Below are 57,671 nucleotides of genomic sequence, written 5' to 3'. Positions count from 1 at the left end.
GGCTTTCAGAATCTCATGTAGCTCCTGTTGTTTCTCCTGACTGTCAGATATAATATCCACCGCCATCAACAGGGCATCAATCACGGTATTTCCCGTTACAAAAATACGATTACCATCAATATTCTCACGAAGCAGATTCTCTTCAGACTGATGGGTAGGAGCAAAATAGTAATGACAAAGACGATCTGTTACCTGGCGATTCATCTCTTCGGGCCAGGGGGAAAGCATATCATAGGTGCGTAAACCGGCTTCTACATGCCCTACCTTGATCTGCTGATAAAAAGCAGCCAGACCGGCAGCCATTGAGGTGGTTGTATCACCGTGTACAAGTACCACATCGGGAGCAAACTCTTTAAATACATCACGCAAACCCAGCAATACCCTAGAGGTTATATCATATAAATCCTGCCCGGGGGCCATGATATTCAGATCATACTCAGGCACGATACCAAATACTTCCAATACCTGATCCAGCATCTGGCGATGCTGTGCCGTGACACAAACCTTCGTTTCAAAGTGTTCTGTATCCCGTTGCAAAGCCTTTACCAAAGGAGCCATCTTGATGGCTTCCGGTCGTGTTCCGAATACCAGTAATATCTTCTTCATTACTTTCTAACTCCGCAAAAATCCAGTTCCAGTTTGCCTTCCTCACGCACCATCTCTACAAAAGGGGTATGACGCACCAGCCACACTACGATATCTGCCTTCGCATAAGCCTCTTTATAATCCGTCAAATGGAAACTGGGATGTGAACTTATATTCGGTTCCACAATCAATACATCCGCTCTTGACTCGGAAATAATACGGGAAGCAATATATTTGGCAGGAGACTCCCGCAAATCATCAATATTGGGTTTGAAGGCCAATCCCATACAGGCAACAACCGGCTCCCGGTCATTCTTCTCTACAAACCGCTGGCAAGTTTCCATCACTTTGTTAGCACACCAGTCGGCTTTATAATCATTCGTCTCACGGGCACGCTTGATAAGCTGTGCCTGTTCCGGATAATCAGAGACAATAAACCAGGGATCTACAGCAATACAATGTCCTCCTACACCACATCCCGGTTGAAGGATGTTAACACGCGGATGTTTATTGGCCAACTCTATCAACTCCCATACATTTACTCCTGCCTTATCACAAATCATCGAAAGTTCATTGGCAAAAGCAATTTGAGAATCACGTGACGAATTTTCAGTAAGTTTACACATTTCAGCCGTACGGGCATTGGTACGGTGCAAAGTACCTTTCACAAAAGCAGAATAAAATTCAATCGCTTTCTCCGTAGATTCCGGATTGATACCACCAATCACACGGTCATTATGAACCAGTTCATAAAGTGTATTTCCCGGTAATACACGTTCCGGACAGTAAGCAATGTACAATTTATCTTTCAGCTCCGGTCGTTCTTTATATATAATCTCTGACATCCGCTCGGTTGTAAAAACAGGAGATGTAGATTCAATAACAAATAAATCTCCCGCCTTCAGATAAGGGATTACCGAACGGGTAGCAGATTCTACATACATAATGTCTGCCCTATGGTTCTGTTTGAACGGGGTAGGTACCACTACAAAGAAAGCATCCGCAGTTTCGGGTTTCGACACAGCCCGAAGATTTCCTTTTTGAACAGCTTCCTTTACTATCTTATCCAGATCCGGCTCTACAATATGTATTTTCCCTTGATTGATAGTGTCCACTACCACTGGGTTCACATCTACTCCAATCACCTGATAACCATGAGTTGCAGCAACTGCCGCCGTAGGAAGGCCAATATATCCCAAGCCCAAAAACAGAACCTTTTTCATATGTTAAACCTATTTATATATAGTGCTGCAAAAGTACAAATAATCCATGACTTTGTACGGATTCTCACAGAAAACCGCTATTTTTGCCAAAACATTCTGGCACATGAGAGTACTGATCATAAATACATCCGAACGAATAGGTGGTGCAGCCGTAGCTGCCAGCCGTCTGATGGAAGCACTGAAAAACAATGGAATCAAAGCCAAAATGCTGGTACGTGACAAACAAACCGACCAGATAAGTGTTGTCGGACTCGACCGTAGCTGGCTGACTTTATGGAAATTCGTTTGGGAACGCATTGTCATTTGGAAAGCAAATCATTTTAAGAAAAACAATCTTTTTGCAGTGGACATAGCCAATACAGGCACAGACGTTACCTCCCTCCCGGAATTCCGGCAAGCAGACATTATCCACCTGCACTGGATCAATCAGGGAATGCTATCACTCAAAAACCTCAGCAAAATACTGGAATCGGGAAAACCTATTGTATGGACTATGCATGATATGTGGCCTTCTACCGGTATTTGTCACCATGCACGCGAATGTACCAATTACCAGCATGAGTGCCACCATTGCCCTTTCCTTTATGGCGGAGGTAATAAAAAAGACTTGTCCGCCCGCATATTCAGAAAGAAAAAAGAACTTTATAAAGCTGCTCCTATCACATTTGTAACCTGTAGCCATTGGCTTGAAGAAAAAGCCAAAAGCAGTGCATTGCTCACCGGACACACCGTAACAAGCATTCCAAATCCTATCAATACAAATCTGTTCAGACCCCGTAATAAGCAAGAGGCCCGTGCACATTTCCGATTACCCCAGGAAGGAAAATTGTTACTGTTTGGCTCTGTCAAAATCACAGACAAACGTAAAGGAATCGACTATCTGATAGAATCATGTAAGTTATTGGCAGAGAAACATCCTGAGCTGAAATCCTCACTCGGAGTTGTGGTATTTGGTAACCAGTCACAACAACTGACTAATTTGTTGCCTTTCCCGGTCTACGCACTCGATTACGTCAGCAATGAGCATGAATTAGTGAATATATACAATGCTGTCAATCTGTTTGTAACTCCCTCACTGGAAGAAAACCTCCCTAATACTATCATGGAGGCAATGGCATGCGGAGTACCTTGTGTAGGATTTAATGTCGGAGGTATCCCGGAGATGATAGACCACCTGCATAATGGCTATGTGGCACAATACAAATCGTCTGAGGACTTTGCCAACGGAATTTACTGGGCATTGACAGAATCGGAAAGCCCTATATTGGCGGAACAGGCCTCACGAAAGGCCATAGCTAACTATTCGGAAAGTATCATTGCCAAGAAATACATCGAAGTTTATAACAAAATCACGGGAAAGCATGCATAACCATCCTACCCCTAAATTCTCAATTATCACCGTAACTTACAATGCCGGACAGGTACTGGAAGACACGATACAAAGCGTCATTTCACAAACCTACCGACATGTAGAGTACATTATTGTAGATGGAGCCTCAAAAGATAATACACAGACGATTATAAACAAATACCGCGAAAGGATTCATAAAGTGGTCAGCGAACCGGATAAAGGTTTGTATGATGCTATGAATAAGGGAATATCATTGGCGACAGGTGATTATCTCTGCTTTCTCAATGCCGGCGACAGTTTTCATGAAGATGACACGCTGCAACAAATGGTACACTCGATCAATGGAAACGAACTTCCCGATGTACTGTACGGTGAGACGGCAATTGTAGATAAAAACGGACACTTTTTACGTATGCGCCGCCTTTCGGCTCCTAACGTATTAACCTGGAAAAGCTTCAAACAAGGAATGCTGGTATGTCATCAGGCTTTTTTTGCCAAACATACCCTAATAGAACCATATGATCTGAATTATCGTTTTTCTGCTGATTTTGACTGGTGTATCCGGATTATGAAAAAGGCACGTACCCTACACAATACCCATCTCACCATCATTGATTATCTGGACGAAGGAATAACTACCCGGAATCAGAAAGCATCTCTCAAAGAGCGTTTTCGTATTATGTGCCGGCATTATGGAGTGATGAGCACCGTAGCACATCACGCCTGGTTTATCATACGGGCTATCTCCAAAAAATAAAAAGCTACCCGGAGGAAGGAAGCATTTTCCTTATCAGTTCAGTCAGACTCTGAATAAAAAGCCCGTAATCTGCTTTCTGCCTGTTCTATCATTTTTCTATGAATACAGGGACAGCCTTCGAAAAAAGAAGTTACTATTTCAATCTTCTTGTTTTTGCCAACAGTTTTTTTCCAGTTACCCACTACCTTACCATTATACAGGATCACCGGATAAAATATCCCATACGTATTAAACGCTTTTGGATGATGTTCCTCGGCAAGCACAGCTTTGCGTTCTTTATAACTAATAAGATATTCATCATAAGATGGCAGAAAGTGAAGTATATCAGCAGAGTTAATCTCTCCCTGATAAGATTCGTGCACGAACAATTCATAAGAGTCAAAACGTTCCTTCACCAATTGTGAATCAATCAGCCCCATAGCAGTTCTTGCTTCGGTAACTGGTAAGCCCGACCACCACACAAAATCTGCCAGACTTGCCGGAGAATGACTACGAAAATAGCGCAATGCCAATGTAGCCAAAGCTTCATCTTTTGTCAGCTCTTTTGCGGGAGGAATACGTTCCTCAAGCAAAGCATACGTTGCTTTCTTCCCTTTATCAACACCGCTGCAAACAACGCCTTCCACCTCAGCACGTGCCATAAACCGTGTCATCAATCGATTATCAACAGTCATCCCTTCATTTGCCAGTCCGGCTTCTATCTCTTGCTTAGTCAGACTTTTATTTCCTTCCAGCAGTTTCTCTATTAAGCGGTTACAACGAGAAAAAAGTGCTTCTGAGATATCCACTCCATGTCCCTTCGCGAAGGAGTCATTGGCCGACTTTATACGCTGTGCAGACAGTTTCAGCATCCAGCGTATATCTTCTGCCGCCACCAAATGCCAGGTAGGACGCATTACATGTGTACGTACTATCTCTCCCCGTGCAAGGGCGTCTTCCACAACTCTAAGAGTGGGTGATTTTAAGCGAATACCTACAGCCCACTTAGCCATAGCATAATCCTGTCCTTGAATAGCTCCCATCCATGATACAACCTCTTTGGGAGTATCAAAACACGGATTCAACAATTGCTGACTTATCTGACGAATATTTGCAATCATAGGCCAAGAAGGTGTTTAAGTTCGGCAACGCCTTCCGAAGCTCCTTTCTGAATAATATGTATGGAACGGGAAGTATGAGTATCCACCGGTTTAGGGTCGATCAGATAAACTTCTGCTGTACGTGGCACGTAATTCAGCAATCCGGCAGCCGGATAGACATTCATGGAAGTTCCGATAATAACAAATATATCCGCCTTCTCCACAATATCAATGGCTGTCTCTATTGCCGGCACAGCTTCACCAAACCAAACAATAAAAGGGCGCAGCTGAGAACCGTCTCCGGCACAATCCCCCATACGTACTTCATATTCTTCCGGTTTCAATTCCTTTATATAATGAGGATTATTCGGATCACGGCTGGAACATACTTTTGTCAATTCGCCGTGTAGATGAATCACACGTGTACTCCCCGCCCGTTCGTGCAGATTATCAACATTCTGTGTAATTACGGTCACATTAAAATGTTTCTCCAACTCTGCCAACAATTCATGTCCGCGATTAGGCCTCACATCCAACAGTTGTTTGCGGCGCTCATTATAAAAATGAATCACCAGTTCCGGATCACGTGCATACCCCTCCGGAGTTGCTACCTGCTCCACCGGATACTTATCCCATAACCCACCAGCATCACGAAATGTACTGATCCCACTCTCCGCACTCATCCCCGCACCTGACAAAATGACTAAATTCTTCATACTTCCTTCTTTACATTGATTCAGATATATAGCAAAAGTAAACAGAATATTTGAATAATAAAGCGAATAAAAACAGATAACTTATACAGCGATAAGAAATTTTAAATCCAAAAAGCCCGATCATTCAAATAAAACATGTATTTTTGCCAATTGTTAATTTGCAATTGATTGAGAGTGAAAGATTCAACCTTCTTTCTCCAATCTTCAACAAAAATATATATGGATAAATTTAGTTATGCAATCGGCCTCGGAATCGGCCAGAACTTGTTAGGTATGGGTGCCAGAAGCATCTCGGTAGAAGACTTTGCTCAGGCAATCAAAGATGTGCTGGAAGGTAATCAGACAGCTATCAGCCATCAGGAAGCCCGCGAAATAGTAAATAAATATTTCGAGGAACTGGAGCAGAAGATGAGTGCTGCCAGCATTGAACAAGGAAAAGCATTCCTGGAAGAAAACAAGAAAAAAGCTGGTGTTGTCACTCTTCCGAGCGGACTGCAGTACGAAATAATCACTGAAGGTAAAGGTAAACTGGCCAAAGCTACCGATCAGGTGAAATGTCACTATGAAGGTACGCTTCTTGACGGAACACTATTTGACAGCTCTATCAAGCGCGGACAGCCTGCCGTATTCGGTGTAAACCAGGTGATCCCGGGTTGGGTAGAAGCATTGCAATTGATGCCGGAAGGTTCTAAATGGAAACTATACATTCCGTCAGATCTCGCTTATGGCGCACAAGGTGCCGGAGAGATGATTCCACCGCACAGCACACTGGTATTCGAAGTAGAATTACTTGAAGTTTTAAACAAATAATTTTTTAAAAGCAAAATGAAAAAGATTACAATCCTGGCAGCAATCGCTGCCGTAACTGGCCTTGCATCATGTACAGCCCAGGCTCCTAAAGCAAATCTGAAAACAGAACTCGACTCATTGTCTTATTCAATCGGTATGGCTCAGACTCAAGGTCTGAAAGGCTATTTAGTAGGACGTATGGACGTTGATACAGCTTATATGGCTGAGTTCATTAAAGGTGTAACCGAAGGTGCCAACAAAACCGGAAAGAAAGAAGCTGCTTACATGGCAGGTCTTCAGATTGGCCAGCAGATCAGCAACCAGATGATGAAGGGTATTAACCACGAACTGTTTGGTGAAGATTCAGTAAAAACTATCAGCAAAGAAAACTTCCTTGCAGGTTTCATCGCAGGTACACTGGAAAAAGGCGGCTTGATGACTATGGAGAAAGCTCAGTCATATACTCAGACAGCTATGGAAGCTATCAAAGCAAAAGCAATGGAAGAAAAATACGCTGACAACAAAGCTGCCGGTGAAAAATTCCTTGCTGAAAATAAGACTAAAGAAGGTGTAAAAACAACTCCGAGCGGATTGCAGTACAAAGTAATCACTGAAGGTAAGGGTGAGATTCCTGCTGATACTTGTAAGGTGAAAGTAAACTATAAAGGTACTTTGATTGACGGTACTGAATTCGATAGCTCATACAAACGTAACGAACCGACTACTTTCCGCGCTAACCAAGTTATCAAAGGTTGGACAGAAGCATTGACTATGATGCCTGTTGGTTCTAAATGGGAACTTTACATCCCACAAGACTTAGCTTACGGTTCAAGAGATCAGGGTCAGATCAAACCGTTCTCAACTTTGGTATTCGAAGTTGAATTGCTTAGCATCGAAAAGTAAGCAGATTATCCCTATAAATAAAAAGAGGTGCAAAGAAATTTGCGCCTCTTTTTTGCTATTTCCTATTTTTTATCCATTTTATAGAGAGAAATTAAAATAAATCTCTATATTTGCTTACTATTTGATAACAATTGGAAATTATACTCATTAATTATGGAAAAAATAGACAACCTCGACAGGCAGATTCTAGAGATTATTTCTCAGAACGCCCGCATACCTTTTAAAGATGTAGCAGCAGAATGTGGAGTCTCACGTGCGGCCATCCATCAACGCGTGCAACGACTTATAGATCTGGGAGTTATTGTAGGATCAGGTTATCATGTCAACCCCAAGTCACTTGGGTACAGAACTTGTACATACGTTGGTATCAAGCTTGAAAAAGGTTCTATGTACAAATCAGTGGTAGCCGAGTTACAGAAAATACCGGAAATTGTAGAATGCCACTTCACTACCGGCCCGTACACCATGCTGACTAAACTCTATGCATGCGACAACGAACACCTGATGGATTTGCTGAATAATAAGATGCAGGAAATACCAGGCGTTGTAGCCACTGAGACTCTTATCTCATTGGAACAAAGTATCAAGAAAGAAATTCCCATTCGCGTAGACAAGTAATCCAATGGAGTTCTTGAACGAATATCATCTGGCAGGACTTTTAATAGGCATCTGTACCTTTTTAATTATCGGGCTCTTTCACCCTGTCGTGGTAAAAGCCGAATATTACTGGGGTACTAAATGTTGGTGGATTTTTCTGGTACTGGGAATAGCTGGTGTAATAGCCTCATTAAGTGTAGACAATATTCTTGTCTCTTCTTTGTTAGGCGTTTTTGCTTTTTCTTCGTTCTGGACAATCAAAGAAGTCTTTGAACAAGAAGACCGGGTTAAAAAAGGGTGGTTCCCGAAAAACCCCAAGCGTACTTACAAGTTCTGAAACATTGAAAGAATATTAGTTTTTTGCTCTCAAAAGTTTGCATATTTCGGGAGAAAGTACTAATTTTGTCCCCGCATCCAGGATAAAGGATACACGGGCTTTTAGCTCAGTTGGTTAGAGCAACAGACTCATAATCTGGAGGTCCTTGGTTCAAGCCCAAGATGGCCCACCTAAAAAAGACTATAGATCTATGATTTATAGTCTTTTTTTTATAAGGACAGATACAAAAACTTCTCAGAAACAGACTATTATGAAAAAACTCTTCAAATTCGCAGGTAGCCTGATTATTGGTATGTGTATGGGTGCTGCCGGTGTAATACTGGGAATCACCTGGTTTACCGGAACTACACTGACTGCATTTCTCGAACATCTGAAAATCGAGACACTACTAAGTAGTATGTTCATATCGCTCATAAGTCTTTTTATTGCCGGTTACCTACAAATTATCCTTCATGAAGCAGGACATTTGCTTTCTGGATTAGCCACCGGTTACAAGTTTATCTCTTTCCGTATCGGGAAACTAACATTAATCAAAGAAAAAGGAAGATTCAGGATAAAGTACTTTAAGATACCCGGAACAGCTGGCCAATGCTTGCTTCTCCCACCGGATGTAAGTCCGCAACAACTCCCGTTCATTCTCTACAATCTGGGAGGCGTACTAATGAACCTGTTCTCGGCAATAATAGCAATCTTGCTATTAACCACAATTCCCTATATTTTTACTCCTCTCAAACTATTCCTTCTATTTACTGCCCTTATCGGAATTCTATTCGCACTACTCAACGGAATTCCAATGAAAAGAAGCGGTATTGTCAATGACGGTTATAACCTCAGGCTGATGCAAAAGTCGTTGGAAAGCCGCCAGGCTTTAATACTTCAGCTTAAGGTAAATGCTTTGTTTCAGGAAGGTACCCGGTTGAGGGATATGCCTGCCGAATGGTTTACAGGAGAAAATACAGAGTATAGTAATCCGTTGCTAACCGGTGTTAAGGGATTTTGTATATCCCGGTTTATAGATCAGAAAGAGTTTGCACAGGCTGAAAAACTATCGCAAGAGATACTTGCACACCGGGAAGAGGTTATTCCTATCTTCGTATTGGAAGCCGAGTGTGAACTACTTTTCCTGGAATTGATTGGGCAATGTCGTTCAGAAGTAATAGAGGAATTATACAGTACTTCCTTGCAACAATATATCAGCCGGTTCGGAGAAACGTCAACCGGCAAACAAAGATTACAATGTGCACTCGCACTCTTTTGGGAGAAGGACCGGAAAGCAGCGGAGGAAATATACAAGAAGGTATGCCGAAGACGGAATCATTATCTCATGAAAGCAGAAACAGAAATGGATATTGAACTGATGAAATGGATGCTTCAACGATGAAATATATATTCCTGGTATTCTGTCTGTTATCCACAGCATGTCATACCGGAAGAAAACCGACAGGAGAAAATACAACAGTAATTTCTCCTGCAGAGCCTGTTGATACAGTAAAGGTCCAATCGCCTGTTATAGAGAAGAGCCGTACAGCACTCTATCTTGACTCGCTCGGACTTATAAATATCCAAAGCGCGGACAGCAGTATTGCTGTAAAGTTACTGTATGCAACCCCGGAAAACTTCACAGGAGAATTACTCTACGAAGATTTAAAGGAAGCCTATCTGCATCCGGATGCTTTAAAATCACTGCTTCGCGCCCAACAGTTATTAAAAGAGAAACACCCCGGATACAGCCTGATTGTTTACGATGCTGCCCGCCCTATGTCCGTACAAAAAAAAATGTGGAATGTAGTGAAAGGTACTTCAAAAAGTATCTATGTATCCAATCCTTCCCGCGGCGGGGGACTCCATAATTACGGACTGGCAGTAGACATCAGCATTCTTGATAATAACGGAATTCCTCTTCCTATGGGAACGGAAGTAGACCATTTGGGTGTCGAAGCTCATATCACCCGCGAAACTGAATTAGTAAAAAGCGGAAAAATCAGCGAAGAAGCTGTAAGAAACCGGCAACTACTCCGACTCATTATGAGAGAAGCAGGTTTTCGTGCACTCAACAGTGAGTGGTGGCACTTCAACCTGTGTAGCAGAGAAGTGGCAAAACAAAAATATAAACGAATCGAATAATACAACCTATTATGTTTAAAAGAAAACAAAGCCTGTTGTTGTTATTTCTAACAATGTGGTGTATTGCCTTACCGGCACAAGAAACCACAAAGCAGAGGCACACATTCTCCTTCCATGCCGGATACGGGAATATGCTGAGAGGAACTGCCGGACTAACCAACAGTTCAAAAAGCTACGAGCGTAGCCTTTCGGAAGGGGTTAGCTGGGATGCGCAATATTATTACCGCCCGGCAAATATAGTCGGAGTAGGATTCCTGTATTCAGGATTCTCTTCTCAGGGAAGCCACGAAGAAGGAAGCGATCATCTATACACACACTATTTTGCTCCCCAGGCAGGGATTTATTGCCTTCGGACAAAACGCTTTTTCATTCGTTTGGATGCAGGTATAGGTATATTGTCATATAGGAACTACAGTAAAGTATTTGATAAAAGCAGACGCGTAACTGCAACTTCCTTTGCCACTAATGCAGGGCTCAACGCCACCTTGAAAATAACCCGGCAGTGGAATATAGAAGCCGATATACAATATGTGGCTTCCAGCATTCACACGATATACCCGCGTTATCATAATGAAACGACTACCGTTAAATTCCGCAACGACCCGTTATCGGTAAGCCGGCTTAATCTTTCAGCAGGAGTCTCTTTCAATTTTTAACCTGAAATATATACAATATGATGAAGAAATATATCCTCATTCTTCTTTCCGTTCTTTGCTGTATCGGTTGTGACAGAGAAGATGAAACAGTAGACATTACAGTAATGCCTCCTGCCACTACTATTGGTGCAGAGACATTTGGCTGCCTGATAGACGGCTGGTTATATGTTGGAGGCAGATACCGGGATTACGGTTATTGGTTCGGACCTTCCGTAAATAGCCCGTCAATCAATTTCTTATACAATGAGAAACTGGCGGAAGTAGACGTATCTGTCATGGTAAAGCAAGACAGATACATCCGGTTTACCATAGTATCTCCTCAGGAAGGACAAGAATCGGAGTTTACTAACGCACGCTTTGGAGAAGAGAAATTAAAAGACGGAAAAGTTACCATCACCCGTTTTGATACGGAACGAAATATCATCAGCGGAACATTCAGTGGAGGCCGGATCACTAACGGCCGCTTTGATGTTCATTATAAAGATCAGGAAGAAGATCCCATGTAATTTATGGAACAACTATCACAATCTACTATCGAGTTTATTCGCGCCCATAGTCGGGATGACGTCCGGTTACTGGCATTACAGGCTCCCAGATATCCGGACGTGGATATGCCTGCCGCTATTGTACAAATAGCCGGAAGACAGGCTGCTGCAAATAAAATACCTTCGTGGCAATCTATCGAAGAGCTATGGTATCCCCGTCATCTATCATTGGAACAATGCTCCTCGGAAATAACAGCACAATACAAATCGACGCTGGCAGACGGAGAGACATTAGCCGACCTGACCGGAGGTTTCGGAATAGACTGTGCTTTTATGGCAAGCAGGTTTCGTAAAGTATCCTATGTGGAACGGCAAGAAGAGCTCTGCGAAATCGCAAAGCATAACTTCCCTCTACTCGGGCTGAAACATATTACGGTATATAATGAAGACGGAGTAGTTCATTTACAAAAGATGGAACCGGTAGATTGTATTTTTATTGATCCGGCACGCCGGAATGAACATGGAGGAAAAACAATCGCCATATCAGATTGCGAACCTGATGTAGCAGAGTTGGAAGAGTTATTGTTAAGCAAAGGCAAACAGATAATAATCAAGTTATCGCCCATGCTGGACCTTACCCTTGCACTAAAAAGTATGAAACGTACCAGAGAGGTACATATCATCTCTGTAAACAATGAATGCAAAGAGCTATTGCTGATAATAGGAAACGAACCCTCCCAGTTGATCCCTATCCATTGCATCAACCTCACTTCCAAGGAGAAACAAACTTTCACCTTCACCCGGGAAGAGGAACTTGAAGCCGAATGCCTTTATACCAAAGAACCTGGTAAGTATCTGTATGAGCCTAATGCTTCCATCCTTAAAGCGGGTGCATTTCGCAGTATTGCCTCCCGGTATAAAGTAAAGAAACTGCACCCAAACAGCCATCTCTACACTTCGGATCTGTGGATAGAGAACTTTCCGGGAAGATCTTTCCAGATAACAGGACAATGTTCTTTTAATAAGAAAGAAATAAAAGAAACCATCGGAGAGCTAAAAAAAGCCAATATCACCGTTCGTAATTTCCCGGCTACAGTAGCAGAAATACGGAAACGAACCAAATTATCGGATGGAGGGGAGGTTTATCTTTTTGCAACAACTCTATTCAATGAACAGAAAGTGTTTATAAAATGCAGTAAAGCATAAAATGAATAAGAGATCCGATATAGGACTGACTGATTCCTGATCAACGATGAATTATCGTCAAACAAGATTATATTATTTTACATAGAATGTTTCTCCGAAACTGCATGTCCCACTCGGCTCCGGGGAGGAAGTTCCCCGGCTCCGGGGAAGAGGTCGTTCGGCTCCGGGGAGGAGGGTACTCGGCTCCGGGGAGAAAAAGGGATCAAACAGGCATTGACAATCAATATGTTACGAAAGGGCATTTTATCATTTCGAAATATGCATGAATGACAATATTATCTTACACAGCTTCAACCATTGCCTGATGAAGCCTACATACAGGAAGCTGCCAACTTTCTAAAAGAGAAACGATATGATCTCGGTTTTACCCTTCTTTAGTCTCCTCCGGTTTCAATCCGCTTTTAGGAATAGTCGTCTCATTTCCATCGCGTACTGCCATATAATGCGGAGACATAATCTCAACATCCGCCTCAGCAAATACATCCTGAATACTCTGATACAGATTGGAATAAATCTGTGCTAACTGGTCCGCCTCTGTTATATACGCATTAATCTGATACACCGGATACCAATCCTGCAATTCCGTTTCAAGTACAAACGGTTCGGGATCCGCCGCGACTCCCTGCGTTGCTTGTGCTGCTTTCAGGAGCAACGAATGCACTTTACGCCAGGGTACATCATATCCGATGCTCACTTCTGCATGAATAATCAATCCGTAGGTTCGTGCCGATGCACTATAATTCACTGTATGAGAAGACATGATGAAGGAGTTGGGAATAGTGACCAGCTCATTCTTTGGCGTACGAATACGTGTCACAAGCGGGGTTTTCTCTATGACATTCCCGGTGGTATCATTCAGCTTGATACGATCTCCCAACTTAAACGGACGCATATAGGTAATAACCAGCCCGGCAATAATATTCCCAATCACCGTACTTGACCCCAATGAAACAATCAGTCCGACAAAGACTGAAATTCCCTGAAAGACCCCCGAATCGGAACCCGGCAGATAGGGGTAGATCATCGCAATCATGAAAGCGTATAACAGGAAACGTATAATATGGAAAGTAGGCATCGCCCAATCCGGATAAAAACCATTCAGTTTCAATCTGTCAGACTGTACTTCTGTAGCCAGGTAATGAACCAACCGCACCAAGTATTTCACAGCAAGGCATATTACAAAAATAGTGAACAGGTTCGGAATATAATCTATCACCCCACCAAATATACTTTTCACCGGATTCCAGATATATGAGAATATCTGATAGGCCAGCTTTTCGGTCTGCGGGAAAATGGAAAATAGCAAGGGGACCGTAAGAACTAACTGAAGCAACATGAAGGCATAACGCAATATATTGGCCAGGAATATAAGCAGATTAACCTGTTTCTGAGTATCCAGCAATTCATAATCCTGAATCGAAATAGGCTTTAGCTTTGTGTCCTTCAATCGTTGAATACGTATCTTTAGTTTCTTAAATAACCAGGTAGTAGCCCAAAACAGTAGATACTGCCCGAGCAATACCAACACAAAAAATATAATCCTCTTACCCAACTGCCACAAGCTGTGTTCTTTTTTCATATCCTTCAGCTTGTCTACCACTATGTGTCGTTTATCGGCAGCAAGCTGGTCACGTGTGCGACCTTCCCACAACCCGTCCTGATCAGTAAATGAAGCCAATACTTTATCGCCATACATTAAATCGGTCACAATGTCGCTACTCTCCAAATACAGGGAATCCGGCTTGAGATTGAATCGCTTGCCCAACTCTGTGATAGCAGTGGCATTCATCACCGCCCGTTGTTGGGGGGTATGTCCGCCCCGTTTGGCATATATATAAAAAAGCGTATCCCCTTCCACAACCACGGGAACACCTTGAGTGAACTTACGCAATGAGTCTATACGCAACTTTTGCTGAACCAATTTTACAGAATCAGCAGCATATGCCTGCAATTTCAGTTGTTCCATCTCCATCCGCATATTGGCTTCGTTCAGCCTGGCAGTTTCAAGTTCCCTTTTCATGTCGGCAATGTTCGCCGAATCAGAATCACTCCTTATGACAGAATGAGTTTTCAACGTATCGTCACCAAGAAATTCACGAACTTTCTCGACCAGCTGAGCAGACGCTCCGATAGTAAATACCAAAGAGATGAAAAGACAAAATAAACGATTCTTCCTCATACAAAAAACACTTATTAACCTTGCTATAGACAAATAAACGTGCCAAACATACGGAATGTTTTTGATATTTCAGTGGGAATGAATATATTATTTGCTCAAAAAGATACGTCCGATAATTCTCAACACGGTTCCAGTTTTAATTAATTCCGTTATCTTTGTAGCAAAAATCAGGACCCAAATGGATATATTACTTCTCATCGGAGGACTTCTCCTCATTCTAATAGGCGCTAATGGCCTGACGGACGGAGCCGCATCTGTTGCCAAACGATTTCGTATCCCATCCATTGTCATCGGATTAACAATCGTTGCATTCGGCACTTCAGCCCCGGAACTGACAGTCAGTATATCTTCCGCATTAAAAGGAAGTGCAGATATCGCTATCGGAAATGTAGTGGGAAGCAACATTTTCAATACACTGATGATAGTGGGTTGCACTGCATTGTTTGCTCCTATCGTCATCACTCAGAACACACTAAAGAAAGAGATCCCTCTCTGTATTCTCTCTTCCATCGTATTACTGATATGCGCCAATGATATTCTATTGGACCATGCTGCCCAAAACGTGCTTAGCATCACCGACGGGCTACTGCTTCTGTGTTTCTTCGCTATTTTTTTAGGATATACCTTTGCCATCGCATCCAACGGTAAGAGTGAAGGAGCAGATGAGGAGATACGCCAGTTACCCATATGGCGCTCGGTGCTCTATATCACAGGTGGACTTGCAGGGCTCATTTTCGGTGGACAATGGTTTGTAGAAGGAGCCGGTAATATTGCCCGCAGCTTGGGAGTCAGTGAATCAGTCATCGGACTGACGTTGGTAGCAGGAGGTACTTCGCTACCCGAATTAGCAACTTCGGTGGTTGCCGCATTGAAAAAGAATCCGGAAATAGCTATCGGAAATGCTATCGGCAGCAACCTGTTCAACATTTTCTTTGTACTTGGATGTAGTGCATCCATCACTCCGCTCAGCCTAAGCGGCATTACGAATTTCGATTTGTTGGTATTGGTAGGCTCAGGAGTACTGCTATGGTTATTCGGGCTCTTTTTCGCCAAACGTACTATAACGCGGATAGAAGGAAGCATCCTGATACTTTGCTACATAGCATATACTACAATTCTTATCTATAAGTAATCGTTCTAAATTATATGATATTATTATTGAAACGCAGAAACTCGCAGATTCACGCAAAGAATATCATCGCTCAAGTATAGCGCAGCTATTTAATCTGCGAAAATCTGCGATCATTTGCGTTTCAATAAAACGCTGTCATAGTATGAACTAAATTTGAAATTCCACAGGAGTTTCACAGAGTTTCGTTACCTGGCGAAACGCAGATAATCGCGAATCAGCACAGATGAAAAGACGGACACTCTTTCTCATCTATCTATTTGTCTGCACAAACCTGTATTCATCTGCATTTTAACGATAATCCATCGTCCACCGTACTTCCCTGTACGGAAAACCCTCATATGTGCCTATATGAATACAAATATGGCATAAATGCGTACAGTTGCCTCCATATCGACTTTGTCTCCATTTCTGCTAAAGTTGTTCCCTATACACTATTGTCAAAACTGTGAATATTTACTGAGAAACAACTGCCTATATTTGTGAAGTGATTTTAGAGAACGAATATAGTTTTTTTTTAAAGTAAAAAGAAGGTAGGATTTAGTTCAGGAAAAAAGGAGGGAGCCACAGACTCTCTTCTTTTCTAAAAACCAAATCTCCCTCCAGGTAAATTTCAATAGAATAGCAGACGTATGAAATCATTCTTACCCAAAGCAATCAGTGCACTTTTTCTGGCAATCTCTTTGCTGGCATGCCAAACGTCCATACCCCAGGAAAACAACACTTCCATTGCCCGCTCTGAAATGTTGCTCGACAGTATCTTCAAATACTATCAGGCAGAAGGGAGCAATTTATTTAATGAGAATTATCCTAAAAGTTCCAATGATAAAGTGACTTACCTGGCTTCTACAGATACGGTTACCAAAGACAAAGTAGCCTATTTATGGCCTACCTCCGGGTTGTTTTCAGGAGTAAATGCACTACTCAAAACAACCAGAGACAACAAATATCAGGCACTTCTACAGGAGAAAATCATTCCCGGATTAGAATGTTATTATGACACAACCCGTACTCCTGCCTGTTTTCAATCCTACATCAGTGAGGCCGGGCATTCCGACCGTTTCTATGATGATAATATCTGGTTAGGCATTGACTTCCTCGAAACTTACCGCCTGACAGGAAATAAGAAATACCTGAAACAATCGGAAGAAATATGGAAATTCCTCTTGAGTGGTAATGACGATGTACTAAACGGAGGTATCTATTGGTGTGAGCAAAAAAAGGAATCAAAGAATACCTGTTCCAATGCACCCGCATCCGTACTGGCACTTCAGCTTTTTGAGACCACACGGGACAGTGCCTATTATCAGAAAGGACTGGAGCTATATACCTGGACTAAAGTAAACCTGCAGGATTCGGATTACATTTACTTCGACAACCTCAAAACGGACGGACGCATCGGCACAGAGAAATATGCATATAATACGGGACAAATGCTACAAGCAGCCAGTCTGCTATACAAACTAACCGGCAACCGGCAATTTCTGACAGAAGCACAAAACGTGGCCCGTGCAGGAATAAACTACTTCACAGAACCATTCAAAACACAGGACGGTACAGATATCAGGCTGTTCCGCAACCGGGGAACATGGTTCGTAGCTATCATGATGAGAGGATATATAGAACTCTATCTGCAAGATAACAACCCGGAATATCTGCAAATCTTTGCCGACAATCTGGAACTGGCATGGAAAAGCGCCCGCTATGACAATGGACTCATCAACAGTGACTGGAGCGGAGAAAAGAAAGAAAAGCAACAATGGCTGCTTAATCAGGCGGCAATGGTGGAGATGTACGCAAATCTGGGAAACATGAATCTGAAATAAAACAAATATAGAACATGGAAACACGTAAGAAATTCTTCAAGGCAGGGATGTTCACACTGATAGTTGCCTGTCTGCCTTCACTGCTGATGGCACAAAAAGAGTTTAGGAAATGGCCCAAGGGTTGTTCGCCCCAAGAAGTAGGTGAGTTAGTGAGCCAGCGGTTTGTAGCCGTCCCACATCCCAACTTCAACGGTAACCCGGCACCTCCTAATGAAATCACCTATCCGGAAACATGTGCATGGTTTGGTGCCCTACGTTATACGCATATCACCAAAAACAAGAAACTCCTCCGCCAACTGGAAGAACGTTTCCTGCCGATCTTTGGTCCGGAACGCAGACTACAACCCCTACCGGATCATGTAGATCATACCGTATTTGGTACTATCCCGCTCCAGCTATATGCACAAACCGGTAAGGAGATTTACTATCACATGGGAATGTGGTATGCAGACGAACAATGGAAAATGCCGCGTAACACCAAACACCGTGAAGCGTACCAGGCTTTGCTGGATCAGGGGTTGTCCTGGCAAACCCGCTACTGGATTGACGATATGTTTATGATTTCGGCCATTCAGTCGCAAGCTTATTTCGTTACCAAAGACCGTAAATACATAGACCGTGCTGCTGCCGAAATGGTTAAGTACCTCGACAAGATACAACGTCCGAATGGTTTATTCTACCACGCTGAAGATGTCCCCTTCTTCTGGGGACGTGGCAATGGCTGGATGGCTGCCGGAATGACAGAACTTCTGGGCATGCTTCCGGAAGACAATCCGAACCGGGAAAGGATACTGGAATCCTACCGGATGATGATGAACAGCCTGCGCGATTATCAGAAGGAGGATGGCTTATGGGGGCAATTGGTAGACGACAAAACTACCTGGACGGAAACCTCCGGTTCGGCCATGTTCGTATATGCCATGGTAAAAGGCGTAAAGAAGGGCTGGCTGGACGAAGCAACCTATGCCCCACTGGTACGCAAAGCATGGATTGCTCTGATTGGGCACATTGATGAAAACGGAGACATCGACGGCGTATGCGAAGGTACTAACAAAACCAACGACCGCGAGTTCTACCTGAACCGGAAAACCCTACCGGGCAATATGCACGGACAAGCACCTGTACTGTGGTGCGTAAATGCCTTTCTTGAAAAATAAAACAAAAACTCAATAACCATGAAAGTATACAAACTTTTTGCACTGCTGCTAACCTTCGCCACTGCGTGGGGTAGCCACCTCTCTGCCAAGGTGATAGACATAAAATCGCCCAATGGAGAACTGAACCTTTCTGTCGATGTAAAAGACAAAATCTACTATTCCGTATCTTACGGGAGTGATCTTTTATTGAAAGACTGCTACCTCAACCTCCAACTGGAGAATGAAACACTCGGCAATAATCCCAAGCTCCGCAGTACCAAAAGAGGAGTCATTGACGAGAGTATAAAACGCGAAATTCCACTCAAGAATGCTGTTGTAAAGAACCACTGCAACACACTACGAATGAACTTTGCAGGCAATTACGCTGTAGAGTTCCGTGTATTCGATAATGGAGTAGCTTACCGTTTCATCACCGATAAGAAAGGTGAAAACATTGTCATGGGAGAAGATTTCGTACTAAACTTTCCGGCTAACTATAAGGCCCATTTGTCACAACCCAACGGTTTCAAAACTTCCTACGAATATCCTTATACGCACGTAAATACAGAAGAGTACAAAGCTACCGACCGTATGAGCTACCTGCCGATATTACTGGAAACGAACAAACCTTACAAGATTCTGATTTCTGAAGCTGACTTGCACGACTATCCTTGTATGTTTCTGAAGAGCACCGGACAGAATGGAATGCAATCTCTTTTCCCAAAAGTACCATTGGAATTCGGAGAAGATGGTGACCGCAGTCTCAAGATTCTGAAAGAAGCGGATTATATAGCCAAAACAGCCGGTAAACGCAGTTTCCCCTGGAGATTCATGGTGATTACCAAAGAAGACAAACAACTGTTGGAGAACGAAATGGTTTACAACTTGTCTACTCCTTGTGTACTCGAAGATTACAGCTGGATCAAGCCCGGACAGGTAAGTTGGGAATGGTGGCACGATGCCCGCCTGTATGGAGTAGATTTCCGTTCGGGGTATAACATGGATTCTTACAAATATTACATTGACTTCGCCTCTAAATTCGGTATACCTTATATCATTATGGATGAAGGATGGGCCAAAAGTACCCGCGATCCGTATACTCCCAACCCAACCATCAACTTAGCCGAACTCATTCAATACGGCAAAGAACGCAATGTGAAAATCGTGCTCTGGCTGACATGGCTGACTGTAGAGAACAACTTCGACCTCTTCAAGACATTTGCCGACTGGGGAGTAGCCGGAGTAAAGATTGACTTCATGGACCGTAGTGACCAGTGGATGGTAAATTACTACGAACGCGTAGCCAAAGAAGCAGCCAAGCATAAATTATTCGTTGACTTTCACGGCTCGTTCAAACCTGCCGGACTGGAACGTAAATATCCGAATGTACTTTCATACGAAGGGGTATTGGGCATGGAACAAGGAGGTAACTGCCGCCCGGCCAACAGTATCTATCTGCCATTCATGCGCAATGCGGTAGGACCGATGGACTTTACGCCCGGTTCAATGCTTTCTGCTCAACCGGAAGACAATCGTTCAACACGTGCCAACGCCATGGGCTCGGGTACACGTGCCTACCAGATGGCATTGTTCGTAGTCTTCGAAAGCGGTTTGCAGATGTTGGCAGACAATCCGGTTTACTACTACCGTGAACGTCCGTGTACAGAGTTCATATCCAGCGTTCCCGTCACCTGGGACGAAACAAAAGTACTTTATGCTAAAGTAGGTGAAGCCGTAGTAGTAGCCAGACGAAAAGGTGACAAATGGTTCATTGGTGGTATTACCAACAACGAAGGACGTACAATCAATCTTGACCTGAGTTTCCTGCCTGCCGGTCAATCATTCACCCTCACCTCGTTTGAAGATGGTATCAATGCCGACCGCCAGGCCATGGACTATAAGCAAAGGGAGAGTAAAGTAAACAATGCGACACAGCTTACCATCAAAATGGTACGTAACGGCGGATGGGCCGGTGTAATCAAATAACATCCCGGAATATGAAACTAAAACTCATCTATATAGCCGCCCTGATTCTCTGTATGCCAATGTTGCATGCAGAGAATGGCTACGACCTGTGGCTCCGTTATCAGAAAGTAGACAACAGCCAGCTATTGAACAGTTATTCAAAAACACTGGCCAAACTGAACTTCCCTGCAAACTCCGCCACGCTGACAGAAGCTAAAAATGAATTGAAACAAGGGCTGAATGGTCTGCTGGACACTAATTTGCCGGAAACAGCCGGTATCTCCAAAGGTACGCTGCTGGTAGGTACTCCGGCTTCCTCAAAAGTACTATCCGGCATCCATGCGATAACCAACGAAGTATCCGTCCTGGGCGATGAAGGATTCCTCATCAAAACAATGAAAGTAAACGGAACTCCCTGTACCGTTATCGCAGCCCGGAAGGATATGGGCGTAATGTATGGCGTTTTCCATTTCCTCCGGCTTTTACAGACCCAATCGGATATCAAAGAGTTAAACATCACACAGGTGCCCAAACTACAAAGGCGCATGCTGAACCACTGGGACAACCTGAATGGAACTATCGAACGCGGTTATGCAGGCTACACACTTTGGGACTGGCAGCGCTTGCCGGGATACATTGATCCGCGTTATCGCGATTATGCCCGTGCCAACGCTTCTATCGGTATCAATGGCACCGTTCTGAACAATGTAAATGCCAACGCACGCAGCCTGACCACCGAATATCTGATAAAGGCAGCCGCCCTTGCAGATGTTTTCCGTCCTTACGGCATCCGGGTATATCTGACAGCCCGTTTCAGTGCCCCAAAGGAACTGCGAGCTTTGAATACAGCCGATCCGCTGGACCCGGAAGTACGCCAGTGGTGGAAAGATAAAGTGAAAGAGATCTATAAGTATATCCCTGATTTCGGAGGATTCCTCGTAAAAGCCAATTCCGAAGGACAACCGGGTCCTCAGGACTATAAGCGCACGCATGCCGACGGAGCAAACATGATGGCGGAAGCACTGGAACCCTATGGTGGTATCGTGATGTGGCGTGCCTTTGTATACGAAAACTCCCGGAATGTAGACCGTGCGGGCAATGGCTATGAAGAGTTCAAGCCATTGGACGGAAAATTCAATAAGAACGTATTTGTACAGCCCAAAAACGGTCCGATTGACTTCCAGCCACGCGAACCTTTCCATCCGCTCTTCGGAGCAATGCCTCAGACACCACTGATGCTCGAATTCCAGATAACGCAAGAGTACCTCGGATATGCTACCAACCTCGCCTATCTGGGTCCATTATTCGAAGAGTGTCTGGATGCCGATACATACACCAAAGGAAAAGGAACAACCGTTGCCAATGTATTGGAAGATTACAACCGTTCACACGGCATCTCCGGCATTGCGGGAGTTGCCAATATCGGTACGGATATCAACTGGTGCGGACATCTGTTCGGACAGTCCAACTGGTATGCTTTCGGACGCATGGCGTGGAATCCGGAACTTTCGTCAGAAGAGGTGGCAGATGAATGGCTGCGTATGACGTTCAATAACAATACAAGTTTCGTGAATCCGATCAAAGAAATGATGCAGCAATCACGCGAAACGGTAGTTAACTATCGCAATCCGCTGGGATTGAATCATATCATGAATTTTGCGACTCACTATGGTCCAGGCCCCTGGTACAAAGACCCTCACTGGGATGCTAAAGATTATCATAAAGCGGACGAAACCGGTATTGGCGTAGATCGTACTTCCAAAGGGAGCAATGTTGTCAATCAATATGCCAAACCTTTGGCAGAGATACTTGAAAATCTGAATACCTGCCCACAAAAAGATCTGTTATGGTTCCATCACCTGCCCTGGGATTACAAGATGCCGTCCGGAAAAATCTTATGGGACGAACTGGTAGCATACTATTATAAAGGAGTAGAAGAGGTACGCGGGATGCGTAAACTCTGGGACTCTATGGAAGGCAAAATCGATGCCGAACGATTCAATCACGTCAAACAACTACTAAAAGTACAGGAGGACGAAGCTATCTGGTGGAGAGACGGCTGCGTTCTTTATTTCCAAACATTTTCTAAAAGACCGATACCGTCACAACACGAACACCCGAAACACACACTTGAATATTACAAAAGAATCCCTTTCCCCTACAACTGGGAAGGAAAATATGAATAAGTAATCAGACAGAATCATGAAACACATAATCACAGTAAGTATTCTCTTTATGCTCTCCCTTTTACAAACCATACAAGCCAGGGGGAAAGATGAATACTGGTATACACCTAAAGCAAGTCCGGAAGAACGGAAAGAAATCTTCCTGCAATATTATGCCGAACACGGGCGAAAAGATTTCCTTACGGGCATCTTCAACCAGATAGCCCGTGTTGCCATTGGCCAGCCGATGGAAGATGAACCAACCTACAAAGCTATTGCTGTGGTACGTTCTAACCGCGACTGCAATGACTTCTCAATCAACGGCATGCTACGGCTTCTCTATATGGACCGGGAGAAAACAGTGATTCCTGCCCATCTTAGAAAAGAGATAGAGGCTTGTGTACTCGATTTTAAATACTGGTGGGACGACGGACGACGTGACACGACCTACCGGTGTTATCATACGGAAAACCATCAGGCACTCTACCACACAGCCGAACTACTTGCCGGACAGCTCTACAAAGACAGGATATTCACCAATGGCATGAATGGTGTACAGCACATGCAACATGCCAAAGAACGCCTGGAACGCTGGCTGGATTTCCGGTTCCGATTCGGATTCAGCGAATGGCTGTCTACCTATTACGAGGTAGAAGCAATGCTACTCGCCAATCTGTATGATTATGCCGAAGACGAAGCTATACGCAAAAAAGCAGGTATGGTGCTGGACCTGTTGATGTTCGACATGGCTCTGAATAATTTCGAAGGCATGATGGGTTCTACCAGCGGACGTATGTATGCTCATTCTCTTATCAATGGTTCGCACAACACCTCTCCGCTGACAAAACTGATGTTCGGAGTCGGTACTTTCGACCGTGATGAAGTAATGGCTCCCATTGCCCTGTCCACCAGTAAATATCAATGTCCCAAAGTCATACAGGAGATCGCTATCGATTATCAGCGCCCCATGCTCAACCGTCAGCGTATAAGTATCAATGTGGAAGATGCACCCTCTTACGGACTCTCTTATGACAATGAACTGGACTGTCACCTCTTTTGGGGTATGCAGGAATTTATTCACCCATTGGCAATCAAAATGTCCAAACAGATCTCAGAAAAGTACGACACCTGGCCCTATCGTAACTACGACCAATACATCCGTAAGTACGAAGAACAGATTAAAACCTACGGTAAACTGGTAAATTCACACCTCGACCGCTTTGCTTTATCCGAAGCCAACGTAGAAACTTATCGTACCCCGGAATATATGCTCAGTAGTGTACAGGATTACCGTCCGGGAGCTCCGGGTTATCAACAACACATCTGGCAGGCCACTCTGGGCAACCGTGCTATCGTTTACACCAATCATCCCGGAGGCAAAAACCTGAAATATTCGCCAAACTACTGGGCAGGTAATGAAATCCTACCACGGGCAGCACAACACAAAAATGTAGTAGTATGTATCTACAACATCCCCGAAAACCAGAAAAATGATTATACACATGCCTACTTCCCCAAAAATGATTTTGATGAAGTGCTGACAAAAGGTAACTGGACTTTCGGACGCAAAAAAGACGGCTACGTAGCGCTCTATTCACAAAATGCCACTACATATCAGGCGGGTGAAAGAGGAGATATATGTGATTTACTTGCATCGGGCCGACAAAACATCTGGATCTGCGAGACCGGAACAAAAACAGAATGGGGCGACTTTACTAAATTTGTAAATGCGATCTCATCGGCCAAGGTGTCTTGCCAGAAACTAAATGTTAATTATACTTCTCCGTCTATCGGAAAAGTAACATTTGGCTGGCAATCTCCGTTTACTATAAAAGGGAAAAAACAGGAACTCAGATGGAAATACCGTTACGACAATCCTTACTGCAAAGCCTTGTTCAATTCACGTAAAATTGAAATCAAAAAAGGATCGGAGAAACTGATTCTCGATTCAACCAAACTCTAATTCTGACACAATATGAAGCACCTTATTATTTACATTTTATCTTCCTTCCTATTATTGACCGGTTGGACTGCCAATGCACAAAATAATTCGATACCACGTCCGGAATATCCACGTCCACAGTTTGAACGTGCAGAATGGAGAAACCTGAACGGTCAATGGAGTTATACATTCGACTTTGGCAAATCGGGCAGAGACCGTAAGTTATACAACAGTACAGGATTTAACGAGTTTATCACCGTCCCATTCTGCCCGGAAAGTAAATTATCGGGAGTAGAATACAAAGATTTCATCCCAGCCATGTGGTATCACCGCAAGTTACAAGTTCCGGCAGACTGGCAAGATAAAAAGGTTATCCTTCACTTTGGCGGAGTAGATTATTACTCAGTAATCTATATCAACGGGCAAGTAGCAGGCAGACATTGGGGAGGTAGTTCCTCATTCGGAATAGACATTACACGGTTTGTTAAATACGGAGAAGAACAGCAACTTGTGGTATACGTAGAAGACGACCAGCGCAGTGGAACCCAGGGAAGAGGAAAACAATCGGGTAACTTCTATTCACAAGGATGCGATTATACCCGTACTACCGGCATCTGGCAGACCGTATGGATGGAAGCAGTAGATGCCTGTGGATTAAAGTCTGTTCGTATCACACCGGAACTGGATCAGAAATGTTTCACCGTTCAACCGGAATTCTACGGATTACAAGCCGGACAAAAGCTGCGTGTCAGTGTAAAGGATGGTGATCGCGTAGTCAGCAAACAGACACAAACTGCTGCCACTCCTCTGACACTGATGTTACCATTGAAAACTGTAAAAACCTGGTCACCCGGTTCGCCCTTCTTATACGACATCGAACTGGAAGTATTGGATGCCAAAGGAAAAGTGATTGATCACGTCAATTCTTATGCAGGTATGCGCAAGGTACATATCGAAGGAAATAAATTCTTTCTCAATAATGAGCCCTGTTATCTGCGCTTTGTACTCGATCAGGGATTCTATCCCACAGGTGTATGGACTGCTCCCACAGATGCAGATCTGAAACGTGATATCGAACTTAGTCTGGCCGCAGGTTTTAACGGAGCACGCCTCCACCAGAAAGTATTTGAAGAGCGTTTTCATTACTGGGCCGATAAGTTGGGATACCTTACCTGGGGAGAGTCGGCAAGCTGGGGTGCCAATACCAGTAGCCCGGAAGCCGCCCGGAACTTCCTCACCGAATGGGAGGAAGTAGTAGTTCGCGACCGCAATCACCCTTCAATCATTGTATGGACCCCATTCAATGAAACCTGGGACCGCCCGAATGACAACGAACAGGCACGCCAACACGACCGTTTCATTTCAGATGTTTATAAACTCTCACACAATCTGGATTATCGTCCGGTAAACGATGCCAGTGGAAATTACCACGTGATGACAGACATCTGGAGTGTACATCATTATGCACAGAGCGGTGAAGAGATGAAAAAACGGTTGGAAATAAAGGACGGTAAGCTCCCCCAGAAAGACGTGAAGAAAGAAGTTCCCTATGAAGGACAGCCTTACTTCGTTGACGAATATGGTGGTATCAAATGGGTGCACGGAAAGCAGTTTGCCGAAAATACCTGGGGCTACGGACAAGGCCCCAAAACACTTGACGAGTTTTATGCCCGACTGAAGGGCATTACATTCACTGTTCTCGAATTTGATTTTGTGGCCGGATATTGCTATACCCAGCTAACGGATGTAGAACAGGAACAGAACGGTATTTATAATTACGACCGTACCCCGAAGTTTGATATGGAGATTATCAAATCCATATTCAACAGATTACCGGAGAAGAAATAAGAACAAAAACATATATCATGAAACGAAACGGCCTACTCATTCTATTGTTGTTTCTAAGCAGTAGCCTAACCGCACAGAATTCCTTCGACCTCGTCATTGTCGGAGGAAATCCGGGAGGTATCATGGCAGCCATCGCTGCAGCACGGCAAGGCAAAACTTCCGTCATACTGGAACGAACCAACCACATTGGCGGACTTCCGGCCAACGGACTTGGAGCTACCGACATTGCAACCCGCGAAGCTACTACGGGACTATTCTCTGAATTCACCTCTCGTATCAGACAGTATTACATCAGTCATTACAGAGCCGATTCACCCCAAGTGAAAACTTGCAGTAACGGTTTTCACTTCGAACCATCCGTAGCCGCCCGTATTTTTGAAGAGATGCTAAATGAGCAGAAAGAGAAGATCACCGTGCGCCTGATGCGTCAGTTTGATGCAGAGAACAAAAACATCTGCATCAGAAACGACCGTATCGAAAGTATCTGTATCCTGAACAGGGAAAACGGACAAAAAGAAACCTATCAGGGGAAAATCTTTATAGATGCCACTTATGAGGGCGATTTAGGAGCCGCAGCAGGTGTGCCGTTCCGTGTCGGTCGTGAAAGCCGGGAAGAATTTAATGAACCGGGAGCCGGAAGGACCTATGAATACTGGAAAAGCCTCCCTGCCGATGGAAGTACCGGGCAGGCAGATAACGCTGTGCAAGCTTATAACTATCGTTTGTGTCTCACAAACGATCCAAAGAACATGGTTCCTTTCACCCGGCCGGACAACTACAACCGGGACGAATACGTCTCTCTCATAGAGGATGTATGGACCGGACGTAACACACAACGGGCCATGCTGAAAGTGACAAATGAGATGTTGGAAGAAAATCGCCGGCATATCGCAAAAGGTAACAGAACCAAACTTCCCGGAGACAACTGGGGGATCTGGAAACTAAGCAGCCTCGTCAACCTGCCGAACCAAAAGACTGACGCTAACAATCAGCATGCTGCTTTCCTTTCTACCGATTTGCCCGAAGAAAACTGGCCATGGCCTACCTCCTCGTGGGAATGGCGGGATAAATTTGCCAAACGCTTAAAAGACTATACTTTAGGGCTTTTCTGGTTTGCCCAGCATGATAAAGAACTCCCGTCCCACTTCCGCAAGGAAATGCTGAAATGGGGACTGGCAAAAGACGAATATCCCGACAATGAATCCTTTCCCCGGCAAGTATACGTACGCGAAGGCCGTCGTTTTGAAGGAGTTTACTTCTTCACAGCAGCCGATGCACTTCCGGTCAGTCCGGGTAAACGCCCTCCTTTACATTCAAGCAGTGTGACCGCCAGTCATTATGCCCTCGACTCTCATGCTGCCCGTAAAAGAGAAACAGGAAGAGTACATCTGGATGGATTCATCAGTTATCCCACAGCCGTTTACACCGTACCTTTAGGAGTAATTCTACCTAAAAACGTAGACAACCTGTTACTGCCGGTACCTGTATCCGGTTCTCACATCGGTTTCTCCACCTTACGCATGGAACCTTGTTGGATGGCTCTGGGACAAGCTGCCGGTATCACAGCAGCACTTGCCATAGACAAAGGAGTGAAAGTACGAAATGTGGATATACCTTCACTACAGGATATTCTGATAAAACAAAAAGCCACTCTCATCTATTTTCGAGATGTAAAACCAACGGATGATGCTTTCCCACTGGTACAATATCTGGGCCTGCGCGGATATCTTCCGGACTGGAATGCTTCATTACAACAGCCGATAGATGAAAGTACCTTACGCAACTGGAGTAACTTGTGCGGTACACAGCTAAAAGCTACTCCCGGGCAAACAACCCGACTGAAAGTACTGACAGACATATACAAGTTACAATCGGGAAGAGCCGGATTATTCTGACTCCTCCGGAAATAAATAAAATACGCAAAATAAGATATGCCTCCAGTAATCAGTTCTGGAGGCAAAATCATATCACAAATATAATTCAATATATCGATAAACAAATGCATAAGTAACTGTTCAAAATTATAGGATACTATTATTAAAACGCAGAAACTCGCAGATTCACGCAAAGCATATCATCACTCAAGTATAGCGCAGCTATTTAATCTACAATCATTTGCGTTTCAATAATAATATCATATAATTTAGAACAATTACTTACTAAATAATATCGCTAACAAACCATTGTATGCTATTTACAGTTCGGTAGCTCAGCAATAACGATATGATAGGGATTACATTTAGCAGAATCCTGAAATTGTAGTTATTTCAGAAATACAAATAGGGTGAAAGGAGAGGTAAAGGAGAGTCTTATAGATTGAAAATATGCTACATACGCGCCCTTAACCAGCACGCTAATAATCAATGTATTACAAAATCTATTTTTTCTCTACGAAGATCGAGTCGTTTCTCTACGGAGATCGGGGCGTTTCTCGTAAAGCATCGAGGCGATCTTCGTAGAGAAACGAAATGAAAGTTTGCATATTTAACAACAGGCATAAAGGGTGAAGAAAACAGCCTCGCCTTTTTGTAACGAAAAAGGAAACCGGATAGAGATATAAACACCCTTAAAATAATCTTTCAATAAATATAGTTTAGATCATCAGTAATGGATAATTGAATAAAGCCTAAAGCAGGCTCTACTTTTTGAATGTATATCGAATGATAATCGGATTACTATCCTGATTTACAGAATCATATCTTTTCTTGTTGTCTTCATCTAATAAATCCGGATTTATAAATCGATCTAAAGCCTCCGAAGAAACAATAGAATATGCAAACGACTCATCTAATATTTTGAGAGCTGCAATATCAACTTCTTTAAATCGGTTACAAACGACAGGATATTGATAAAAAAGTTTATATATCTTATTTTTTAAGCAAAACTGGGTAACATAATATCGCGAATTTTCACAATAAGTGATAAAAATAGAATAGAATTACTTAAACACCCATTTGTTGACAATCATAACCCGCTCATTAAATTCCAGATTCTTGTATTGCTTCGGACAATCATCAAATTGATATTCATCTGTTAATATGGTTACTAATGTATTAGGTAGATTAGAAGACTTCATCGTTCCTAAAGAAAAATAACCGGGAAAATCCACTAAAGGTTTCTCAAAGATTGTCATCTTTTTTGCCTCTTTAGAATATAGAGAAAATACTCCGGAAGTGTAACCGGGCAAAACCCACAACGAGAAAATATAATTGTCAGTATTAAGTATTATAGAACAGTTTGAATACTCTTCTTTGAGACCAATCGTACTATCAATACCTTTAAAATCACCCAGCATTTTCGCATTTGCTCTCAACTGTATCACTTTTTTTAATGAATGATCTTTCGTATTAAAAGAGTAATAGTTTCCGGTAGGAGGTTCGTAGATACCAATTAGTCCGCCTCCAAGCATAGATAAGGTGTTCCAACTACTATGAATATAAGGATAAACATCTTCATTTGCATACACTACCTCTGACTTTTCACCTTTTTTATTCATGATCCAAATTCCACGGTTATTTTTTGCAGGCGCTAACCGATGACATAAAAACTCCCCATTCGGCAAATATACAATATCCTCATATACAAAGCTAAACGGAAATGAAATCACATTTATAAAATTTCCCTCCTGAGTATAACTAAATATCCTCCGAGTATCAAGATCACTTACAAACACAGTATCTCCATTCAAGAAACAAGAACTACACGAAGAAAATTCTCCCGGCCCATTTCCAAGTTTTCCTATCATATTTAGAAAATTTCCTTGACTATTAAAACGGAATATTATTTCTTGTTTACTATCATGAACATAGATATTTGTATCGGCAAACAAGACATCTGCAGTAACACCAAAAAACAAAGGTTTTGGCAACTCTAATCTAACCGAAATTAAAGTGTCAATAAATGACGATACCGGCACTTCTTCAACTGGATTAAATAAATCCACCTCAACAACAGGAAAAATATCTTTCTCATTATTTCTATCCTTACAGGATACAGATACCAGCACACCCAGTATTACTATAACAACCTTGATCAAAATTCTCATATTATATTTATTTTTTAATGATTAAGAGAATACACCCTCTTAATCACAATATAGAGCAAAATAATTCGCACAACCAATATTTAATAAGTCTACTCTCTCCCAAAAGAGTTGATGCTACAAAGAAACATAAAGTATATTCAAAAGATGTATACAACAGTGCCAAAACTGTCTGATTCTGTAAGAAAGCATAAACTACAACAGTTTTATCCGAATTAATTCAAACAATTAACACCTTCTATTAAATTATCCAATATTTTTCTCACAATAAAATGATAATTCCAACCTCTTAATCTGATTTTATAGTTGTCTAATTGAGAAAAACACTGTTGAAATGTATATATTAGCAACAACAAAGCATATTAGAATTAAACAATTGAAACATACTATATTGCATGATTATTATTTGATTTCTGATTATAAAACACCCGGATGTTTTTAGTGATAACATCCGGATGTTCAGCAAAAGAACATCCCCATGTTGTGCTCCGAAACATGGGGATGTTTTTAATTCTCATCTTTGTAGATAATAGATGAAGAAAGCAAACGATCTATAGAGATAAAGTACGTTATGATTAAGTATAAGAAAGTATATGTTTAGAAGAAAACAATCAATGCCTCCATATCAATCATCCTCTACGTAAATAAAACAACATAGGTTATCATTTATATAAATAATCATTCTCAACATCAACGAACAATAATCTTCGTAGACTGTATCTTTACTCCATCCTGATTTATATTCAGAAGATATACTCCCGAAGTGGAAGGTGCCGACAACAGCAACGGGCTATTCGAATAAAAGTCTGAACGAGATATACTTAAACCATCAATAGAGAGTATCTCAATCTGATATAAACCTGTTTCAGCCGTATGAAAATGAATTTCCATCGCCTCTCCTTTCACCGGAGATGACGGATGAACCACAAACTGATTTCCATTTACAGACGGATTAACAACTCCGGTTGTTGTAGCGACTGCATACGCTCCGACAGGAATATCTATCATATCTCTATAATTATTACCATCCATATCTCTAAAGACATATCGTCCGGGAATATTTGATTTTGTCCCCGCTTTAGCACACGGTGAACTGGCAAGCAGATGAAAATCACCATTCAGAGGATTTACAAAATTAGGACCGGATATATTCTCATTCTTTTCGTGCAATACAATGACTGGCTGATCTACTGTGGTAGTCGCTTGTCGGACAGCACAATTATAGGCGGGTATATCCACAAAATCCAAAGGGGAATTATCTACGTCATAGTTATTCCAAAACAAAGAATTTTTGATAGCTGACAAAGCAGCACCTAAAGCCATTTCTACTGCATACTCTCCTTTTTTCATCGCAACATTATTCACAATTGTAGAATTATAAATGTAAGCTCTTTCGCTCATATATATAGCCGATGCTTCGGGAGCTTGATTATCATATACAAGGCAAGAGATAACATATGACCCCTCGTTCAGATACAAACCTCCTCCCATTCCTTTGATAGTATTCGCATCCACTCTCCTTACTCCACGCAGCTTATTGTACTGCAAAGAGTGTATCTTATTAATAGAGTTACTTGCAAAATTCACATACCACAACTCTCCCAGCCCAGTAGTCGACGCTGCTGTTGACGACCAGTACCGATTGCCTTCAATGGGAGTTTTATTATTTTTTTTCAGAGTTTCATTAACCAGGACTCCGGTTTCAGACAGAGTTCCGGATAAAGTGTCCGGTGACAGGAGAGTGCTCCATTCGCCGATAGAAGGTATGTACCAATCAGAGATTGTTCCGGCTGAAGTAACCGGTTTATACTCCGAAAGAGCTTTTGCAGCCCGGGATTGCACCAGTGCCTCCGTATTCTTTTTACCGTCCCAATCTTGCAAAGCATTCTCCAGTTTATAGTAGCTTTTCAACCCAACAACAGAAGACTGGAAATTTTTCCCGTATTCTTCAACTGCCAAAATATGAGCTTTACCTTCACTTGCATAAAAAACAACTCCACCCAATGATTCTATATAATCACCTATATTAGCATTACCACCTATATTATGGCGTATAATACAAGCCTCCAACACAGTATTGTTGAAAAGACAAGCCCCTGCTCCGAACAGGGCATATCCATTCTGAATAACAAATCCCGATATAACAGTACGGGATGAGAAGTCTTTCTCCTGAGTAAGTACTCTCTGCTTATTCCCTCCATCCAAAATAGTCAGATTCTGTCCGCTTCCGGGGAACTGACGATCTATAAAGGATCTTTCCGTTCCATCAAAACCTCCCCCCATACAAACGCCGTCTTTCAGAGTAAATCCGCCATAATAAGTACCTGCGGCAACACAAATTGTATCACCGGCAGATGCATTATTTATCATATCCTGCAAATTGTTTGAAGCATGAGCCCAAGAGATACCAGACCCCTGACCGGAACTTACCGGCTTCACATAATAATTCTTTGCCGACAAAAAAGATACAGCAATAAGAGAGAATAAAATTACTAACAGGTTTCGTTTCTTTATCATGATCATTGAAGAGTTAGTTTTAGATAGTTAGTAGACAAATTTTTCCCTCCATTCGAGGAAACAGCCGTTAAAGACATCTTAAAATATTTGGTGCCGGAGGTATGAAATGTATAATCTCCCATATTCAGTGTTTCCATTTTCTCAGCACCCGTTGTTGCCTGAGAGAATGGTTTTCCGATATCCGTATAATTTATATTATCCTCGGATACTGCCCATCCACACTCCCCACGGCTACTTTTAGACAATTTATAATTTAATGATATGTTATAAGTCCCCGCTGAAGGAATCTCTAATTTATAGACAACATAGTCTCCTACCGCATTCATACCGGCAAATGAACTGTACCCCCCTTCCGAATCGGGATTACCATTAAAAACAGAAGACATTTTTATCTTATCATCAGAAAGAATAAGATTGTCGTGCAGGTTTTCCAGATCATAGCGCAAACCACCACTAAAGCCAGGATAGCCATCCTCCTCTTCTTCACCCTCGGGAACAGAAGTGCAACGTAATTCTCCCTGTCCATTTTCGTCTAACAGGATCCGATAGTGATTTACTTTATTTTCTGCCTGATAATATAAAATAACCAAAGCCTCTTCGTTCGCCTTTCCTTTAAGAGTAACAGTCAGTACATCATCCATATAGTTTTCCTGGTAGTCATCTACATTCTCGTCCATATAAAGCACCTGCACCGGCTGACCGGCTTTCATTTCCTGTATCCAGAATGCTTTTCCACGAGAACTGTTCTGGTACATATTGATAGCAAATGCCCCTTTCTTTAAATCAGCTCCCGTAAAAACGCCCTCAAAATGATAGGTAAACTGCCGGGTATCATCAAGTGTTATATCTTCAATCAGATAGTACTTCCGATCATCCAACCAACGAATCGGAAGAGGCATCTTACCAATATGTCCTACTTCGCCACAATTACTACTGATTAGTAAAGCCTTATCTTTCTGTTCAGTAGTATACATCCAGGATAGGGGCCCCGAACCAAAATCCCAGTTTGCCACTTCATTGCTATCCCAACCCTTCCCCAGATAAACCGGGCGAATAATTTGTGTAGACATATCAGCAATACGTTTACTTCTACGCCATTTATTGAACTTAGCCATCAGCTCTATCCCTTTCTGACTCCACTGATCGGGACAAACACCGAATTTGATATCACGGGCTACCATAAATTTATAATAATCCTCCATCAGGGCACTATGTGTACCTCCAAAGTAAACAGAATTGAGAGGGTAATGCCCAAAACAATAACTTACCATCCCAATAACACCTCCTCCGGCATCTCCTACAGAAGTCATAAATCCGTTATAGGGAATATGAAGCAGTTCCACCGCCCTGTCTCCCTGAGTAGGATGGATGTCCAGTTCACTGGTTACTTTTACGATGTATTGCGGATACTTATCAGCCAGCTCATTCATCAGGTTCTTTGTTCTGACTACCTTCCTGTAGACATTGTCACTGGGATAACTATGCGAAGTTTCATCAAGCACTTGCCACATCTCTGTAAGATCAACCATCTGATGAGACATATGATGATCCTCCAACAATGTTCTTACTTTCTCTCTTTTTGCTGAAATAAAAGCCGGATCAGACAAGTCAAACCCCATGTTATGATTGCCTCCACTCATACTGTACCACAGACCAAACATAAGCCCGTTGTCATGGATAAAATCGGTTAATCCTTTAAAATCGGTCGTTACCATAGGAGAGGGAACTATTTCATCCCGGTGTGTGCCACTATTATCAAGACCGGTATTCGTACTGTTAGGGTTATTCCATCCATCATCCCACATCACCATATCCATTCCTGCCTCCTTTGCTTTAGGTATGACAACTTCACGGTAAAAACGGTCAGTACGCTTTCCGGTAGTAAACCAGTCCCAGTCATTTGTATTAAATAAAGTTTGCGTATCGTGATATTTATAGCGTTTACGCAAATGCTCTTCTACTGCCATTTTACCGTCTACCATATCTCCGGTAAATAAAGTGAGGTTAACCGCTATATATTCAAATTTCTCTTGTGGAAAGAGTACCAACTGGAACGATTCCGGATGGGTAATCACCTGTACATAATCGGAAGCGGATGAAGACCAGGCTGTTGCACCGGCAAAAGAGCGGTGCATATATTCATAAGCGGATGAAGGAACTTCCGGGCCATACTGAGTCCGCCAATTCACTTCCGGTGCCAGATACCATCCTGTCCCATCTTCGTATCTGTTTAAAAGAACTTTAGCCACTCTTTTTCCTTTATTATACAAAGGAGCTTCTTCCACACCTCCAGTAGTACTTTCCCACTTCGTATTGCAGGAAAAATGCAAATGATGAGGATTGTTAGGAAGATTTAAACGCAAAACGGTTGATTCTTCAATAACAAAACGATAATTACCGGTGAGGTTCTTTAAATAGTTCTGTATACGTAGCCCTGACTTGCCATCATAGATTTCGGCACATATAGTTACTTCCAAATCTTCGTTTTGAACAACAACAGAAAGTCGTTTTCCCAAAGACTCTTTCCCGGAAAAAGTTGTCATCAGAATGTCTTCTACAGAAGAACCGGCCAGGCTCCATCCTTTCATTCCGGCAGAATATTCAAACGGATAGGATACAAGTTCTCCTTCTTCTGTTTTTTTATGAGCCACCGCCCTTCCTTTATAATGGAATAAAGAGGAACTTCCGTGTCCGGTCAGGCATTCTGACTGAGAAGTTTTATTATACAAATGAGTAAAAAGTAATTGCCCTGAAGAATTCAGTTCTATTTGAGCTGACAAGGTTTCATTTTCAATAAGCCACACCGAAGTTCCTTCCCGGGTTGAAGGAGTAATGCTGGCTTTGTCTTCGGCAGCAATAGAAATAAAGGGCCACAATAATAACAAAGGTAAAAGAATTTTCTTCATAAATCAGCGGATTTGTTTTCATACTATTAAGAATCAGCTACACCAAAGTGCTTGACTCTACAAAAATATGTGCCGAAATACAAATCAAACTTCTTTTTTGTGACAAAAATGTCTCCAATAATGTCTTTACACTATTGAAGTCACTTTTGTCACGAAAAAGGACACTTATAGATGCGATTTTTATGATAAAGTCTCATCCTTATGATTATGAGCCTCGCGGAACTCTCTCGGAGTGGTATTGAATCTCTTATCAAACTCTTTATAAAAATGAGAACGATTATTGAATCCCGACTTATAGATAATCTCCTGAATCGTGAGCTTTGTAGTTTTCAGTAACTTAGCCGCATGATGAACCCTGTAATCTTTGATAAAGTCTTTTGGAGGTAGCTGATCAAGCTCTTTAAACTTGCGATACAAATTACGAATACTGAGCTGCAGATAACTCGCCATATCTTCCGGAGAAAGTTCGGCATTATCCATATTCTCATTAATAAAGGCAATCACATTCTGCATGAAGTCCTTATCTTCTTTCTGCATAAGTTGCCCGTTTGTAAACTCATACGCACTGGCAGAAGAATTATAGTACTCTTTTAATTTATTGCGATTATCAAGCAAACGGTCTACCACCGCACACAGATAAGTCGCATTAAACGGTTTCGGTATATAGGCATCCGCTCCCGCTTCGATACCCTCTATTTTTTCTTCATTCGTATTCTTTGCCGAAAGAATGATCAATGGAATGTACATCGTATGCTTATTCTGTTTGATCTGACGGGTGAGTTCAAAGCCGTCCGTTCCCGGCATCATGATATCAGTAATAACAAGATCGGGCATCTCGGCTTTCAGGATAGCCATTCCCTTCTCGCCGTCATCAGCTGTTACTATCCGATATTTGTCAGAAAGAATCTCCTGAACTAATCCCAATATCTCTTTATTGTCATCAATAACCAATATCTTCGCTTTCATGTCATTTGGAAGTTGCTCTAACGAAACAAGCGGTACAGGTATCGTTTCATTCTCAGTTGTTTCAGACATTTCTGCCTTATCCGGCTGATGGGAAGAAACAGAGGAAATCTGTTTTCCATCTGTCAACGGAGTTAACTCCAGTTCGGGCAGACTCACAATGAACTCTGCATATTTATCAACCTCACTTTCAATATGAATTTCCCCCTTTAATAACTCAACCATACTGTGGCAAATAGCCATTCCCAAACCGTTACGGGAAGAAAGCCCTTTCACTGCATTCTCTTCTATATTATCCAATATGCTATACCGATTGAAGATCAGCTCCCTGTTTTCTTCGCGAATACCTTTTCCGGTATTGTACACCCGCAACAAGAGGTGACTATTTTCAGTCAATACTCTGATACGAATAATACCTCCCTCCGGGGTATATTTAAAAGCATTGGAAATCAAGTTATTCAGTATCTTAGACAAACATCTGAAATCCGTATTCCAGTAAATGGATTTATCGACCTCCATCTCAAACGTGACTTTGTTTTGTTCCGCCAATTCGGAGAAGGAAACTGAAAGATCATTCAGCACTTCGTTGATATTCACCTGCTGGATATTACATGTTTTATGTCCTGTCTCCATCCTTCGAAATTCGATAACTTCCTGTATCAGCGCATTCAAACGTTCTGTATTCGATTTGATAAGCCGGACATACTTCCGGGTAAATGAATCTGTATTCGGATGTGTCAGAATTCGTTCACAGGGTCCGTAAATCAAAGTCAATGGTGTACAGAACTCATGGGTGATGTTAGTAAAGAATCGTAATTTTTCTTCATATACCTCTTCTTTATGGCGCTCCTCAAGCTTCTCGGCAATGATTTTTCTTTTTCGCTCATTTCGTTGCCCTATCCAGCGGAAAACATAGAAACCAATACCAATAATCAATAAAAAATAACCGATCTTGGCATAAATACTAAAATACCAGGGAGGAAGAATAACAATGGTAATACTTTCATATTGATCTTTAGAACCATCGGTACCACTATTATAGCGTACTTTCAACACATATTTCCCAGGAGGAATACTTGTGAAATGTGCCTCGTTTGTCTGTTCGGTATTCATCCAGACATTACTGAAGTTTTCCAACAGGTATGAGTAACTGCTATTTGCCCCATTGATAAAGTCCATAGCAACAAAAGATATAGAGAAGAAATTTTGGTTGTGTTTCAATTCCAGATATCGATTCTCGCCCTCTCCTTTCATCAAATCGTTGATATTATAGTCTTCATTGAAAATACGTAAACGGGTAAAATAGATCTCGGGCACCATTTTATTTTCTGTTATGGAATCCTCTTGAAGCCATACCACTCCATTGATCCCACCAAAAAAGATAGAACCGGTGAACGGACTCTGATAATAGGCATTATCACTAAACTCAAAAACATCCAAACCTGTTTTGTAGTTATATTGACGAAAGACTTCGCTATCGGGATTGAACTGAATAATACCGGTATTGCTACTGAGCCACAAATTGCCACGGCTATCTTCTTTCATCCCATGTATCGTATTATTAGGCAAACCTTTATTTTCACTGTAACTGGTAAAAGATACACTATCTTTCTGATAACTGTCCAAACGAGTCAAACCATAGCTGGAGCCGAACCACAAACGTTGTTTACTATCCTTCAGAATACAAAGAATATCATCAATAGGCGGAATACCCACTTTGTTAAACCGGATATTCTGATAACTACCTGTATACATATTGAAACGAAACGCTCCAGAACCACGTGTACCGAGCCAAAGAATAGAATCATTCTCGGCATACATCGAATAAATCTGTATATCAAAACGCTTACCTCTTACCTCTGAGAGAAAAGCCTTGCTATCCTTGACAATAGGTTTATTGCCCTTCCACTCCACCGACAGTTTTAACAATCCTTTGTCTGCTCCTACCCATAAAACAGAATCACTGGCTTCATAAATAGTATGTACATACCGGGCATCGGAAATACGATGTATCTTCTGATCATCATAAGAATAATAACTGATTCCAGGTCCATCGGAACAAATCCAAAGAATATTTTTCCGGCTCAGTGAAAAAGCGAAAACAGAATTATTAGCCAGTCCATCCTGCATCGTATACTGAATGACATTGGAAGAAGAATATTCTTTTGCCATGCGATAGTTCTTGATACAGATTACTCCATTATCTTTTGTTCCAAGCCAGAGGTTTTCGTCTTTATCTGTCTGAATAGCACGAACCGGGCGTTTTTTCTTGATAGGAAGCTGATTCAAAGTTATGTTACAGAAAGTATAAGCATCTTTTGTATAAGCAAACACACCTTGCCCATCAGTACCAATCCAGATTATATTCTGTAATTCGTCTTTCCACAACGAAAAAACGCCACAATTTATATCAATCTTTTCACTTCTATAACCTTCCTTTGCAATAAGCCGGAACAAACCGTTGGTCTTAAAACCAATCAGAATATCATCATCATCAAAAATGATGGTAGAGATTATGCCGTTCTGGTTGACAAGTTCAGAGATATTCGCGATATACTCTGCCTTCCCCCTATTCACTGTATATAAATCACGCTTGAGATCAACAAAAGCGAAACGCCCTCCATTATAACAGAAGTTTATTATCTCTGCCGAATGAGTGAGACCAGGATGTCTCACAATCCGCGGCGTCTTTTCATTTTTGAAGTCGACAGTAAACTTCCTGACTTTGCCTTGTAGTGTAATCCAGATAGTATCATTGTCATCAATGGTAAAATTGTGAGCATATAAGTTCGTTATGTCCTCGCCAACAGAGATATCTATGAACCTTTTATTCACCTCATCATAAAACGAGATGAATCCCTGTTTACCTAATACAAAAAGATGATCTTTGCTGTCCTTTGCTATAAAATAACTATCACGAAACTCATCATAAGATTCTTCTATGCTGTTTTTCTTACGGGAGAGTTTATTCAGTCCCCACTTTGTATTTACCCATAAACACTGGTCTTTTGTTTCAATTATTTCTCTTATTACATTGCTCGAAAGACTCTTTTGGCTATTGACATGTGGTTTATAGACATAAATATCCCGGCCATCATACATATTCAACCCATCATAAGTACCCACCCACAGAAAACGCTCGCTATCTTGAAACAGACAGATAACAGAACTATTGGAAAGACCATCCCGATTGGTTATCTGTTTAAGATTATGAGAATAGGAAAAGAGTGCAACTAAAGAGAATATTCCTATCAAAAAACTCCTGATTCTTGTTTCCATATTATCCTACATAAGGTTAAATTCAATTCATAGTAAAACACAATTTTCTTCAAGCAGTAATCATCTAATATACATTAATACTTTATCACCTGTACAAAAGGCTCTTTTACATTACAAAGAAAACAAAAAAGCAGGGATTGACAAAAAGAAAAGAGTATGAAATGATATCTTTAGAGAGCTATTACTCATAAGAATCAGTAGCTGATCAGATAAATAGTACTCTGTGAAACTTTGTGTTACTCTGTGGTGAGTTCATATCTGTACGGTTTTGAGCTTAATGGCGTTTGTCATTGCCATCAGTCTCTTTCTCCGGTATTGATAAAGCTCTATCCCGTAGAGTAACGTAGGAAGCCTCGGTGGGTAACATTGTTTTAGATGTACATGTAAAGCAGTACGACATGTGCATGTGGGACAGCACGACATGTGCATCTCATGCTGCTTTACATGTACATCTAAAACAAGACTACTCACCGGGGAAAGGGACGTTCCTTTCTAAGAAAAACAAAGTACAACACCGAACAAGGGGATCGATACCGTCTATGGATACTTCCGCTACCAAAAAGATTGGGCCATAAGCTTCGTCACTGATCGGTTTTGAATGTATTTCACCACAGAGTAACACGGAGTTCCACAGAGTTTAAATCTTTATTGAAACGCAGATGATCGCAGATTTTCGCAAAGGGAAACAAATGTACGATATAGAACTACAGTCTTTTAATCTGCATTCATTTGTGTTAATTCGCGTTTTATCAGATAAATAGTACTCTGTGGAACTCTGTGGAACTCTGTGGTGAGTTTTGCTCATTTCCGATCAAAAAAGTAATTTCGCTGAATAAAAATCATTATCTGTCTGTATATGTATCACATGCAATCCCGACAAAGAAAGTTGCTTCTCATAAACTCCACTAAAATATTGATCTTTCCATACTGATCTTCCTACGGAATCATAGATACAAATACTCCCGCCACTCCCATTTTTCACTACAACTTTTAATCTTTTATCTTCTATGGTTACAGAATATGGCTTCAGATCGGAAAGCACATTTTCCAAGCCAACCGAAGTATCCGAAAGTAACTGGAATTTAGATAGCTCCAGATTATAATTATCCCGGCGTCCCAATTCTTCCAGGCGGAAGTATTTGTAGGATTTCATCCGGTTTGCGGCATACTTATCAAAAAGCTTTGCCAGCTTCCCGCTACGTTCCAGATTGCTTATCATTTCATAAAGCATAATACCACTAAGATGGATGGATGAGTCGGTGATAGTATTCTCCGGAAGTTCGGCCCAATTATGTCCGAAAGTTAAATTATCTCCTTTCAACATAGCAGCGTGATAACAAGACAGACCATTTTCAAGAAAGAAGCTGGTAAACTCTTCTTCTGTCTCTTCATCCAGTACATTGTCTGTAATCATCTGAGCCAGATAACGCATAAAGATACCTTTGAATAACCCACCGTCACCAGAGTTTTCTCCTTTCAAAACACCAAAAGCAGAGAAACGTTTCCGATCATTTACTACATATTTAGCGGTAGTCAGTGCAGAATAATAGTACTTTTTATCCTGAGTAATGTTATACAATTCCAAACAGCCTCCTAACCAAGTACCTTGATTATAAGTCAGGAGCATTCCCTCGTTATAGTTACCATAACCATCCCAAACACCCCCATATTCGTTGACCAGCGATACTGACATCCAATCATAAATTTTTGTAGCGAAGTCCAGATATTCCTGTTTACCGGTTTCTCTGTAAAGACGAGCAGCCAGAATCATAGCAGGGCCATTGGAGCAGGCATTCTTAGAATTCGGGCTATTTTTCTCCCACATCACACCTCCACCATGCACATCGGTCCATCCCCCTTTTATGTAGTCATAAAGTTCGGTCGTTACATCCATCCACTTCTGTTCCTTCGTAGTCTGATAAGCTCTTAATGCAGCAATGGCCATCCATTCCATATCATCGTAGAAACTATTCCACCAGGCATCTTTTTTTGAAGTATTATTTCGAGGAACACCAATATAGAGTTGATTCATCTTCAACTGATAAGCTTGTAATTCACCACGTGAACCGCCAACTTCCACCCTCCGTTGATAACCATCTACCAAGGCATCCAGAGCATGGGCCATCCACCAGTAATTAAACCCGGTATGAGGCGGAATACTATTCTTTTGCAAATAGTATTGTTTGGTGTTATCCCAGTAACGGGTATTCAAAGCCTCATGAGACAATTTAGCAAGGTCATACCAGTCAAGTACTTTTCGATTAAGATCGGTCAATGAAAACTCCATTGAGGAATGTGGAACATTAAAGAAGTTCCGGTTAGTCTGCCTGTCTAAAACATCCCACTGCTCACCATCGTTAGAAGCTTTCAAGACCCAGCTACGCGGAGCATTTCCATTGGTTCCCGTACAGATACGATAACTCTTTAACTGGATAGCAGACGGTAATTCATACTGAATATACCCACCATTGACAGAACGAAAAACAACTCCCTGATTCATATCATCCGAAACCAGATTTTCCAGTTTTCCTTCTGACGGCGAATATGAAGAACTAATAGTAGCTTCGCTGAGATCTACCAGCTGATCATTACTAACCTGAAAACCCAAAAGCTGTAGTTCCGATAGTGCTAAAGACTCTCCGCCATTCACTTCAGTTATACTGATACGCCACCACTGGCGGGCAAGTTCTCTTCCAACAGAAAAGTATTTAGCGGTATAAGCATCTGCAAAAGTCTCAGCATTCACTCCTTGTACCGCCCTCCCCCAATTTTGTCCGTCCTCCGAACATTTTAAGTTCCAGGACTTCGGGTCATTTTCTCTCCCTGTATTAGCATTCACAAGATTAACTCCCGTAACAACCAAAGGAACCGGAGAATAAAAATCAATAGACCAGGCTCCGTCAAACTTATCAAGTGTATAAACCGTAGTCAGTGAATTATCAATCAGATGGCTTATCAGGTTCTGATCTCCATAATTGACCGTTATATTCAGATTCAAATCTGTCAGGTCATTATAGGCAACCACTTCCTGTGCCTGTAAGTTCAAGCAAGGAAACACACAGCAGGCAAGACCGCATACCGTTCGTGTAATAATCGATTTTATATACATATAGATGTTGTTATAAATAGATTTAAAAATAAAAATATCGTTCCACAACCAAAGAATGGTTTCTGCGGTTATAATCACAGAAAAGTCCTCACTTAATGGCTGTGGAACGGTACTTTACTTTTTAGAGTCTGAGAAAATAAGAGCTTGTTTAAATTTTCCTCTCAAAAGAATGCTGAGGAAAATTTAAACAGGCTCTAAGCTTTCCGCATTATTTTCTGATCAAGACTTTGTTTGTCTGACTTCCACTGTCATTAGTAGTTACAACAACATATAAACCAGCTTGTACAGGAACATTGCCAGAAGTGGCAACAGTGCCCTGAGCTACCATTGTACCGGTAGTTGTATAGACTTTATATACCGTAGTTTCCTGGGCAGAGATAGTAATAGCTCCATCCTGAGCAGACACTACTGTATTATTCTCGTTGGCAACAGGAGTTGTGATTCCAACACCAGGACCGGAATTCGGGAATCTTTCAGGTGTCTGCTCTGAGTTTAAGAACTGTAACTGCACAAACTGAATATCACCTCCACCGTTAATGGCAGTAATATCTAACTTGAAATCCCAATATTGTTTACCTTCAGCAATATCAACATAAAAACGATAACAAGTATAGCGGGCACTTGGAAGCGGAGCAAATGAATATTTATTAATTTGTTCCCAAGCCAACGGGTTACCATTGTCATCATATTGACGACCATACAAGGTAAATTCTGTCGGGATACGTTCAAAGTTTCCATAACCGGTAGTCATTGTAAATGACTTAATATCCAAAGGTTCTGAATATGATTCTGCTGTAGTAAATTCCAAAGACATTGTCTTGGTACCTGTCTGACAGAATTTTGTTGCCCAGTTATCATCAAACAGATTCTTAACTTCCTCATTTTTAATACCGTTTACTGAGCTTGTCCAAATCAATGCACCCTCTTCCGGAACAGCTTCGGTATAATCCTTCGGATATCCCGAGCTTTTTGCCGTATCAGTATCTTTACCGGTAGGTACACCAAAAAGTTGAAACTCCTTAATGTCAATAACCCCTTCTCCACTGGCTACTAATTTAAAGAGATTAGTTCCGGTAGCAGCTAAGGCATTCAAAGTTGCACGATAAACACTTCCATTCTCTGCAGCGACAAAACCAATGCCTGTAGACTCCCAGGTAGCTCCGTCGTCATAAGAAGCCTGTACACTCCAGCTTGTCACATCACCTGTATTTTCATCACCGGGAGTCACTAAAGCACCCGTAACAGCAATATTGGGAGAAGCGGTATCAACAATCTTTATAATCATCTCCAAATCATCAGCATTTACCTTTAATGAAGTATTTTCATTATTGTCAATTGCTTTATAAACTTCTTCTTTAGAAACACCATCAATTGTTACTGCAGCCTCATCGGTATAGTCCCACTCCAAACAGAACGTTTCATCTTTAGGTTCGGGAATAGATAACTCTGACTCAGTGGCTGTAAAATAATCCAAATTAGCAGCATAACCACCATAAGCTCCGACTTCGATACGGTTGGTACCTGCCTTCAGATAAACCTGGGTAACAATAGTTGCCGGATTACCTTTTGTTCCGTTCCAACTTGTATCTTCAGATTTTTCAGAGAACTGGACAATACTCTTTTTCTGTTTGTTTACTTTAATATAGCATTTTCTATTCGTATCCGTACCAAAATAAACAATTGACAGGTCATAAGTACCATCAGCCGGTACATCAGTCAACTCAAAAGCAATAGCGTTATTACTTGCCATATTAGCCACAATAGAACCACCTGAAGCCGTTGTCTCTTCCGCCGGAGTATCAACTTTAACAGCCGTTCCCGAATGATAAAAATCAAATGCATCTTCTGCTTCTACTTTCACTTCGTAAGCAAATGTACTGAAAGCTGTAAACATCAGCATACTGCCTAATGTTAATCCTTTCCTCCAAAAATCAAGATAGTTTTTCTTCATAATAGCAAATTTTATAAGTCAATATATAAAGAGCCTCCTCCTTACAGGAAAGAGGCTCCGTTACTTCTTTATTTATTCAGTTACACTCAGTTTTACAGAGTGGAAATAAGACTCCGATTCGGGTTGAAGCATTACCCGGATATCAACCAACTGAGCCTCATAAGAGAGATTGAACTTAAAGGTATATTCTCCGATAGTAGCTGTCGGATCTACCATGTCCATCGTCCAGTAATCCAGCGCTGTAGTTTCTGTAGGGTTTTCTGCCGGCGGAGTTTTATTATAACTACCGAATGGCACAACTATTTCGTTTCCATCTTTATCCGTTTCTATCATCTGGAATTTGTACATCTGACTTTTCCCTCTACCGAATTTTACCCATTGCAATTCGTAGTTTGTCAATTCCCAGGTAGAGTTACCAACAAATGTAAGCGGTACCAAAGTATTGTCTACCCACCAAAGGTTGAAAGACTTAACCTCATTTATAGTACAGGTTGCTTTGGTAAAGTTCAGTACAACATGGTAAATCTTATTGTTACCTTCAATCGTTCCATTATCATCTTCTACCAGGTCAGTGCCATCAGCTCTGAAGCTACGTATATCTCCCTCTTTGGCATTTACAAAAGAATATGTACCATTGCCCAGTTTCATAAAACCTTCGTACTCACTATCTGTAGTCTGTTTCAGAGGAATTGCACCGGCAATATCGCTCTGCCCTGTAGCTTCACCATATACAAATATCGCTTTGGGAGTTTCGGCAAATCCTCCCTGACGGGTTACTTTTATTGTACGTACTGTAGAATTGACATGTTCCACCAATCCGGTGATGGCACGTACACGCCAATAGATCTCACCAGTTTGTAAAGGACGTATCCCTGTCCGCTCTGCAACTATATTCATTTGTTGTTGCGACAGCTGAACAACATTGGCATAACCCAGTTTATCCGGCGTTATAGTCATTGAAGGAGTATCAAAATTCTTATCCTTGCCGGCAAATTGTACTTCATAAAAGACCGTTGTACCATCCGAAGCTTTTGCGCGATCCCAAGACAAATCTACATATTCTCCCGGATCAGTATCCGTGTAAGAAATAGTAACTTCCAAATCAGGAGTTAATACCTGAAAATCGCCAATAGTAACAGGTGTTGTTTCATCCTCCGAACAACTCACAGCCAGACAGCTGCACAAGAACAATCCTAAATTTTTAAAACTAAATATATTTTTCATAACTGTACTCTTTGGTATTTATTAGTCAATAGCCTGCCATCCCGGATTTTGTACCAGACGCTTATTCTTATAAATCTCGCTCTGTGGAATAGGCCATAAATAGTATTTGAAATCATGAGGACGATCTTCTGTCTTTATCACCTGATAGAACAAAGGACGGGTGGCGGAAATATTCAGCCCATAAATACATTTGTCCGTTTCTTCCATTATCTTCCAGCGACGTACATCATAGAAACGATGATTTTCAAAAGCCAATTCGATGCGACGTTCCCGACGAATCAACTCTCTGATGGCTTCTTTCTCTTTTGATTTCAGCATGATAAATTCAGGACCATCACCATACCCCGGAAGGCCCGCACGTTCACGAACTTTATTCACATACTTCAAAACCTCATCCACATCTCTCGCTTCACATTCATTGAGAGCTTCGGCATAATTCAGATAAATCTCTGCCAAACGGAAAAGAGCCTGTTGCCGATTGGACACATTCTGACTATTTTTCCAGTCTACCGAAGGATTACTGTATTTTCGAAGAATATATCCGGTTGTAGAATAGTTACGAGTTTTACCTGTATGTCCTGTATTTCCTCCAAAATAAAGTTCGCAGGTTGCTGCATTCTTTGTAGCTACCCATTTACTGTTGTCAAAACAGATAGATACATAAAAGCGCGATTCACGATTCACATACATATTGGAAGTTCCTTTAGGAGCATAACCTATTGTTGTGGCACAAGTTCCTTCAGTAGTGTAGTCAGGATCCTTGTCTGCATAAGGTTCATCTGCGATAGGCAAGCCTTTAGACGTAAAATAGTCATCCACAATATTCTGGGTAGGGTCCCAGCCAGACCATCCGTTACAGAACCGGGGAGCATTTGCCTCAAAAGACCAGAAAGAACAGTTGTTACGTGCCCAGATTATCTCATTATTCCATCCTGTCAGGAAAAGCTGTTGATACGAGGCATATGGGTCAATACTACCGTCTTCTTTATTTTCCGTATACAGAGCAAAACGATCTGTATAACGGTCAATAAAGGCTTTCGACGCTTTAGCTGCATCTTGCCATTTTTTATCACTATACGTCTGATTTACCAACTGGTTGCCATCCTGATCTTTGAAATTAGCATAATCAGTGTTACCATTATACAGAGGGCTGGCAGCATAAAGCAACAGACGAGACTGAATAGCCCGTGCCGCAGTTATAGTAGCACGACCATAGTCTGTAGATTCTTCATACCAATCAGGCAAACCTTCATTACATGCTTTCTCCAGTTCATTATAAATATACTGTACACACTCATCCACACTACTACGCGGAATACTCATTTCATCAATAGAACCATCTACGTCTACCTCTACTTCAGGCATAATTACAAACGGGCCATACCAACGGAAAATGCAAAAGTAATAGTAAGCACGCAAGAAACGGGCTTCTGCCTTATATTGTGCTTTCAGTTTGTCGGTAATGTTAACATCCTGACACATATCTATATGAGAGATAAAAGTAGCAGCCGTACGAATGGCCTTATAATAACCACCCCATTTCTGTCTCCATCCTTTTGAAGGACTCATACCTCCCTCATTGATAGAGTTCTCCTCATATTCAGCCCAGGGAAAATCCATCTCATCACAAATAGCAGCACAACCGTCGGTTGGGTCCCACTCCCGTGGAAGAGTGGCATAGGCTGTATTTAGAAACTCTTCTGCTCCTTTACGTGTTTTGAATATTTCTTCCAGAGATATCACATTATCGGGCACAATATCCAGGTAATCGCCACAAGAAGTCATCAATGCCCCTGAACCTGCTAATAAACAAGCTATAATATATCTTTTCATCTTCATATCTTTTGTTTTATTTAAAATTGGAATGACAAACCTAAACTATAGGTACTGATATTAGGATATTTAGTACCGGTACCGTTACCAAGTTCCGGATCCCACATATCAAAGCCAGAGATAGTGAAAACATTGGTAGCGAGTACATAAAAACGTAAATTAGAAATATGCCACTTACTGGTTATTGTTTTAGGAATCGTATAGCCGAAGTCTAATGTTTTCAAACGAAGGAATGCACCATTTTTAATCCAGTGATCGCTTGTTGCATAGTTCTGATTTGTTCCGCTTATCGCCAAACGGGGATAAAGGGCATCTTGTCTTGGATTATTTTCCGTCCAACGGTCAGTGATGTTAGAGAAAAGATTACCTCTGGCGGTAGCATTCTCAAAAGGAACAAAGTCTGTACCATTCATAAAAATATCACAGCTACCTACACCCTGGAAGAACGCACCTAAAGAGAATCCTTTCCATTCGGCAGTAGTACCAAAACCATATACGATATTCGGAACGGTACCTTTGCCAATATAAGTTTTGTCATAATCATCAATAACATTATCGCCATTCAAATCACGATATTTCAGATCACCAGCCATTACAGGTTCTACCGTTTTCGCTACATCCGGATTATTGATATCATCGTCTGTATAGAAGCCATCACAGATATATCCTAAACGCTGACCAACAGAAGTTCCACGACTCTCCATCCATGGATAAGGTTTGGAAGGAGTATCGTCTTCAATGATCTTATTCTTGTTATAACTCAGATTTCCTTTTACTCCCCAGATAAAGTCACCGAATCTCTTATTAAAATCGGCATTCACCTCAAAACCTTTATTCTCTACAATACCCAGGTTACCGGTAACAACTACATTAATTCCGGCTGTTGCAGGTATAGACTGACGCTGTATAAAGATATCTTCACGTCTTTCTTTAAACACATCAAAGTTTAAAGTAAGATCCCCCCGGAACAACTCCAAGTCCAATCCGAGGTTGGCTTTTGTAGAAACTTCCCATCCCACATTTACGGCATACTTGGAAACATCTTTTCCTCCCGTCACACCATACGTATTATTAGGAAGTCCAAACTGATATACATTACTGGAAGAACTCATTTCGGACAAAAAACCAAAACGATAAGTGGTATCACCTATTTTAATCTGGTCACTACCTACCTGACCATAAGAAGCACGTATTTTCAACAAACTGATAACATCTGAAACCGGTTCAAACCAAGGCTCATTGGAAGCAACCCAACCGGCACCAAATGAAGGAAAGAAACCATAACGTTTACCCGGAGTAAAGTTCTCAGAACCATTATAACCAAAGTTCACTTCTGCCATATAGCGATCTTTGAACGAATAAGTAGCACGCCCGGCCAAACCCTGTGAACGATAAGGCAGTGAGTAAGTCAAAGAATTCGAGTTCAAATCCGAACGGTCACTTCTATTGAAAAGAAGCATACCGGTAACAGTGTGGGCATCAGCAAAGGTTCTATTATAATTCAGAGCCGCTTCCATATAATATTTACGCTGGTTTTTATCCGTACCCCGTTCCAGCTTTAAATACTCATCAACAGAGTTACCTTGCTGTACAATAATTAATTCCCCATTCTCATCACGAGAATCAGCCCAGTATGTATTATAACTACGCGTTCTGTTCAGGTATGTTTTGTTCTCAATATCATAAGCAAACATACCCTTGAAAGATAATCCTTTTGTGATGAAATCCAATTTTTGTTCCAGACTCAAATCAGCCATTACCTTACTGTGAGTCGTACTTCTATATCCTTTCTTAGTCAATTCAGCAAGTGGATTCATCAAACCACCACCGGTAGAAAGAAACGGAACTCTATCACCCGGATAAATTACAGGCATCTGAATAGCCGGAATCCGGAATACAGCAGAAAAGATATCGTCAGACTTCACATAAGGTGAGTTCTTATCCGCCATATTTCCTTTAATGTTAAGTTTGAGGTTTGTAGTAGGGGTCACCTTCATATTCAAACTGGAGTTAAAGTTATAACGGGAGTATTTTATCTCCGACTTATAATCCTGCATATTGTCTACCTTAAACAAACCTGCTTCGTCATAATAAGACAGAGATACATAGTACTGAACATTTTCAGAACCGCCATTTACATTGACAGAAACACGTTGGTTATGCCCCCAATCATTAAAAATCTGATCATACCAATCTACATTCGGATATAAATAAGGATCCAGACCAGAAGCAGTCATTCCGATCTTTTCTGCAGAAAACAGAGGATCTTTACCACGGGTTGTAGCAGCTTCATTGGCGCATTGCATATAAGTAATACCATCGGCCAACTCCGGTAACTTAGTAAAACGGGTGAAACCATAAGTATATTCCGCACGAATACGAGGTTTACCGATTTCACCATTTTTCGTTGTAATAATGATAACACCGTTTGCACCACGTACACCATATACAGCCGTAGCAGAAGCATCTTTCAAAATAGAGAAGGATTCGATATCTTCCGGATTCAAGTCATCCATGGAACGCTCTACACCGTCTACCAGAATCAAAGGAGACGTACCTCCTAAAGTAGCAATACCACGTACCCAAATATTCGCAGCATCATTTCCCGGTTCACCGGTCTGTTGTAATCCTACAATACCTGAAACACGGCCAGCCAAAACAGTAGAAAGATTGGCTACGGGCTGTTTCAATTCGGACACAACTTTAATACCCGACTGTGCCCCAATCGTAGAGATCTTTTTCTGCGTACCATAACCTACCACAACAACTTCATTCAACTCCTGGGCATTTTCTTTCAGAGTAATAACCATAGGCTGCTGTGCAGTGACAGTGACCTCTTGCGGAACATATCCCAAATAAGTTACATTTAATACGGAACCGATATTGGCATCCAGTGTGAAATTACCATTAAAGTCAGTAATAGTACCAATGGTAGTCCCTTTAATAAGAACATTTGCACCAATAATCGCCTCTTGATTATTGTCGACAATCTGACCTGTCACCTTGATTTTCTGTTGTGCATTCAATATTCCCATGTTCAATAGAAACAACATAAGAAGCAGATGCTTCAATTTTAATTTGATATCCATAAATTTAAAGTTATATTGTAAGGTGTTAATATTATTCACACGAGTTATTTATATAAAATAAGAACTCAAAAAAATAATAATATGATAGCATCCGGAAGCTAACTGGAATTGTCTTTCATAGCACATTTTTTAGTTTTAACCGTCACAAATATAAAGCAAGTTGCAGACACCCAAGCTCCATCCTATGCCAAAAATGTCCTCTGATAACAGACGCATTATTGGAGACACTTTTTGCACTATTGGAGACAAGTCACAAACCAGGACACCATGTCTACAAATCAACACAATACCGCTAAATACAACATCAGTTCGATAGAACCATCACCTGACGTACCTCCCCGGGTGGAAAGCACTCAAAAAAGTAATACTGACAGAGAAAGAGTTTGCAGCTCACACGTTGTAATTTAAAGATTATCACGTATCTTTGCAACTCAAATAAATACAAATTATGGCTATTACAATTAAAAGAGTATCCGGAAAGAAAGAGCTAAAAAAGTTTATTCGTTTCAATTATGAAATGTACAAGGGCAATCCTTATTCTGTTCCCGATCTTTTCGACGATATGCTCAACACATTCAATAAAAAGAAAAACGCGGCATTTGAATTTTGTGAAGCTGAATATTTTCTGGCCTACAAAGATAATAAACTGGTAGGACGTGTTGCCGCTATCATCAACCACAAAGCCAACGAGAAATGGAATAAGAAAGACGTGCGCTTTGGTTGGATTGACTTTATTGACGATCCTGAGGTTTCTTCTGCTCTACTGAAAACGGTAGAAGAGTGGGGAAAAGCCAAAGGCATGACGCATATCCAGGGACCTTTAGGATTTACTGACTTCGATGCAGAAGGGATGCTCATAGAAGGATATGACCAGCTCAGTACGATGGCAACTATTTACAACTATCCCTACTATCCGCAACACATGGAAAAACTGGGATATGAGAAAGATGCCGATTGGGTGGAATATAAAATCTACATTCCGGATGCCATACCGGACAAACACAAACGTATCTCTGAACTTATCCAAAGAAAATATAATCTCAAAATAAAAAAATACAGTTCATCCAAAAAAATCGCTGCCGAGTACGGACAAGCCATTTTTGAATTAATGAACGAAGCTTATAGTCCGTTGTACGGTTACTCACCTTTGTCACAACGTCAGATAGACCAATATGTGAAGATGTATCTCCCGATTGTTGACTTGCGTATGGTAACGCTTATCACAGATGCCGATGATCAGTTAATTGCGGTAGGCATTTCAATGCCCTCACTTTCAGAGGCTTTGCAAAAATCTCATGGCCGTTTGTTACCCTTTGGCTGGTATTATTTATTAAAGGCCTTGTTTATGAAACGCCGGGCAAAAATGCTTGATTTGTTGCTTGTAGCCGTGAAACCGGAGTATCAAAATAAAGGTGTTAACGCATTGTTATTTTCCGATTTAATTCCGGTTTATCAAAAATTAGGTTTTATCTTTGCAGAAAGCAACCCTGAGTTGGAGATGAACGGGAAAGTACAAGCTCAGTGGGAATACTTCAAAACGGAACAACATAAACGTCGTCGCGCGTTTACAAAAAAGATAGAATAATGTGTCAATGTACTACTATGTCAATGGTACATTGATATAATAGCATATTAAAAAATTATTATTTATGGAAGAGAACGAGCTGATACCTGTAGACAACAATCCAGTAGAATACACAGACGACAACATCCGTCATCTGAGCGACATGGAGCATGTCCGCACACGTCCCGGTATGTACATCGGGAAGTTGGGCGACGGCGCACATGCCGAGGACGGAATCTATGTCCTTTTGAAAGAAGTGTTAGACAACAGTATCGACGAGTTCAAGATGCAAGCCGGCAAAAAGATAGAAATTATTGTCGAAGAGAATCTCCGTGTTAGCGTACGCGACTATGGACGAGGTATTCCACAAGGAAAGCTGATTGAAGCAGTCAGTATGCTGAATACCGGTGGAAAATATGACAGTAAGGCTTTCAAAAAGAGTGTCGGACTGAACGGTGTCGGTGTAAAAGCAGTCAATGCACTAAGCTCACGTTTTGAAGTACGCAGTTATCGAGAAGGAAAGGTGCGTATTGCCACTTTCTCCAAAGGTGATCTGCTGACAGACGAAACACAGGATACGGAAGAGGAAAATGGAACTTATATTTTCTTCGAACCGGATGCTACCCTATTCTTAGGCTATAGTTTCCGCCCCGAATTCATCGAAACGATGTTGCGCAACTATACCTACCTCAACACCGGACTTGCAATTATCTATAACGGACAGCGCATCGTGTCACGAAATGGTCTTGTAGATCTTCTGAACGATAATATGACTGCCAACGGACTTTACCCGATTATACACCTCAAAGGAGAAGACATTGAAATAGCCTTTACACACACAGGCCAGTACGGTGAAGAGTATTATTCATTCGTCAACGGCCAGCATACCACACAAGGTGGTACGCACCAAAGTGCTTTTAAGGAACATATAGCACGAACCATTAAAGAATTTTACAATAAAAATCAGGACTATACGGATATACGCAATGGGCTGGTAGCTGCTATCGCGGTCAACGTTGAAGAACCGATGTTCGAGAGTCAGACTAAAATCAAACTGGGTTCTACCAATATGTCACCTGGTGGCGTAACAGTAAATAAGTTTGTTGGTGACTTCGTTAAACAAGAAGTAGACAACTTTCTGCATAAACACGGAGATGTGGCAGAAATCATGCTTCAAAAAATACAGGACTCTGAAAAAGAGCGTAAAGCCATAGCCGGTGTAACCAAACTGGCTCGCGAACGTGCTAAAAAAGCAAACTTACACAATCGTAAATTACGTGACTGCCGCATCCACCTAAATGATCCGAAAGGCAAAGGCCTGGAAGAAGACTCTTGTATCTTCATTACCGAGGGAGATTCGGCAAGTGGCTCTATCACTAAAAGCCGTGACGTGAATACACAAGCCGTATTTAGTCTTCGTGGTAAACCTCTTAATTCATTCGGGTTAACCAAGAAAGTGGTATACGAAAACGAAGAGTTCAACCTATTGCAAGCTGCCCTCAACATTGAGGATGGCATAGAGGGATTACGCTACAACAAAGTAATTGTAGCTACAGATGCCGATGTGGACGGTATGCACATCCGCTTGTTGCTTATCACTTTTTTCCTTCAGTTCTTCCCGGATCTGATAAAGAAAGGACATGTTTACATCCTGCAAACACCTCTGTTCCGTGTACGCAACAAGAAAAAAACGTTGTATTGCTACAGTGATGAGGAACGCCAAAGAGCCATCAAAGAGTTGAATCCTAATCCGGAAATCACCCGATTCAAAGGTTTAGGAGAAATCTCTCCGGATGAATTCAAACACTTCATTGGCAAAGACATGCGCCTGGAGCAGGTTTCACTGCGTAAGACCGACTTGGTAAAAGAACTGCTTGAGTTCTACATGGGTAAAAATACAATGGAACGACAAAACTTTATTATAGACAATCTGGTTATAGAAGAAGATATAGCATAAAACAACACATGAGAAGAGCTATTTTTCCGGGCACGTTCGACCCGTTTACTATCGGACATTATTCGATAGTTACACGTGCATTGACTTTTATGGACGAAGTAACTATAGGAATAGGTATCAATGAAAATAAAAACACTTATTTCCCGATTGAGAAACGTGTAGAGATGATTCAGAAGCTTTACAAGAACGAGCCGCGAATTAAAGTGATGTCTTATGATTGCCTGACCATTGACTTTGCGCAGCAAGTAGACGCTCAGTTTATAGTCCGTGGCATACGTACGGTAAAAGACTTTGAATACGAAGAGACCATCGCGGACATCAACCGAAAGTTAGCAGGCATAGAAACTATTTTGCTTTTCACCGAACCGGAACTTACCTGTATCAGTTCTACAATTGTACGCGAACTTCTTAGCTATAATAAAGACATCAGCATGTTCATTCCTGAAGGAATGGAAATTGATTAATGATGAGTGATTAAGTAAATTAAGATGATGAAGAAACTATATATCCTTTTAGCCTGCCTGTGGGCTATTACAGCACAGGCACAAAACTTTGGTACGCCTGCCATGCGCAAGCTTCAAATGGCCGAATTTGCTATCGCCAACCTTTATGTAGACAAAGTAGACGAAGATAAGCTCGTAGAAGAAGCCATCGTTAAGATGCTCGCACAACTCGATCCTCACTCCACCTACTCGGATGCCGAAGAAGTGAAGAAGATGAACGAACCTCTACAAGGCAATTTTGAAGGTATCGGTGTTCAATTCCAGATGATTGAAGACACATTGCTGGTAGTACAACCTGTCAGTAATGGCCCTTCTGAGAAAGTAGGCATTCTTGCCGGTGACCGCATTGTAGCTGTGAACGACACAGCCATCGCAGGTGTAAAAATGAGTACAGAAGATATCATGGCCCGTCTCCGTGGACCGAAAGACTCAGAAGTAAACCTGACCATCATCCGCCGGGGTGTGAAAGACCCATTACTTTTTACCGTAAAGCGGGATAAGATCCCCATTCTCAGCCTGGATGCTGCTTATATGATTGAACCCAAAACAGGTTATATCCGCATCAACCGTTTTGGAGCTACCACAGCTGAGGAGTTCCTTACGGCAATGAAGGAACTGCAAAAGAAAGGAATGAAAGACCTTATCCTCGACCTGCAAGGCAACGGAGGTGGTTATCTGAATGCAGCCATTGACCTGGCAAATGAATTCCTGGGAGAGAAAGAATTAATCGTATATACAGAGGGACGTACTGCACAACGTAGTGAATTCTTTGCTAAAGGTACAGGAAATTTCCGCAAAGGGCGTCTGGTGGTATTAGTAGATGAATATTCTGCATCAGCCAGTGAAATTGTAACCGGGGCTATTCAGGACTGGGACAGAGGAGTAGTTGTAGGCCGTCGTTCTTTCGGTAAAGGACTGGTGCAACGCCCGATCGATCTGCCGGACGGTTCTATGATTCGTCTGACCATCGCCCGATATTATACTCCCGCAGGTCGTTGCATTCAAAAGCCCTATGAGAGTACAGCAGATACTAAACTCGCAGGTAGAAATAACAGCGATGAAAGTAATCAGAAGAGATATAATCAGGATTTGATAGATCGCTTCAACCGCGGTGAATTGATGAATGCAGACAGCATCCACTTCCCCGATTCACTAAAATGCCAGACCAAGAAACTAGGACGTACCGTTTACGGCGGTGGTGGCATTATGCCCGATTACTTTGTTCCGATTGATACCACTCTTTATACAGATTACCATCGTAACCTTGTAGCCAAAGGAGTTATCATTAAATTAACCATGAAGTATATCGAGAAGTATCGCAAAGAGCTCGCAAACCAATACAAGAAATTTGAAACCTTCAATGAAAAGTTTGAGGTAGATGATGAATTATTGAAAATGATGCGTGACATGGCAGATCAGGAGAAGATTGAGTTCAATGAAGAACAATATAACAAAGCTCTGCCATTGATCAAAACACAATTAAAAGCATTGATAGCCCGTGATCTATGGGATATGAATGAATATTTCCAAGTGATGAATAAAACAAACAAAAGTGTAGAACGGGCACTGGAAATATTGAAATCGAAGGAATACGAGCAAATGCTGAAATAAATAAGAACGTGAAGAGACGTTTGCAAGAATGTACACTTTTATAGGACAAAAATGGTTCTTCTTCAATTTAGTTGAACCGTGTTTGATAAGTCACTTTTGCAAAGTAGGCTCTATGGGATTCAAAA

General features: G+C 41.7%; 37 protein-coding genes and 1 tRNA gene (1 of these 38 running past the window's edge). 24 read left to right on the top strand and 14 right to left on the bottom strand.

Annotation, left to right across the window (positions count from 1 at the left end; all coding sequences use genetic code 11):
• Positions 1–606, bottom strand: the 5' portion of a protein-coding gene (gene wecB, locus HCG69_RS16695; RefSeq protein WP_221650981.1) for a non-hydrolyzing UDP-N-acetylglucosamine 2-epimerase. It extends 522 nt beyond the left edge of the window; only the first 606 of its 1,128 coding nucleotides appear in the window; its start codon is at positions 604–606; its stop codon lies beyond the left edge, outside the window.
• Positions 606–1,808, bottom strand: coding sequence for a UDP-N-acetyl-D-mannosamine dehydrogenase (wecC, locus tag HCG69_RS16690; protein WP_221650980.1), 1,203 nt, complete (start codon positions 1,806–1,808; stop codon positions 606–608). Before wecC ends, wecB begins: the two co-directional genes overlap by 1 nt.
• Before the next feature lie 103 nt (positions 1,809–1,911).
• Between wecC and HCG69_RS16685 the strand changes: the two genes are divergently transcribed.
• The gene (locus HCG69_RS16685; protein WP_221650979.1) at positions 1,912–3,177 is read left to right on the top strand and encodes a glycosyltransferase family 4 protein; all 1,266 of its coding nucleotides are present in this window, start codon (positions 1,912–1,914) and stop codon (positions 3,175–3,177) included.
• Entirely contained in the window at positions 3,170–3,916 is a 747-nt protein-coding gene (locus tag HCG69_RS16680; protein WP_221650978.1) for a glycosyltransferase family 2 protein, read from the top strand. The genes HCG69_RS16685 and HCG69_RS16680 overlap by 8 nt, the downstream gene beginning before the upstream one ends.
• A gap of 38 nt (positions 3,917–3,954) precedes the next feature.
• Here the strand turns inward: HCG69_RS16680 and HCG69_RS16675 are convergent, their stop codons facing one another.
• Both HCG69_RS16675 and HCG69_RS16670 read right to left on the bottom strand, forming a co-directional pair.
• Positions 3,955–5,016 carry a winged helix DNA-binding domain-containing protein gene (locus HCG69_RS16675; RefSeq protein WP_221650977.1) on the bottom strand — a complete coding sequence of 354 codons (1,062 nt, stop codon included), beginning with the start codon at positions 5,014–5,016 and terminating at the stop codon, positions 3,955–3,957.
• Entirely contained in the window at positions 5,013–5,711 is a 699-nt protein-coding gene (locus tag HCG69_RS16670) for an NAD-dependent deacylase (protein ID WP_221650976.1), read from the bottom strand. Before HCG69_RS16670 ends, HCG69_RS16675 begins: the two co-directional genes overlap by 4 nt.
• A 219-nt stretch (positions 5,712–5,930) precedes the next feature.
• Here HCG69_RS16670 and HCG69_RS16665 point away from each other — a divergent pair, with 219 nt between their 5' ends.
• The 10 genes from HCG69_RS16665 to HCG69_RS16620 all read left to right on the top strand — a co-directional run bounded on the left by HCG69_RS16665 (position 5,931) and on the right by HCG69_RS16620 (position 12,808).
• The gene (locus tag HCG69_RS16665; RefSeq protein ID WP_221650975.1) at positions 5,931–6,521 is read left to right on the top strand and encodes an FKBP-type peptidyl-prolyl cis-trans isomerase; all 591 of its coding nucleotides are present in this window, start codon (positions 5,931–5,933) and stop codon (positions 6,519–6,521) included.
• 15 nt (positions 6,522–6,536) lie between these two features.
• Positions 6,537–7,403: an FKBP-type peptidyl-prolyl cis-trans isomerase gene (locus tag HCG69_RS16660; protein ID WP_002558347.1), complete on the top strand. Its 867-nt coding sequence runs from the start codon at positions 6,537–6,539 to the stop codon at positions 7,401–7,403.
• A gap of 153 nt (positions 7,404–7,556) precedes the next feature.
• Positions 7,557–8,021 (top strand): Lrp/AsnC family transcriptional regulator, encoded by a 465-nt coding sequence (locus tag HCG69_RS16655; protein WP_221650974.1) that lies wholly within the window; start codon positions 7,557–7,559, stop codon positions 8,019–8,021.
• A gap of 4 nt (positions 8,022–8,025) precedes the next feature.
• On the top strand, positions 8,026–8,337 hold the full coding sequence (locus HCG69_RS16650; protein WP_221650973.1) for a DUF4491 family protein: 312 nt from the start codon (positions 8,026–8,028) through the stop codon (positions 8,335–8,337).
• 95 nt (positions 8,338–8,432) lie between these two features.
• Positions 8,433–8,506, top strand: a tRNA-Ile gene (locus tag HCG69_RS16645).
• Between the two features lie 81 nt (positions 8,507–8,587).
• A complete protein-coding gene (locus tag HCG69_RS16640; RefSeq protein WP_255586189.1) occupies positions 8,588–9,718 on the top strand; it encodes a M50 family metallopeptidase in 1,131 nt (376 codons plus the stop codon).
• Positions 9,715–10,461, top strand: a complete 747-nt coding sequence (locus HCG69_RS16635; RefSeq protein ID WP_221650971.1) for a M15 family metallopeptidase — start codon at positions 9,715–9,717, stop codon at positions 10,459–10,461. The genes HCG69_RS16640 and HCG69_RS16635 overlap by 4 nt, the downstream gene beginning before the upstream one ends.
• Before the next feature lie 11 nt (positions 10,462–10,472).
• Complete coding sequence (locus HCG69_RS16630; protein ID WP_221650970.1) at positions 10,473–11,117, top strand: outer membrane beta-barrel protein; 645 nt, start codon at positions 10,473–10,475, stop codon at positions 11,115–11,117.
• A gap of 17 nt (positions 11,118–11,134) precedes the next feature.
• Complete coding sequence (locus tag HCG69_RS16625) at positions 11,135–11,623, top strand: hypothetical protein (protein WP_221650969.1); 489 nt, start codon at positions 11,135–11,137, stop codon at positions 11,621–11,623.
• Between the two features lie 3 nt (positions 11,624–11,626).
• Positions 11,627–12,808 carry an SAM-dependent methyltransferase gene (locus tag HCG69_RS16620; protein ID WP_221650968.1) on the top strand — a complete coding sequence of 394 codons (1,182 nt, stop codon included), beginning with the start codon at positions 11,627–11,629 and terminating at the stop codon, positions 12,806–12,808.
• A gap of 364 nt (positions 12,809–13,172) precedes the next feature.
• Here the strand turns inward: HCG69_RS16620 and HCG69_RS16615 are convergent, their stop codons facing one another.
• Positions 13,173–14,987, bottom strand: a complete 1,815-nt coding sequence (locus tag HCG69_RS16615; protein WP_002558355.1) for a mechanosensitive ion channel family protein — start codon at positions 14,985–14,987, stop codon at positions 13,173–13,175.
• A gap of 178 nt (positions 14,988–15,165) precedes the next feature.
• Here HCG69_RS16615 and HCG69_RS16610 point away from each other — a divergent pair, with 178 nt between their 5' ends.
• The 8 genes from HCG69_RS16610 (at position 15,166) to HCG69_RS16575 (ending at position 28,893) form a co-directional block, all read left to right on the top strand.
• Positions 15,166–16,119, top strand: coding sequence for a calcium/sodium antiporter (locus tag HCG69_RS16610; RefSeq protein ID WP_221650967.1), 954 nt, complete (start codon positions 15,166–15,168; stop codon positions 16,117–16,119).
• A 629-nt stretch (positions 16,120–16,748) separates the two neighbouring features.
• Complete coding sequence (locus HCG69_RS16605; RefSeq protein ID WP_221650966.1) at positions 16,749–17,942, top strand: glycoside hydrolase family 76 protein; 1,194 nt, start codon at positions 16,749–16,751, stop codon at positions 17,940–17,942.
• 14 nt (positions 17,943–17,956) lie between these two features.
• Positions 17,957–19,099 carry a glycoside hydrolase family 105 protein gene (locus tag HCG69_RS16600; protein ID WP_221650965.1) on the top strand — a complete coding sequence of 381 codons (1,143 nt, stop codon included), beginning with the start codon at positions 17,957–17,959 and terminating at the stop codon, positions 19,097–19,099.
• An 18-nt stretch (positions 19,100–19,117) separates the two neighbouring features.
• Positions 19,118–21,064 (top strand): glycoside hydrolase family 97 protein, encoded by a 1,947-nt coding sequence (locus HCG69_RS16595; RefSeq protein ID WP_221650964.1) that lies wholly within the window; start codon positions 19,118–19,120, stop codon positions 21,062–21,064.
• Between the two features lie 11 nt (positions 21,065–21,075).
• Entirely contained in the window at positions 21,076–23,229 is a 2,154-nt protein-coding gene (locus HCG69_RS16590) for an alpha-glucuronidase family glycosyl hydrolase (RefSeq protein WP_221650963.1), read from the top strand.
• A gap of 16 nt (positions 23,230–23,245) precedes the next feature.
• Positions 23,246–25,171, top strand: a complete 1,926-nt coding sequence (locus HCG69_RS16585) for a hypothetical protein (protein ID WP_221650962.1) — start codon at positions 23,246–23,248, stop codon at positions 25,169–25,171.
• Between the two features lie 12 nt (positions 25,172–25,183).
• Entirely contained in the window at positions 25,184–26,998 is a 1,815-nt protein-coding gene (locus tag HCG69_RS16580; RefSeq protein WP_221650961.1) for a glycoside hydrolase family 2 protein, read from the top strand.
• 17 nt (positions 26,999–27,015) lie between these two features.
• The gene (locus HCG69_RS16575; protein ID WP_221650960.1) at positions 27,016–28,893 is read left to right on the top strand and encodes an FAD-dependent oxidoreductase; all 1,878 of its coding nucleotides are present in this window, start codon (positions 27,016–27,018) and stop codon (positions 28,891–28,893) included.
• A gap of 1,043 nt (positions 28,894–29,936) precedes the next feature.
• On the opposite strand, the gene HCG69_RS16570 is transcribed toward HCG69_RS16575, so the two are convergent.
• The 9 genes from HCG69_RS16570 to HCG69_RS16530 form a co-directional block, all read right to left on the bottom strand.
• On the bottom strand, positions 29,937–31,043 hold the full coding sequence (locus tag HCG69_RS16570) for a 6-bladed beta-propeller (RefSeq protein ID WP_221650959.1): 1,107 nt from the start codon (positions 31,041–31,043) through the stop codon (positions 29,937–29,939).
• 687 nt (positions 31,044–31,730) lie between these two features.
• Positions 31,731–33,557 carry a T9SS type A sorting domain-containing protein gene (locus HCG69_RS16565; protein WP_255586188.1) on the bottom strand — a complete coding sequence of 609 codons (1,827 nt, stop codon included), beginning with the start codon at positions 33,555–33,557 and terminating at the stop codon, positions 31,731–31,733.
• A 2-nt stretch (positions 33,558–33,559) separates the two neighbouring features.
• On the bottom strand, positions 33,560–36,463 hold the full coding sequence (locus HCG69_RS16560; protein WP_221650957.1) for a hypothetical protein: 2,904 nt from the start codon (positions 36,461–36,463) through the stop codon (positions 33,560–33,562).
• A gap of 180 nt (positions 36,464–36,643) precedes the next feature.
• The gene (locus HCG69_RS16555; protein WP_044094795.1) at positions 36,644–40,705 is read right to left on the bottom strand and encodes a hybrid sensor histidine kinase/response regulator transcription factor; all 4,062 of its coding nucleotides are present in this window, start codon (positions 40,703–40,705) and stop codon (positions 36,644–36,646) included.
• Between the two features lie 811 nt (positions 40,706–41,516).
• Positions 41,517–43,814, bottom strand: a complete 2,298-nt coding sequence (locus HCG69_RS16550) for a glycoside hydrolase family 76 protein (RefSeq protein ID WP_122201514.1) — start codon at positions 43,812–43,814, stop codon at positions 41,517–41,519.
• Positions 43,815–44,022: 208 nt separating this feature from the next.
• Positions 44,023–45,765: a hypothetical protein gene (locus HCG69_RS16545; RefSeq protein WP_007482933.1), complete on the bottom strand. Its 1,743-nt coding sequence runs from the start codon at positions 45,763–45,765 to the stop codon at positions 44,023–44,025.
• 72 nt (positions 45,766–45,837) lie between these two features.
• Positions 45,838–46,989: a SusE domain-containing protein gene (locus tag HCG69_RS16540; RefSeq protein ID WP_007482934.1), complete on the bottom strand. Its 1,152-nt coding sequence runs from the start codon at positions 46,987–46,989 to the stop codon at positions 45,838–45,840.
• 21 nt (positions 46,990–47,010) lie between these two features.
• Positions 47,011–48,822, bottom strand: coding sequence for a RagB/SusD family nutrient uptake outer membrane protein (locus tag HCG69_RS16535; protein WP_226812492.1), 1,812 nt, complete (start codon positions 48,820–48,822; stop codon positions 47,011–47,013).
• A gap of 20 nt (positions 48,823–48,842) precedes the next feature.
• Positions 48,843–51,911: a TonB-dependent receptor gene (locus tag HCG69_RS16530; protein WP_223381604.1), complete on the bottom strand. Its 3,069-nt coding sequence runs from the start codon at positions 51,909–51,911 to the stop codon at positions 48,843–48,845.
• A gap of 448 nt (positions 51,912–52,359) precedes the next feature.
• Between HCG69_RS16530 and HCG69_RS16525 the strand changes: the two genes are divergently transcribed.
• From HCG69_RS16525 to HCG69_RS16510, 4 genes are all read left to right on the top strand, one after another.
• Positions 52,360–53,496 carry a hypothetical protein gene (locus tag HCG69_RS16525; RefSeq protein WP_002558375.1) on the top strand — a complete coding sequence of 379 codons (1,137 nt, stop codon included), beginning with the start codon at positions 52,360–52,362 and terminating at the stop codon, positions 53,494–53,496.
• Positions 53,497–53,560: 64 nt separating this feature from the next.
• Complete coding sequence (locus tag HCG69_RS16520) at positions 53,561–55,432, top strand: DNA topoisomerase IV subunit B (protein ID WP_002558376.1); 1,872 nt, start codon at positions 53,561–53,563, stop codon at positions 55,430–55,432.
• Positions 55,433–55,440: 8 nt separating this feature from the next.
• The gene (coaD, locus tag HCG69_RS16515; protein WP_002558377.1) at positions 55,441–55,896 is read left to right on the top strand and encodes a pantetheine-phosphate adenylyltransferase; all 456 of its coding nucleotides are present in this window, start codon (positions 55,441–55,443) and stop codon (positions 55,894–55,896) included.
• A gap of 24 nt (positions 55,897–55,920) precedes the next feature.
• Entirely contained in the window at positions 55,921–57,546 is a 1,626-nt protein-coding gene (locus HCG69_RS16510) for a S41 family peptidase (RefSeq protein WP_221650956.1), read from the top strand.
• Positions 57,547–57,671: the final 125 nt, after the last annotated feature.

This window comes from Bacteroides sp. K03, from assembly GCF_019734355.1.
Classification (GTDB): domain Bacteria; phylum Bacteroidota; class Bacteroidia; order Bacteroidales; family Bacteroidaceae; genus Bacteroides; species Bacteroides nordii.
The sequence above is the reverse complement of the archived record's forward strand: the minus strand, read 5'-3'. Positions and strand labels throughout refer to the sequence as shown.

Bases quoted from the DNA above. Each gene is read 5' to 3' on its own strand.
- wecC (WP_221650980.1), bottom strand. From the start codon at position 1,808: ATGAAAAAGGTTCTGTTTTTGGGCTTGGGATATATTGGCCTTCCTACG.
- HCG69_RS16685 (WP_221650979.1), top strand. From the start codon at position 1,912: ATGAGAGTACTGATCATAAATACATCCGAACGAATAGGTGGTGCAGCC.
- HCG69_RS16680 (WP_221650978.1), top strand. From the start codon at position 3,170: ATGCATAACCATCCTACCCCTAAATTCTCAATTATCACCGTAACTTAC.
- HCG69_RS16675 (WP_221650977.1), bottom strand. From the start codon at position 5,016: ATGATTGCAAATATTCGTCAGATAAGTCAGCAATTGTTGAATCCGTGT.
- HCG69_RS16670 (WP_221650976.1), bottom strand. From the start codon at position 5,711: ATGAAGAATTTAGTCATTTTGTCAGGTGCGGGGATGAGTGCGGAGAGT.
- HCG69_RS16665 (WP_221650975.1), top strand. From the start codon at position 5,931: ATGGATAAATTTAGTTATGCAATCGGCCTCGGAATCGGCCAGAACTTG.
- HCG69_RS16660 (WP_002558347.1), top strand. From the start codon at position 6,537: ATGAAAAAGATTACAATCCTGGCAGCAATCGCTGCCGTAACTGGCCTT.
- HCG69_RS16655 (WP_221650974.1), top strand. From the start codon at position 7,557: ATGGAAAAAATAGACAACCTCGACAGGCAGATTCTAGAGATTATTTCT.
- HCG69_RS16650 (WP_221650973.1), top strand. From the start codon at position 8,026: ATGGAGTTCTTGAACGAATATCATCTGGCAGGACTTTTAATAGGCATC.
- HCG69_RS16640 (WP_255586189.1), top strand. From the start codon at position 8,588: ATGAAAAAACTCTTCAAATTCGCAGGTAGCCTGATTATTGGTATGTGT.
- HCG69_RS16635 (WP_221650971.1), top strand. From the start codon at position 9,715: ATGAAATATATATTCCTGGTATTCTGTCTGTTATCCACAGCATGTCAT.
- HCG69_RS16630 (WP_221650970.1), top strand. From the start codon at position 10,473: ATGTTTAAAAGAAAACAAAGCCTGTTGTTGTTATTTCTAACAATGTGG.
- HCG69_RS16625 (WP_221650969.1), top strand. From the start codon at position 11,135: ATGATGAAGAAATATATCCTCATTCTTCTTTCCGTTCTTTGCTGTATC.
- HCG69_RS16620 (WP_221650968.1), top strand. From the start codon at position 11,627: ATGGAACAACTATCACAATCTACTATCGAGTTTATTCGCGCCCATAGT.
- HCG69_RS16615 (WP_002558355.1), bottom strand. From the start codon at position 14,987: ATGAGGAAGAATCGTTTATTTTGTCTTTTCATCTCTTTGGTATTTACT.
- HCG69_RS16610 (WP_221650967.1), top strand. From the start codon at position 15,166: ATGGATATATTACTTCTCATCGGAGGACTTCTCCTCATTCTAATAGGC.
- HCG69_RS16605 (WP_221650966.1), top strand. From the start codon at position 16,749: ATGAAATCATTCTTACCCAAAGCAATCAGTGCACTTTTTCTGGCAATC.
- HCG69_RS16600 (WP_221650965.1), top strand. From the start codon at position 17,957: ATGGAAACACGTAAGAAATTCTTCAAGGCAGGGATGTTCACACTGATA.
- HCG69_RS16595 (WP_221650964.1), top strand. From the start codon at position 19,118: ATGAAAGTATACAAACTTTTTGCACTGCTGCTAACCTTCGCCACTGCG.
- HCG69_RS16590 (WP_221650963.1), top strand. From the start codon at position 21,076: ATGAAACTAAAACTCATCTATATAGCCGCCCTGATTCTCTGTATGCCA.
- HCG69_RS16585 (WP_221650962.1), top strand. From the start codon at position 23,246: ATGAAACACATAATCACAGTAAGTATTCTCTTTATGCTCTCCCTTTTA.
- HCG69_RS16580 (WP_221650961.1), top strand. From the start codon at position 25,184: ATGAAGCACCTTATTATTTACATTTTATCTTCCTTCCTATTATTGACC.
- HCG69_RS16575 (WP_221650960.1), top strand. From the start codon at position 27,016: ATGAAACGAAACGGCCTACTCATTCTATTGTTGTTTCTAAGCAGTAGC.
- HCG69_RS16570 (WP_221650959.1), bottom strand. From the start codon at position 31,043: ATGAGAATTTTGATCAAGGTTGTTATAGTAATACTGGGTGTGCTGGTA.
- HCG69_RS16565 (WP_255586188.1), bottom strand. From the start codon at position 33,557: ATGATAAAGAAACGAAACCTGTTAGTAATTTTATTCTCTCTTATTGCT.
- HCG69_RS16560 (WP_221650957.1), bottom strand. From the start codon at position 36,463: ATGAAGAAAATTCTTTTACCTTTGTTATTATTGTGGCCCTTTATTTCT.
- HCG69_RS16555 (WP_044094795.1), bottom strand. From the start codon at position 40,705: ATGGAAACAAGAATCAGGAGTTTTTTGATAGGAATATTCTCTTTAGTT.
- HCG69_RS16550 (WP_122201514.1), bottom strand. From the start codon at position 43,814: ATGTATATAAAATCGATTATTACACGAACGGTATGCGGTCTTGCCTGC.
- HCG69_RS16545 (WP_007482933.1), bottom strand. From the start codon at position 45,765: ATGAAGAAAAACTATCTTGATTTTTGGAGGAAAGGATTAACATTAGGC.
- HCG69_RS16540 (WP_007482934.1), bottom strand. From the start codon at position 46,989: ATGAAAAATATATTTAGTTTTAAAAATTTAGGATTGTTCTTGTGCAGC.
- HCG69_RS16535 (WP_226812492.1), bottom strand. From the start codon at position 48,822: ATGAAAAGATATATTATAGCTTGTTTATTAGCAGGTTCAGGGGCATTG.
- HCG69_RS16530 (WP_223381604.1), bottom strand. From the start codon at position 51,911: ATGGATATCAAATTAAAATTGAAGCATCTGCTTCTTATGTTGTTTCTA.
- HCG69_RS16525 (WP_002558375.1), top strand. From the start codon at position 52,360: ATGGCTATTACAATTAAAAGAGTATCCGGAAAGAAAGAGCTAAAAAAG.
- HCG69_RS16520 (WP_002558376.1), top strand. From the start codon at position 53,561: ATGGAAGAGAACGAGCTGATACCTGTAGACAACAATCCAGTAGAATAC.
- coaD (WP_002558377.1), top strand. From the start codon at position 55,441: ATGAGAAGAGCTATTTTTCCGGGCACGTTCGACCCGTTTACTATCGGA.
- HCG69_RS16510 (WP_221650956.1), top strand. From the start codon at position 55,921: ATGATGAAGAAACTATATATCCTTTTAGCCTGCCTGTGGGCTATTACA.